Below are 57671 nucleotides of genomic sequence, written 5' to 3' on the forward strand. Positions count from 1 at the left end.
ATCGCACAACATCAATAATGCAAACAAAGCCAAAGTGCGACGGCATCTCGTACAATATACCGTGCGTTCCACCCATTCGCACTTTGCCTCACATGAGCTTGAAAGCGCGCAACAAAAAACCGGCCACAAGGGCCGGTTTTTCAAAGTGCGATATTTTGCTTTTAGCTATCCAGGAACGAACGCAGCTTGCGCGAACGGCTTGGGTGCTTCAGCTTGCGAAGCGCCTTGGCTTCAATCTGACGAATACGTTCGCGTGTCACCGAGAACTGCTGACCAACCTCTTCCAGGGTGTGGTCGGTGTTCATGCCGATGCCAAAACGCATACGCAGAACGCGCTCTTCACGGGGTGTCAGGGACGCCAGAACGCGCGTGGTTGTTTCACGCAGGTTGGCCTGAATGGCAGCATCGATAGGCAGAAGCGCGTTCTTGTCTTCGATGAAGTCACCCAGATGCGAATCTTCTTCGTCACCCACTGGCGTTTCGAGCGAAATCGGCTCCTTGGCGATCTTCAGAACCTTGCGCACCTTTTCAAGCGGCATGGCCAGCTTTTCAGCCAGTTCTTCCGGTGTCGGCTCGCGACCAATTTCATGCAGCATCTGGCGCGATGTACGAACGATCTTGTTGATCGTTTCGATCATATGCACCGGAATACGGATGGTACGTGCCTGGTCCGCAATCGAGCGGGTGATAGCCTGGCGAATCCACCATGTCGCATAGGTCGAGAACTTGTAACCACGACGATATTCGAACTTGTCCACCGCCTTCATCAAGCCGATGTTGCCTTCCTGAATAAGGTCGAGGAACTGCAGACCACGGTTTGTGTACTTCTTGGCGATGGAAATAACGAGACGCAGGTTGGCCTCAACCATTTCCTTCTTGGCGATACGCGCTTCGCGTTCACCCTTCTGCACCATCGACACAATGCGGCGGAACTCGGCAATGGAAATGCCGGTTTCGGTGGCCAGATTCTGGATTTCGAGACGGATATCGCGGATTGTCTGGTTCTCTTCGCGTGCGAAGTCCTTCCAGCCCTTGGCAACAAGGTTGGCAATCGACTTCATCCAGTTCGGATCAAGTTCGGCACCGTGATACTGCTCAAGGAAGCTGTCACGCTTCACGCCGTAGGATTCAGCCAGACGCAGCAGACGGCCTTCGTTCTGCATCAGACGCTTGGAAATGTCGTAAAGCTGCTCAACGAGGCTGTCGACGCGGTTCTGGTTCAGCGACAGCGACTTAACGGCCGTGATCAACTGATCCTTAAGTTCCTTGTACCGACGCTCCTGCCCGCTGGACAGGGTGCCTGTACAGGCCAGGCGTGCCTCAACCTGCTGGTCCTGAAGCTTGCGCAGCTTCTTGTAGGTGTCAGCAATCGTATCGAGCGTTTCCATGACCTGCGGACGCAGTTCAGCTTCCATCGCAGCAAGAGAAAGGTTCGATTCGTCATCGTCCTCTTCTTCTTCCTCGAGTGGCAGGCCTTCACCGCCGACATTGGTCACATCGTCATCGCTGACGCGTGCACGGCGTGTCTTTTCTTTTTCTTCGGCAGCCTTGCGATCAGCCTCGATCTTTTCAGGGCTCTGGAACTGCGGGGCAGCCTTCGCCTCAGGACCGGAATAGGTCGTTTCGAGGTCGATGATTTCGCGCAGCAGTGTAGTGCCTTCGTTGAGTTCATCGCGCCAGATAATCAGCGCCTGGAACGTCAACGGGCTCTCACAGAGACCGGAGATCATTGTTTCGCGGCCAGCTTCGATGCGCTTGGCAATGGCAATTTCGCCTTCGCGAGACAGAAGCTCTACCGAACCCATTTCGCGCAGATACATGCGCACCGGATCGTCTGTACGATCGGTCGGTTCTTTCTTCTTCGCCGTCGCCAGTGCCGTGCCGCTGGACGTGCTCAGCTCACCGCCTTCGGATTCCTCCGCTTCGGTATCGCCGTCCTCGTCATTATTGCTGGCTTCTTCGGCTTCTTCATCCTCGACAACATTGATGCCCATATCGGACAACATTGCCATCGTGTCTTCGATCTGCTCCGACGTCACCTCTTCGGAAGGCAGAACAGAGTTCAGCTCATCCATCGTGACATAGCCGCGCTTCTTTGCGGCCTTGATCATTTTTTTGACCGCGTCATCGGAAAGATCGAGAAGCGGACCGTCCGTCGCACCGTCGCGTTCGTTTTCTGCTTCTTCGTTTTCTTTGACTTTGGTTGCCATCTATCTCGTCGCTTTCCCTGACGCTAACATGCCGTTCGCTCCAAACCTGTTGCCTTGGTAGGCATCAGGTGTGAAGCGAATCACTGTCACACACCTAACGGAATGATATTTAATTGCCGATTAACCACGACGGCCGTCAGCGTCAAACAATGCGTTCGCATGCAGAAGTGCTCGCTAATGCCGTTCTGATCCACCAAGGGCCATTCCACCTTATTTACCTGAATTGGTGATTCCCGCTATTTCTCATCCAGTCAAGCCTTTCCGGCACAACAGACCACGAAAAGTCAAAAAAGCCGATAATAACAAGGCATTTTACGGGCAGTCACCGACTTATCCACTATTTAGGAAACAGAAGGGTTAAAACAAGCCCCAGAGAAGAACTCAAGGCCTATCTCTTATCAACTGCGTCCAAATGCCGGTCCCTTCACCCGTCCGGACATCACACCGAAACCATCAATAATCGCTTCCTGGTTCTCCATTCGGGTGATTTCGAGCTGAACCTCGTTAAGCGCCCGCATCAATTGAACAACGCGATCACCATCGCCCGCTTCGGTTGCTTCGGCAATCTCACGCTGTTGTTCCATTTTCTGCCAACGCAGCACTTTGGTGCGTTTATGCAAGGCCAGCGCCTGATTATAGCCTTCGCGCGCATCTTCCGGCGCAGCATCGACGGTCGCCGTCCAAAGACGCGCGTTGCGAACCTGCTGCTCCATCGCCTTCAGCAACACACCGAAGCCTTGGCCCTCCAGCCGCTCCATCATGCCTTCGCGTGACAGGCGCTCGGCACTTTCAGCCGCGTAGGTCAAAACCTGCGACCAAAGCCGCTGCAAATCACGGTTTTCATAATCAATGGCGGCAATCTCGTCATATTCCTCCAGCAGCAGCACTGGATGATTGACAATGGTAATGGCCAGCACGCTTTCGCGCAGCGCAGGCGTTGCCTGATATCCCTTGACCAGGCCTGACTGCACAAGGCGGTCGGAGAAGCTGGAAGACGCCGCACCGCCACGTCCTGCACCACCAGCCCCAGCAGCACGCCCGCCAGCACCTGCACGTGGCTGTGCGCCATTACGGCGCATCTGCCCACCCTGCGATGGGCCACGCTGGAACTGCGGCTGGAAAAAGCCGTTCAACCGGTCGCGCATGTCCTGCTGGTAGTGACGACGCACGCTTTCATCGGCAATGACAGTCACGATCTGTTTCAGGCGATTTTCAAGTTCGGCCCGCTTTTCCGGCGTATCGAAGCTCATGGCTGCCGTCTCACGGCTCCAGATCATCGCCGCCAGCGGCTTGGCTTCAGCCATGACGCGGTCGAAAGGTGCCCGCCCCTCATGACGCACCAGATCATCCGGGTCCTTGCCATCGGGCAACAGTGCGAAACTGACCGAACGTCCCGGCTTGATATGCGGCAACGCCAAATCTGCAGCGCGGTTGGCCGCGCGAATACCGGCGCCATCACCATCGAAGCACAACACCGGCTGCGGTGACATTTTCCAGAGAAGTTCAAGCTGATTTTCAGTCAACGCAGTGCCAAGCGGTGCAACGGCATTTTCAATACCGGCCTGATGCAACGCGATAACGTCCATATACCCTTCAACGGCAATGACCGTTCCACCGGACTGTTGTCCCGGTGTCTGGCTGGCGCGTCTGGCTCTGGCGAAATTGTAAAGCACATTGCCCTTGTGAAAGAGCTCGGTCTCATTGGAGTTCAGGTATTTGGCCAAGGCATCCTGCGACATGGCACGACCACCAAAGGCAATCACCTTCTCGCGTGATGACAGGATCGGGAACATGATGCGATCGCGAAACCGGTCATAGGACACCGGCACGTTTTCATGCACCACCAGGCCGCAGGCCTCCATCTGATCCTTGCCGACACCTTTGCCAGCCAGATATTCCTTCAATGTATTGCGCCCTTCCGGGGCAAAACCCAATCGAAAGGTCTCAATGGTGCGACCTGTCAGTCCGCGGTCGCGCAGATAGGCTCTCGCCTTGGCGCCTGCTGCGGTCTGCAACTGGTCCTGAAAGAATACGGTCGCCATTTCCATGACGTCCTGCAGTGAGGCTCGCTCACGCTCGCGCCGCTCAGCCTGCACATCCGGCTGCGGCATGGCAACACCTGCCATATCGGCAATCTGTTGCACGGCCTCTGGGAAATTGAGACCATCCAGATCGGTCAGAAAACGGAAATGGTCACCGGACACGCCACAACCAAAGCAGTGGTAGCGGCCCTTGCGGTCCTCGCAGTGGAAGCTTGGGCTTTTTTCACCATGGAACGGGCAGCAGGCCCAGAAGTCACCGCGCGACGGATTGCTCTTCTTCCTGTCCCACGTCACGCGCCGCCCGATAACATCAGAGATGTTAACGCGGTCGCGTATTTCATCGAGAAAGGAATTCGAAAAGCGCATCTGAAACCTCGGCAAGCCTTCCATATAAGCGCGTTAAGGAAATTATACCAACAATGGCGAAAGGTAATGCCCACTATTCACAGGGGGATACATTTCCTTCGGACCAAGGGAAATAACGGTGCAGATTTCCTTGGGTAGAGACGCTGCTGGAAGGAAATAAAAAAGGCAGGGCACATACCCTGCCTTTCACAATAACATTTTTGGCTGAAATTACTTCAGCAAATCCTTGACCATGCCGGATGCCTTGGCAAAATCGATCTGGCCCGGATATTTTTCCTTCAGAACGTTCATGCACTTGCCCATGTCACGCAGACCGGCTGCACCGGTTTCGCTGATCACAGACTGGCAAAGCTCACGCACTTTTTCTTCCGGAATCTGTTCCGGCATGAAACCGCGAATGACCTCGATTTCCTCACGCTCCTGCGTAGCAAGCTCGGGACGGTTGGCGCCATCATAAATGGTGGCAGACTCGTCACGCTGCTTGATCATCTTGGTGAGGATCTGCATGATTTCGTCATCCGAGACCGGGTCTTTGCCAACACCGCGGTTGGCGATATCACGGTCCTTGATCGCCGTCTGGATAAGCCGGATGGTGCCAGTGCGGCGCGCATCTCTTGCCTTCAGCGATTCTTTCAGCTCATTTGCGAAAATATCGCGCATCATGGTCTCAATTCTCCTTCGAAAAGCGTTGTTTTGCCTGTCTCGTCAGGCCGCTTTTCCGTGTCATTTTTGGCGTTCTCTTAGACGAGCGAACAACACCCCGCAAATCAATTACACAACCCGTTGAATTTCATGGGCTTTAATTCCACGTAATCCACAAGGCTATGGTTGACCGCCAGCGTCGCTTTGTCTATTTTCCGGCACCTGCACGAGATTTTAATCAAGGGTACTGTCGCGAGGATTTCGCGCGCCCTTGCCTGCGACCAGAGATGGCCCTTGATCCGTCACCTTTCAAGAGGTGAGCGGTTGCGCGAGGGCGGAAACGGAACGGATATGACCGCAACAACTCCATGGACCACCCGCAAACCAACTGCCATGCTCGTTCTTGCCGACGGCACAGTCATTGAAGGCTTCGGCATCGGCGCAACTGGCAAGGTTCAGGCCGAAGTCTGCTTCAACACGGCACTGACCGGTTACGAGGAAATCCTCACCGATCCGTCCTACCTTGGCCAGATCGTTACGTTCACCTTCCCGCATATCGGCAACGTTGGTACCAATGATGAAGACATCGAAGACCTGACACCGGCGGCACGTCGCGGCGCGGTTGGCGTTATCTTCAAGGCCGACATCACCGACCCCTCCAACTACCGCGCCGCCAAGCATCTCGATGCGTGGCTGAAGGCCCGTGGCATCATCGGCCTGTGCGGCATCGACACACGCGCACTGACTGCATGGATCCGTGAAAACGGTGCACCAAACGCCGTCATCGCCCACGACCCGAACGGCGTTTTCGATATCGACGCGCTGAAGACCGAAGCCAAGGCATGGAGCGGTCTGGTCGGTCTCGACCTCGCCATTGAAGCCACATCCGGTCAGTCTTCCGTCTGGACCGAGACACCTTGGGTATGGAACGAAGGTTACGGCACGCTCGGCGAAGCTGATGCCAAGTACCACGTCGTCTGCGTTGACTTCGGCGTAAAGCGTAACATCCTGCGCCTGTTTGCCGGCCTTGACTGCAAGGTCACTGTCGTTCCTGCCAAGACCTCTGCCGAAGACATTCTGGCTCTGAAGCCCGACGGTGTGTTCCTGTCCAACGGTCCTGGCGACCCGGCTGCGACCGGAGAATATGCCGTTCCTGTCATTCAGGATTTGATCAAGTCCGAGCTGCCGCTGTTCGGCATCTGCCTCGGTCACCAGATGCTTGGTCTGGCGCTTGGTGCAAAGACTGAAAAGATGCATCAGGGCCACCACGGCGCCAACCACCCGGTCAAGGACTTCACCACCGGCAAGGTGGAAATCGTGTCCATGAACCACGGCTTTGCAGTCGACACGAAGTCGCTGCCGGAAGGCGTTGAAGAGACTCATATTTCGCTGTTCGACGGCACGAACTGCGGCCTGCGCGTTGTCGGCAAGCCGGTGTTCTCGGTACAGCACCACCCGGAAGCCTCCCCTGGCCCGCAGGATAGCCACTACCTGTTCCGCCGCTTCGTCAATCTCGTTCGCGAGAAAAAGGGTGAAGCCGCTCTGGCAGAGCGTTGATACGACTCTCTAAAAATCAACAGATATAAAAAAGGCCCGCATCACGCGGGCCTTTCTTTTTGTTGCATTTCAAAAATGTCTCAGATGGCAATGGCCTGTTTCTGCCGCTGTACCAGCGCGATGAAACGCCATGACAGGGTAATGGAAGCAACGGTAAGGCCAACCAGAATGCCGTACCAAACGCCCTCGCCGCCAAGACCCAGCGGGAAACCGAGAACCCAGGCCAGCAGGAAGCCGACCGGCCAATAGGAAATCAGCGCCATGATCATCGGCACGCGTGCATCTTTCAGGCCGCGCAGAAGGCCGCTGGCAATTGCCTGCAACCCATCCATCAGCTGGAAAATACCGGCAATGATCACCAGCTTCGCTGCATAGTCGAGAACCGCAGGCACATTCGGCAGGTGTTCATTGAGGAACCAGCGGCTGAGATATTGCGGTGCTGCGGCAAACAGCACGCCGCCAGCAATGGCAATGATGCATGCCAGTGCGCTGACCATGATCGCGGCCCGAACCAGATTGGGATAATCTCCCTGCCCGTAAGCAATACCGACCCGCACCGTTGCTGCCTGTGACAGACCAAGCGGGATCATGAAGGCAATCGAGGCCAATTGCAGCGCGATACCGTGGGCAGCAAGCTCTGTTGTTCCGATCTGCCCCATCAAAATGGACGCGGCACTGAACAGCGACACCTCGGCCAGAATGGTAACGCTGATTGGCAAACCAAGACGCAGCACTTCAAGCAGCGCCTGCCAGTCCGGTCTCCAGAAACGAACAAAGACCTCGTATTGACGCATTTCCTCGCGGCTTTGCACAAAGGCAGCCAAGCAGACGAAGCTGAGGGTCTGCACGATGACCGCGACAATAGCGGCACCGTTCATGCCAAGCGCAGGAAAGCCGAAATGCCCGAGCACCAGACCGTAAGCGAGGATACCATTCACCACGAGCGTCAGGATGGTGATGTAAAGAACGACGCTGGCCTTGCCGACGGCGCTGACCAGACCGCGCATCACGTAAAATAAAAGACCCGGCAGAAGGCCGTACTTGGTGATGCCGAGATAATCCCCCGCCAGCCTTGCCACTTCGGCATTCTGACCGAAACCAAGCAGGATACGCTCTGCATTCATGAAGAATGGCAGCACCAAAAGCCAGTAGACGATGGCAACCCACATGCCCATGCGCAGCGAGCGGCGCGTCGAGCGTACGTCACCGCGACCGAAAGCCTGCGCAATCATTGGCACAACGGCAATCGAGAAACCGGAACCGAAGATAAACAGCACAAAGAAGAACTGTCCGGCCAGCACCATGGCCGCCAGCTTTTCCGCTCCAAGCTGACCGACAATCACCATATCCGTCGTGTGAATGCCCAACTGCGCGAGCTGCGCGCCAATCAATGGGATACCCAGCGCAAGCGTGGCTCTCAGATGGGATGACCAGGATTGCGCGCCGGTTTGAACACTGCCTGAAACAACGGACGAGGACATGCGGCACCTTCTCAAAACAAAAGCCGCTTCCACGGAAACGGGAAACGGCGTTGGCCTAATCCATAAAATATTCGGCGTACCGATGCAACCAAGCAATGCAAATGCACAAAAAACTGGCAAAAATCAAAACGACAAGCAGTCTTGAGTGTTCGCAAATAATTTCACGCTACAGTCAAACTACATTTACAGTTTTGAAATAACGCAAAAGCTAAAACAGCCACATATAACTGGCCCGCATGATGCGTGTATACAACGCCGTTACACGGCATGATTGTCCCCCCCCCTCCGAATTCGGTCCGTTCATCCGGCCAAAAGTCGCGAATACCTATAAGGGAAGCTGCGCTTGTCTATTAAATCTAGCCTTATGACGCGCATTATTATCGCTGCGTCGCTCGTTGTTGTGACGGCTTTTGCCGGTTTTTCCATCTACATCGACGCACTGCAACGGGAAGCCACGACGACTTCCGTTGCCCGTAACATTGACGCCGCCGGCAAACAGGCGGCGCAAAGCATCGCCAACTGGCTGAACGGCCGCGTGATGTTGACCGATGTCGTCACCAAGGCCATGGCCAAAGCACCGGACGAAGACGCCAAGCTGAACGTGCTGCAAAATGATGTCCTGACCGGTCAGTTCATGTCGACCTATTTTGGCGACAGCGCGACCGGCGTGTTCACCACATGGCCGAGATTGCCTTTGCCAGAAGGATATGATCCACGGACCCGCCCATGGTACCAGGATGCCGTGAAAGCGCAGAAGACCGTGCTGACGGAGCCATATTCCGACGCCTCTACAGGCGGCCTGATCATCACCGCTGCCTCGCCTGTCATGATTAACGGCCAATTGGCTGGCGTAACCGGCAGCGACTTCTCGCTCAATTCGCTGGTGACGATGATCAAGTCGGTTGAAGTTGGCACCGAAGGTTACGCCTTCCTGGTCAGCAAGGATGGCAAGATCCTCATTCACCCGGATGCAAATTTCGTCAACAAGACGCTGACCGACCTGTTCCCGACAGCAACGCCAAGCATTGCCTCTGCTATCACCGAAACGGCAATCGATGGCAAAGCCAAGCTCACCAGCTTCATTCCAGTCACCGGCCTGCCATCTGTTGAATGGTATGTCGGCTTTGTTGTGGATAGCGGCGTTGCTTACGCCTCGATTTCGCAGTTCCGTGTCGCCGCCATCATTGCAACCACGCTTGCAGTTATCGGCATGATCGGTTTCCTCGCCTTCCTGCTTAGCCGACTGGTGATCACGCCGGTGACACAGATGACCGCTGCCATGCAGAACCTGGCCTCCGGCCACCTTTCCATCACCATTCCCGGTCAGGACCGCACCGACCAGATCGGTTCGATGGCCGCAGCCGTTGCCGTGTTCCGGACCAACGCACTGGAAAGACAGCGCTTGGAAACCGAAGCCTCTGAATCCCGTTCACTGTCCGAACAGGAACGCGACCTGCGCGAAAGAACTGCAGCCAAGGACAGTGCCGACATTCAGTTTGCCGTTGATGCACTGGCAAAGGGCCTTGAACATCTCTCCAATGGCGATCTGCAATACCGCATTTCGACACCATTCGTTGCGCGTGTTGACCGTCTGCGTGAAGACTTCAACAACTCCATCACCAAGCTCAACGATGCTCTGACCAATGTTGGCCAGAATGCCCGCGCCATCGATGCCGGCGCAACGGAAATCCGCCACTCGGCCGATGACCTTGCCCGCCGCACCGAACAGCAGGCAGCGTCTGTTGAACAAACCGCAGCCGCCCTTGAGGAAATTACAACCACCGTCAAGGATGCTGCCCAGCGCGCCGAAGAAGTTGGAAAACTGGTTGACCGCACTCGCAACAATGCTGAACAGTCCGGCCACGTCGTTAATGACGCCGTGCGCGCCATGGAAGGCATCGAACATTCGTCGACCGAGATTTCCAAGATCATCGGCGTCATCGACGAGATTGCCTTCCAGACAAACCTGCTGGCGCTGAATGCCGGCGTGGAAGCAGCCCGTGCCGGTGAAGCCGGTAAGGGTTTTGCCGTCGTTGCGCAGGAAGTGCGTGAACTGGCGCAGCGTTCCGCAACAGCCGCGAAGGAAATCAAGGCGCTGATCAGCACCTCCACCGCTCAGGTACAGGAAGGTGTGACGCTGGTTGATAATGCCGGCAAGGCGCTGGAAGCCATCGTTACGCAGGTGCAGGAAATCAACCGCCATATCAATGCGATTGTTATCGCCACCCGCGAACAGTCGACCGGCCTGTCCGAAATCAACACCGCCATCAACACCATCGACCAGGGCACGCAGCAGAATGCCGCCATGGTCGAAGAACAGACCGCCGCCAGCCACGGCCTTGCCTCGGAAGCGGCATCGCTCAACGAGCTGCTGGCGCAGTTCAGACTGGGCATGCAGCAGACACAACACAAGTCTTACAGCCGCGCAGCCTGATCAGACAAAACGTGGCCGCCCAAGGCGGCCACGCCCTTTTTTTATGCGCTCTCCTACCCTCGTCTCAAAGATCATGACCGGGAGCTGCAAAGCCTCCAAACTGCACTTGCCGAACCCTAAAAAAGCCGACACCTTGCCAGACGACATAGAGAGTCGGGAGAGCGGAATGTCGGACATTATTTGGCGCGGCGTGGTCATGGGCATAGGCGGAACCATCCTCATGGATATCTGGGCCTATATTCTCCATTTCGTCTTCAAGCAGCCCGCTCCGAATTGGGGACCTCCCGGTCGCTGGTTCTGGCACCTGCCCAAGGGCAAGGTTTTTCACGACAGCATCGCCAATGCGACACCTTACAAAAACGAAGTGGCACTTGGCTGGTTTATGCATTACGCCATTGGCGTTCTCTATGGCATCCTTCTGGCGCTGGTCGTGACACCACTATGGTTTGCTGAGCCACACTTCATCCAGCCGTGGATCGTCGGCATCGTGACCGTTGGTGCTGGCTGGTTTCTGCTTCAACCGGGCCTCGGCCTCGGATGGGCCGCCTCCAAAACTCCAAACCCGACCAAAGTGCGCGTGTTGAATCTCGTCGCCCATACTATTTTTGCGCTCGGCATGTTTTTGTCAGCCCTGCTGCTTGCCGCGTAATCACACCTCAGGCCCGTCAAACTGAACCGGATATTCCGGTTCGGTTGTTTTTACGTGGTCATCCCGTCGAGACATGACCCTAAAGTGCAACTCAGGTGACACCTCACGAGTTTGCAGCAAAATGCGTGTCTTTACGGGAGGATAAAATGGAACTGACATTCACGGTGTCCGCCAGAATATCAAAACCGCTTCATGAGGTTTTCGAGGCAGTTGCCGATCAAGGAAATTGTCCGGTTATTTCACAACGGGTAGCGCCAAGGGCAGGCCTGAAACCGGTACCACCGTCAGCTGGGATTTCCACGATTTTCCCGGCGCATTTCCCGTTGAGGTCATCAAAGCCGAGCAGGACAGGCAAATCATCCTGCAATGGCAGGCCAATGAAGAGGGCACCGACGAGGCAGGCAGTTACAAAACCACGGTGACAATCAGCTTTGAACCGAACGGTGATGACAGGACGCTTATCAGCATTACAGAAAACGGCTGGCGCGAAACGCCAGCCGGGCTGAAAGCATCCTATGGCAATTGTCAGGGCTGGTCACAAATGCTGTGCGCCCTGAAAGCCTATCTGGAATACGGCATCAATCTGCGCGAAGGCATGTGTAAATGACCGTCAGATATTGGTGTTGAACGTATCACAGTCAGCAACGCGACCAGTGTCGTAACCACGCTTGAACCATGTCATGCGCTGTTGCGACGTGCCGTGGTTGAAACTGTCAGGCACAACATAACCTTGCGACTGCTTTTGCAGCGTATCGTCACCGATCTGATGGGCAGCATTGAGCGCTTCTTCGAGGTCTCCGGTATCGAGAATACCTTCCTGCTCGGTGAATTTTGCCCAGATACCGGCGTAGCAATCGGCCTGCAACTCAACCCGCACCGACATGCGATTGGCGTCCACCTGGCTCATCGACTGGCGACGACGGTTGAACTCCGGCAACACACCGGTAAGGTTCTGCACGTGATGGCCGACCTCATGTGCAATCACATAGGCCTGCGCAAAGTCGCCGGCAGCGCCAAAACGCTGGTCCAGTTCACGGAAGAACGTGGTGTCGAGATAAACCTTGCGATCCCCCGGGCAATAGAACGGGCCAGTTGCCGCAGACGCATATCCGCAAGCCGAAGACACCTGACCGGAAAACAGCACCAGTGTCGGTTCCTGATAGGTCTGACCCGCAGATTTGAAAATGCCGCTCCAGGTATTTTCGGTTTCAGCCAGCACCACGCGTACAAAAGCCGTTGTGTCGTCGGTGGAATTGCCCTGCGGACGGGTGCCGGTCTGCTGCGATGAGCTATCCCCCATCATGCCCTCACCGCCAGACAGCAGGGTAAGCGGGTTGATGCCGAGAAACCAGCTGACGAGAAGGATGACCAGAAGGCCGCCTATACCGATTCCACCACCAGTGCGCCTGCCGCCCGAAGGAATTCGAAACCCGGTGCGGCTGAAAGGATCATTGCCCAAACCGCCCCGACCTGCTGACATATCACGTTTGTCTTCGACGTTGTCAGACTGACGGCGCCCTTTCCATTCCATGGTCGTTTATCTCCCGACAGAAAATAACGCTAATATATGTCTTGTGTTGTATCAGCGAATTGAGATCATGGAAATGAAGTTGCTCCATGAAATGCATGTCAGATATGCGAATGCATATTTCCTGTCGATTTTTAAACTTTCGGGGTTCCGTTCGTTAAAACATTTGCCTATAAGCCGCTTCTAGCCTGAAAATATTTGAAATTGCGCGCCCCGGCCGGTGAACCTTCACCATGGCCGTTTTTTGCGCAACACGAGAAGCGGAACGAGAGCCATGCCGAAGCGCCAAGATATCAAGTCCATCCTAATTATCGGCGCGGGACCGATTGTTATCGGTCAGGCTTGCGAATTTGACTATTCCGGCACGCAAGCGTGTAAGGCTCTGAAAGAGGAAGGCTACCGCGTCATCCTCGTCAACTCCAACCCGGCCACGATCATGACGGATCCGGGTCTTGCAGACGCCACTTACGTTGAGCCAATCACTCCCGAAGTCGTGGCCAAGATCATCGCCAAGGAGCGCCCAGACGCGCTTCTGCCGACCATGGGTGGTCAAACGGCTCTCAACACCGCGCTCTCTCTCAAGCGCATGGGTGTTCTGGACCGCTACAATGTCGAAATGATCGGCGCAAAGCCTGAGGCAATCGACAAGGCTGAAGACCGCGCCCTGTTCCGCGAAGCCATGGCAAAGATCGGCCTTGAAACACCGCGCTCGATGCTGGCCAATGCCACCGAGATCAAGGACGCCGACCGCAAGAAACACGAAGCTGCCCGTGCAGAACTGAAGGCCAAGCTTTCCGGTTCTGATCTGGACAAGGCACTCGACGAACTGGAAAACCAGTGGAACCTGGGAGAAACAGATCGCAAGCAGCGCTACATCAGCCACGCAATGGCCATTGCCGCACAGGCAATTGATGTTGTTGGCCTGCCCGCCATCATTCGCCCATCCTTCACCATGGGTGGCACCGGCGGCGGTATTGCTTACAACCGCTCGGAATTCTTTGAAATCATCGGCGGCGGTCTCGATGCATCGCCAACCACCGAAGTGCTGATCGAAGAATCCGTACTTGGTTGGAAAGAATATGAAATGGAAGTGGTCCGCGACAAGGCGGACAACTGCATCATCATCTGCTCGATTGAAAACATCGACCCGATGGGCGTTCACACCGGCGATAGCATCACCGTGGCTCCGGCCCTGACGCTGACGGACAAGGAATACCAGATGATGCGCAATGCATCGATCGCGGTATTGCGCGAAATCGGTGTGGAAACAGGCGGCTCGAACGTTCAGTTCGCGGTTAACCCGAAGGACGGCCGCCTGGTCGTCATCGAAATGAACCCACGCGTGTCGCGTTCGTCTGCGCTGGCCTCCAAGGCCACCGGCTTCCCGATCGCCAAGGTCGCTGCAAAGCTCGCCATCGGTTACACGCTGGACGAACTGGACAACGACATCACCGGTGGTGCAACCCCGGCCTCGTTCGAACCATCGATCGACTACGTCGTCACCAAGATCCCGCGATTTGCCTTTGAAAAGTTTCCAGGCGCGTCGCCAATCCTCACCACGGCCATGAAGTCGGTTGGTGAAGTCATGGCGATTGGCCGTACATTTGCAGAATCGCTGCAGAAGGCGCTGCGCGGCATGGAAACCGGCCTGACGGGTCTCGATGAAATCGAAATCCCGGGCTACGAAGAAGGCGAAGGCTCCAAGAACGCCATTCGCGCCGCTATCGGCACACCGACACCGGATCGTCTGCGCATGGTTGCCCAGGCTCTGCGTATGGGCATGTCCGAAGAGGAAGTGCACGAAAACAGCAAGATCGACCCATGGTTCATCGCGCAGTTCAAGGCGATCGTCGACACCGAGGCCCGCATCCGCGAACATGGTCTGCCGACCGACGCTGAAAACCTGCGCGCGGTGAAAGCCATGGGCTTCTCCGACGCCCGTCTTGCCAGCCTGACCAGCAAGCGTCCAAAGGAAGTTGCCGAGCTTCGCAACAGCCTCAACGTACGCCCGGTCTTCAAGCGCATCGACACCTGCGCTGCTGAATTCGCTTCGCCAACCGCATACATGTATTCGACCTACGAAGCACCATTCGTTGGTGCACTGCGCTCGGAAGCAGAAGTGTCCGACCGCAAGAAGGTCGTCATCCTCGGTGGCGGTCCTAACCGTATCGGCCAGGGCATTGAATTCGACTATTGCTGCTGCCATGCCGCCTTCGCACTGAAGGATGCAGGCTTTGAAGCCATCATGATCAACTGCAACCCGGAAACCGTGTCGACCGACTATGACACCTCCGACCGCCTGTATTTCGAGCCGCTGACTGCGGAAGACGTGATCGAAATCATGCGCGCCGAGCAGGAAAAGGGTGAGTTGGTTGGCGTTATAGTGCAGTTCGGCGGCCAGACGCCGCTGAAGCTGGCTGAAGCGCTTGAAAAGAATGGTATCCCGATCCTCGGCACAGCGCCTGACATGATCGACCTTGCAGAAGACCGTGACCGCTTCCAGAAGCTATTGATGAAGCTGGACCTCGCCCAGCCAAACAACGGTATCGCCTACTCGGTTGAGCAGGCGCGTCTGGTTGCCTCTGAAATCGGCTTCCCCCTGGTTGTTCGTCCATCCTACGTTCTGGGTGGCCGCGCAATGCAGATCATTCATTCGGAAAGCCAGTTGCAGGCTTACCTGCTCGACACGGTTCCAGGCCTCGTACCTGAAGACATCAAGCAGCGTTACCCGAACGACAAGACCGGCCAGATCAACACGCTGCTCGGCAAGAACCCGCTATTGTTCGATAGCTACCTGACCAACGCGGTTGAAGTGGACGTTGATGCATTGTGCGATGGCGAAAACGTCTTCGTATCGGGCATCATGGAGCATATCGAAGAAGCCGGCATCCACTCCGGTGACTCCGCCTGCTCGCTGCCAGTTCGTTCGCTGTCGAACGAAATCGTTGACGAGCTGGAACGTCAGACCACGGCTCTTGCCAAGGCACTGAATGTTGGCGGCTTGATGAACGTGCAATATGCCATCAAGGACGGCACGATCTACGTTCTTGAAGTCAATCCGCGTGCATCGCGTACCGTGCCATTCGTTGCCAAGACCATCGGCGCACCGATTGCCAAGATCGCGGCCCGTGTCATGACCGGCGAAAAGCTTGATGCAGCGATTGCGGCTTACGGCGAAAAACCAGATCCACGCAACCTGAAGCACATTGCCGTCAAGGAAGCCGTCTTCCCGTTTGCTCGTTTCCCTGGCGTCGACATTCTGCTCGGACCGGAAATGCGCTCGACCGGTGAAGTCATCGGCCTCGACACCGACTTCGCACTGGCCTTTGCCAAGGCGCAGCTTGGTGCTGGTGTGGATCTGCCTCGCTCAGGCGCCGTGTTCGTATCGGTTCGTGACGAAGACAAGGAACGTGTTCTGCCAGCCATCCGCATTCTCGTGGAAATTGGCTTCAAGGTTCTCGCAACCGGCGGCACCCAGCGCTTCCTCGCAGAACAGGGTATTGAAGCCGAAAAGATCAACAAGGTTCAGGAAGGTCGTCCGCACATCGAAGACGCCATCCGTAACCGTCAGGTCCAGCTGGTCATCAACACCACCGACAGCAACAAGGCGATCTCCGACTCGAAGTCGCTGCGTCGCGCAACGCTGATGCAGAAGGTGCCTTACTACACCACTATGGCTGGTGCAGAGGCCGCAGCCCTCGCCATCAAGGCGCTGAAGGCCGGCAACCTCGAAGTCAGACCGCTGCAAAGCTACTTTTGATCCTTTGTAATACCCATCAACCGGCCAACAGCAATGTCGGCCGGTTTTCTTTTGCCCGCAATTTGAAAACCGATGAGTGCGAGGATCGACATGACCAACAAGATGGAAGTTCTGAACGAACGCCTGTTCAGCGTGGATCGCGACACCCTGTTTCGCGCCTTCGCAGACACCGAGTTGTTGTCGCTTTGGTGGGGACCAGATGGTTTTACCAACCGCATCGGCAAATTCGATTTCAGACCCGGTGGCACATGGCAGATTACCATGACGGCCTCCAACGGTACCGACTTCCACAATATATCGACGTTCCGGGAAATCACGGTGCCCGAGCGTATTGTCTTTGAACATCACGAACCGATCCACGTCTACACCATGGAAATAGACTTCACAGAGCAGGTTGGCGGCACCCAGCTCAACTGGCGTATGTTGTTCGATGCGACAGAAGAAAACCTCGAGCTGAAGAAGTTCATTGCCGCTGCCAATGAACAGAATTTCGACCGGCTGGAAAATCTTTTGCTGCAGATTTCGCAAGATCAATAATCTCCATGATATCGTCACAGCCTTGCAGCAGGACTGAACGGGCAAAGGTCTAGCCCGAGTTTGATACTTGCCAATTTTGCAATTTCAGGAAAATCTCTCGCCAATGCGGGAGGAACGACATGACGGACACACCATCAGTGCAGGATCACGCCAGCAAGCGTGAATGGATCGGCCTCTGTGTCCTATCGATTGCCTGCCTGATCTATTCCATGGATCTGTCGGTGCTGTTTCTGGCAATGCCGGCAATCGTCGCAGACCTTGATCCGAATGCCACTGAGCTGCTGTGGATCAACGATATCTATGGCTTCATGGTCGCTGGTTTTCTGGTGACCATGGGCACATTGGGCGACCGGATCGGTCGTCGCAAACTGCTGCTGATCGGCGCATTTGCATTTGGTGTGGCCTCAGCGCTGGCCGCCTTTTCCGACACAGCCCAACAGTTGATCATATCGCGGGCGCTGCAGGGCATTGCCGGTGCCACCGTTGCGCCATCCACCCTGTCGCTCATCGTCAATATCTTCAAGAACGAGGCCGAGCGAAACCGCGCCATCAGCATCTGGGGATCTGCATTTGCACTTGGCGGCCTGATAGGCCCGCTAATCGGCGGTTTGTTGTTGGAGTATTTTCATTGGGGATCAGTATTTCTGATCAACATCCCGGTGATGTTGTTTCTACTGATCATCGCACCGTTCATTTTACCGGAATACAAGAACGATGAGGCGGAAGGCATTGATCTTCCTAGCGTTCTTTTATCACTCGCAACCGTGCTGCCTATCATCTACGGTTTCAAACACATGGCGGCAGATGGTTTTGCACTCATCCAGTTGTTGCCCGTCGCAATTGGCCTGTTGGTTGGTGTGTTTTTTATCCGCCGTCAACAACGCCTTAGCCACCCGCTGATTGATCTCAAACTGTTCCGCATTCCGGCGTTTACAGCATCGTTAATGGTCAATCTGGCCGGCGTATTCTTTGTATTCGGCACTTTCCTCTATCAGAATCTGTTCCTGCAGCTGGTGATCGGCCTCACGCCGTTGCAGGCCGCGCTGTGGTCTATTCCTTCGGCATCAGTTTTCACCATCATGTCGTTTCAGGCGTATCGCTTCACCAACCATTTCGGCCCGGTCAAAACCGTGTTGATGGGTCTAATGGTCAATGTTGTCGGCACCACAGTCATGGCTATTGCCGCCTATTATGAAAGTCTGCTCGGCATCCTGTTTGCCAGCATGTTGATCGGCCTCGGTTTCGTGCCTGTCATTCTCACCACCACCGGGTTGATCGTTGGCACAGCGCCGCCGGAGCGTGCCGGGTCAGCATCGGCCATTTCCGAAACCAGCTCTGAATTTGGTGGTGCTTTAGGCGTTGCATTGCTTGGCAGTCTCGGCACCGTGTTTTACCGCATGACAATGTCAGACGTTGATCTGACCGGACTTGACCAAACACAGGCGACAGCCGTGTCGGCAACACTGGCAGGAGCCGTGGAAACGGCAAAGGCTCTCGGCGGCACAGCCGATCCGTCTTGGCTCGAACCCGCCAAGCAGGGTTTCTCAACCGGCTTTGCCGCATGCTGTCTTCTCGCGTCCGTAATCCTGCTCCTGCTAGCCGTCATTGCGCGCAAGGTCTACGCCAAGGCCCATATCGATGAAAGTGCTGTCGGTTCGCATTAAGCAACCTCAGGTCACGCACATTTCCTCAGCCATTTTCCTGACCGTCGCCATATCTTCACGAAACAGGCGCATTTCCTCGGCCTTTTTACCTTCATCGGGAATACGCAGCAAATAGGATGGATGCACCGTGACGAATAACAGCCTGTCGCCCTGCATCGGCATAGGTTTGCCGCGTACCTCAGACAATTTACCTTTGATACCTGTCAGCGCAAAAACCGCTGTCGCCCCCATGGCAACGATCAGTTTCGGCTGAACCAGATCGATCTCGCGGGTCAGCCACCATCGGCAATGTTCAATCTCCATAACATCTGGCCGTTTATGAATACGGAGCTTGCCACGCGGTTCATATTTGAAATGTTTGACAGCGTTGGTGACGTAAAATTTAGAGCGATCCATTCCGGTCTGCGACACGACCTCATTAAACACCTTGCCAGCCGGACCGACAAACGGCCGACCAGCTAGATCTTCATGATCACCCGGCTGTTCACCAACGATCATCACATCCGCACGGGATGGCCCCTCACCGAACACCGTCTGCGTGGCAGTGCAGTGCAACGGACAGAGCATGCAACTGCGCGCTTCATGTTTCAAACCCTCGAGCGTATCGGCATCAGGCAAAGCAGGTGCCGGTCGGTTTTCCGCCATGGCCTGAATGCGATGATGAAACAGCTGCGGTTCGGTTGCGGCCTTTGCCGCCATTTCCAGTACACGCGCCTCTGCACCCAAAATAAGCTCCGGAATAAGGTCGGCTTCCGGCAGGTTCTTCCAGTATTTTTTCGGCATTTCCGCCGTCATCGCCTTTATCTTCAACCGTGCCGGATTGAAAATATTGGCATAATAGGTTCGCCAAAGCTCATCGGTTTCGTCGGTTAGGTCCGGCTTTTCCGCTGCAATTCGCGACGTCTCGAGCGTCTCTCCATCCCAACGCGCAGAACCTTTCGGTGTAGCAATCACCCAATCCATATCTGTAAATCGCCGCTGAAAAAAATCCGCCTTGCGCTCGACAATGAAATGATCTGGCTCGAACCAGGCAATAAACCGCCGCCGTCCCGCAATGCCCTCCGGCAAAGGTACTTCCTTGAACCGAACAAAGGCCGTCATCTTGTGGCTGTCGCGGCGCACCGATTTTTCCATGTTGCGGGCGCGGGTCACATCCGGGTCGGCCTTGAGTTGCAACAATGTTCGGTCATCGGACAGCCGCCACAACAGCCGATAAAGCAACGCAAAACGAGACGGGTCACTGTGACAGATTATCGCTTGCGCCAATGGCATGAAGGCTGCGGGAACACTGACAGGGGCATCACCTTTTGCTGCTGGCAGTGCAGAGTCGTCCTCAAAACCAAACAGGCCAGCGCTCTCGTCGCGTAAGCGCCAGTCTATGTCATGCGGAGGAATTTTTGCCGCAAGGCAGGCCCGTGCCGCATCTCGCCACTCGCCAAAATCTCCCCGGCCCTCCAGCGAAATCCGGTACATTACAGCAACGTCAGCTGTTCTGGCTGCGGTGCAAACATGGCGCGTAAATCCGGCCGTTCCGTCAATTTGCCCGGCGTCCAACCCTCGGTCACTACAAAGGCTTTGACCTTTTTAATCGACACACCAAACCGGGCAAGATCCTCCAGACGCAGCCGCCGGAATCGGCGCGATGACAGCACGGAATTGACCGTCTTGGTCCCAAAGCCCGGAACACGCAGCAGCATTTCCCTGTCTGCAGTATTCACATTGACAGGAAAGCTCTGCCGGTTGGCCAATGCCCAGGCGAGCTTCGGATCGATATCGAGATCCAGCATGCCGTCCTTTTGTGTGGAGGTTATCTCGCCGATATCAAAACCATAAAAGCGATAAAGCCAGTCAGCCTGATAAAGCCGATGCTCCCGCATCAACGGCGGTTTGATCAACGGCAGATTTTTTGACGAATCCGGTATCGGACTGAAGGCGGAATAATAGACACGCCTCAAACCGTAGCTGCCGTAGAGCCGTGCGCTGGTGGACAGGATCGTGCTGTCATTTGCGCCGTCTGCACCGACTATCATCTGCGTGCTTTGACCGGCGGGCGCGAATTTTTTCACGCGCTTTGTCTTCAAGGTCGGCTCGCCCGCTTCCTCGATTTTCAGGCGGATATCGGCCATCGACTTCCTGATATTGCCCGGCTGTTTTTCTGGCGCAAATCGGCCGATACCGCTGTCGGTTGGCAATTCGATATTGATCGATAGGCGATCGGCATAAAGCCCTGCCTCCTCCACCAAATGGGCGGACGCTTCAGGAATGGATTTGAGATGAATGTAACCGCGAAAGCCGTGCGTTACGCGCAGTTCCCTCGCCACCCGAACCAGTTCCTCCATCGTGTGATCGGAAGACCGGATAATGCCAGAGGATAGAAAAAGACCTTCAATGTAATTGCGCCGGTAAAATTCCAGCGTCAACCATACCACTTCTTCCACAGTAAAGCGGGCGCGCTCGACATTGCTCGAGGAGCGGTTGATGCAATAGGCGCAGTCATAGATGCAGAAATTGGTCAGCAGGATTTTCAACAGCGAGATGCAGCGACCGTCCGGCGCATAGGCATGACAAATGCCAGATCCTTCAGTCGAACCCAGCCCGCCACTCGCTGCCGAGTTTCGTTTTGTGGTTCCGCTGGAAGCACACGACGCGTCATATTTCGCAGCATCAGAGAGAACTGCGAGTCGCTCTTTAATTGACTTTCCCATACGGTGTTCACTATATGTTCTTTTTGGATTTGTCAATTTCCACATCGGAAACTGCTCGAAATCCTCACAAAATATGTAAGCGTCAAATCTTCTGGCAATTTGAGGTGGTCTTCTGATATAGTGGTCGGAATTGTTGTTTTTGGGCATGGTTCCGAAGTTTTACTTCGGAACCTGTTTCTTTTTGTGTCTGCGTGAAGCAGATGGAATGCGAAGGAATAAGAAATGGTAGAGAAAGTACCGATGACTCAAGGCGGTTACACCAAGTTGCAGGAGGAGCTGCGCTGGCGTCAACAGGAAGAACGCCCACGCATCATCGAGGCTATCTCGGAAGCACGTGCCCATGGCGATTTGTCCGAAAACGCCGAGTACCACGCTGCCAAGGAAGCACAGAGCCACAATGAAGGTCGCATTTCCGAACTGGAAGACCTGACAGCCCGTGCTGAGATCATCGATCTGTCCAAAATGTCAGGTTCCAAGATCAAGTTTGGCGCCACCGTCAAGCTGATTGACGAGGACACCGACGAAGAAAGAACATACCAGATCGTTGGCGACCAGGAAGCGGACGTCAAGGCCGGCCGTATCTCAATCTCCTCCCCGATTGCGCGCGCGCTGATCGGCAAGGAAGTTGGCGACAGCATCGAAGTCAACGCACCCGGCGGCGCCAAGGGTTATGAAATCCTCTCCGTAAACTGGATGTAATAACTACATTCATTTTTTTCGGAGCAAGACGTGACACAAGTCGAATTAAAGGACATTCGGGTCATTGCCCCGAATTTCAAAAAACGTTTATCCGGCGTCACGTCGACGATCATTCAACTGGTACCGGTTCAAAACAGGCTGGGGCAAAAGGTGGCAACCTTAGGCCCCGGCCTGCCAGAAAACCTGCCACATATCCGGTTTCGGGAGTTGTGGCGCCTGTGGCAACAGGCTCCCGGTGGTGGCCCGCGCGTCTGGCATGCGCGGCGCAATCTGGAAATGCTGCCAGGCATTTTCATGCGTGATGTCCTGCGTATGAAGGTGAAACTGGTTTTCACCTCTGCTGCACAACGCAAGCATTCAGCCTATACTCGCAAGCTCATTGCCCAGATGGATGAGGTTGTTGCAACGAGCGCCAAGTCCGGCTCGTTCCTTGAAGTGCCGCATACTGTCATCATGCATGGCGTGGATACCGAACTTTTCCATCCGCCGAAAAGCAACGACGACACGATAGAAGCAACCGGCCTGCCTGGAAAATATCTCGTGGGCTGTTTTGGCCGCGTACGTCATCAAAAAGGCACCGATCTTTTCGTGCAGGCGATGATTGCGCTGCTTCCGTCCTATCCAGATTGGACTGCGGTCATTAGCGGCCGTGTCACCCCGGAACACAAATCCTTTGCCGACAAGCTGAAAGCAGATATCGATGCTGCCGGACTTTCAAAACGCATCGTCTTTCTCGGTGAGGTCGATGACATCAAGCCGTGGTACCGTCGGTTGACACTGTATGTCGCCCCTTCCCGCAATGAAGGTTTTGGCCTGACGCCACTTGAAGCGATGTCATCGCAAACAGCAGTGGTCACCAGCGATGCCGGTGCCTATGCTGAAATGGTGCTGGCGGGTGAAACAGGCACTGTTGTTGCCGCCGGTGATGGCGATGCCCTTCGCAACGCTATAAAAAATCGTCTTGAGAACCCTACCGAAACCCTGGAATGGGGAGAGACAGGACGTAGCCACATGCTTAACACTTTCGAACTTCAGGATGAGGCACGTGCGCTGCAAAAGATTTACGAGCGCGTAGCCCAACAAGGCGGACATCCCAATGACAGACGTTGAGTTCATATATTCTCAGCGAAACAATTACGAGCCCCTCAAGGCCGTCCTCGACTCGGGCATGGACTGCGCCCCATTCAAACTGACAGACGGTTTGAAGGAGTTTATCCGCAGCCATGGCGTTGGTGAACTGGGCCGCCTGTTCAGCGACAAGGGATGTTCGATCGATATCCGCCCCAGCATCGAGCATAATCTGTTACGACGCCAGATTCGGCTGCCCTTGCTGTATTCAAACCCGCTGTCCGTTGCCTTTTACCGGGCAACCACTGCCATCAGATCACGCCTGTCGGCCATTTTGATTGAAGACCGGCTGAACGCTTACCCCGACGCAAGTGCTCTGATTTTCAACGGTTTCATGATGCCGGCGTCCCTATTGATGGAAGCAGCCATCCAGCGCTCACGTCCGATGGTGATGATGGAAAACGGCTTTTTCCCCGATACCATCCAGTGCGACACCAAAGGTATCAATTTCGGCAGCACATTGCCAAGAGATCCTGCCTTTTATTACTGGGCTGCAAGCCATATCACCGGGGATTTGCCGCAGACGCTGGTGAAACGCAGCAGCAAACAAAAGGGTGAAGAACTGACCAACCTGCCGGCTGATTATATATTCGTGCCCTTCCAAGTCCCAAGCGACATGCAGATCCTGGCTTATTCGCCGTGGATAAGGGACATGAAGCACTTCTATGAGGTGCTGTATCAACTGGCGGAAAGAATGCCCGACAGACATTTCGTCATCAAGGAACACCCAAGCTTCCCGCTTTCCATCCAGAAGCACATCGAGCAGCATCCGCGTATTATTTTTGCCAACCACAACGAAACCCGCAAGTTGATTGAGGGTTCATCAGCCGTCATCACCATCAATTCGACCGTCGGGCTTGAAGGTCTGGCTATCGGCAAAAAGGTCATCGTGCTGGGTGACGCGCCCTATGAGATGGCGGAACTGGTCATCTCGGCGCGTTCGCTTGAACGTTTGCAGCAGGCTATAACGGCGCTCAATGAATGGCAGCCCAATGAGACGCTCAGACAATTGTTCCTGCGTTATGTCTATAATGTTTTCCTGCTGCCTGGCAGCTTCAAGGCTGTCGACGCTGATCTGATCGAGAGAATCAGAAAACGGGGCCGTGGCGAAGATACACATTCGCGTCTGCTGGCCGAATATAACGGCCTGCAACAATCCAGCCTTAGCACGCTCTGAAAAAACATCTCCCGACAACGACAACCGCTATCGGGAGAGTTTAACCTGTCTTAGACTTCGACCAGACCGATACGCTTGACCTGACGAATGGTCAGCATGGTTCTGACCGTGTCGACATTTTCGTCAGCCGTCAGCACTTCGATTACGAAGTCTTGAAACTGTGTCAGGTTCTCCGCCACACAGTGTAGCAAAAAATCACTTTCGCCAGAGACCATCCAGGCCTGACGTACAAGCTGCCAGCGATCTGTCGCCGCAGCAAACGCCTTGAGGTTGGCTTCCGACTGGCGCTTCAGGCCAACCATGCAGAAAGCAACAAGATCAAAGCCAAGCTTGGGGGCATTGAGCATGGCGTGATACCCTTCGATCACGCCGCCCTCCTCCAGCTTTCTGACGCGACGCAGGCATGGCGGCGCGGAGATCCCGACCTTCTCGGCCAGATCGACATTGGTCATACGACCGTCTCGCTGCAACTCTCGCAGAATTTTAAGATCGATGGCATCGAGTTCTACGCGAGTCACCGGCTATCTCCCGTGGTAATGGTTTTCATTCCTTCTACTCCTGACGCCAAGATTCGCAAGAATGTGAGGCAAACAAGTCATAAAATTACATAACTGCATAACTGCCCTGTTGGTAAAGCACGGCTGCCCTTGAATATCGGTACTGTACGCCCTTAAATACGGGGCAAAACAGGCGGCGGCGTTTTAGCATTTGCGTCCATTGCACCTGCTTCATCCCGAACCGCATCGAAAGGAAGTCAAATAATGTCCGCGCGCCACAGCAAAGTTCTTATCATCGGTTCCGGCCCAGCAGGTTACACAGCTGCCATTTATGCAGCGCGTGCCATGCTCGAGCCTGTCCTTATTGCCGGTATGGAACAGGGTGGCCAGCTGATGATCACCACCGATGTGGAAAACTATCCTGGTTACGCCGATCCGATCCAGGGTCCATGGCTGATGGACCAGATGCTGAAGCAGGCAACCCATGTCGGCGCAGAAATCGTCAACGATCTGGTGACTGAAGTAGAAACCACCACCCGCCCATTTGTCGTGAAGACAGATTCCGGCACCGTGTGGACCGCTGACACGCTGATCATTGCCACCGGCGCCAAGGCAAAATGGCTTGGTTTGGAAAGCGAACAGCACTTCCAGGGCTTCGGCGTTTCCGCATGCGCCACCTGCGACGGTTTCTTCTACCGCAACAAGGACGTGATCGTGGTCGGCGGCGGCAACTCTGCCGTTGAAGAAGCGCTTTATCTGTCCAACATTGCCAAGACCGTCACGGTCGTTCATCGCCGCGATTCCTTCCGGTCTGAAAAGATTCTGCAGGAACGCTTGTTTGCCAAGGAAAACGTCAAGGTTCTCTGGAACACTGCCGTTGAGGAAATCGTTGGCACACCAGCAAAGCCGCCAATGCCACCATCTGTGACAGGCGCAAAGCTCAAGGACACACGCACCGGCGCGATCACCGAAGTCGAAACGCATGGCGTCTTCGTGGCGATTGGCCATGCGCCAGCGGTTGAACTGTTCAAGGACAAGCTGCGTCTCAAGCCAAATGGCTACATGTGGACTGCACCGGATTCCACAGCGACCAATGTTGACGGCATTTTTGCTGCAGGCGACGTCACCGACGATACCTACAGACAGGCAATCACCGCAGCTGGCATGGGATGCATGGCAGCACTGGAGGCCGAACGTTTCCTGGCAGGACACCAACCCGCAGCAATAGCGGCCGAATAAGATAACAACGATAAGGGAACAGCATGGGCATGCCATTAGACTGGGATAAACTGCGCATTTTCCATGCGGCAGCGGAAGCTGGCTCGTTCACACACGCGGCCGATAAACTTCACCTGTCCCAGTCGGCCATTAGCCGGCAAGTCAGCGCGCTGGAGCAGGATGTCGGCGTCAAGCTGTTCCACCGCCATGCGCGCGGTCTCATCCTGACAGAGCAAGGCGAATTGCTCTACCGCACCGCCCATGATGTTCTGCTGAAGCTTGAAACCGTCAAGATGCAGCTGACGGAGACAACCGAGAAGCCAAGCGGTAAACTGCGTGTCACAACGACAGTGGGCCTTGGCCAGGGTTGGTTGACCGACAAAATTCAGGAATTTCTGCAACTTTACCCTGAAATGTCCATCCAGCTTATCCTCGACAATGAGGAGCTGGACGTGAACATGCGCCATGCCGACTGCGCAATTCGTCTTCGCCAGCCTCAGCAGTCGGACCTCATCCAACGCAAGCTGTTCACCGTGCATATGCATGTCTACGCAGCACCGTCCTATATCAACCGCTATGGCGAGCCACAGTCGATTGAGGATCTGGACAACCACCACATCATTTCGTTCGGTGAACCGGCACCAAACTACCTGCTGGACGTCAACTGGCTGGAATATGCCGGACGCTCGTCTGACAATGCCCGCACACCGCATCTGCAGATCAACAGCCAGACGTCGATCAAACGTGCATGCCTACTCGGCATCGGCATTGCGTGCTTGCCCGACTACATTGTTGGCCGTGACCCCGGTCTGATCCAGCTACCGATCAGCGCAGACATTCCATCTTTCGATACCTACTTTTGCTATCCGGACGAAATGAAGAATGCCGCAAAGCTTAAGGCTTTCCGTGATTTCATTGTCGCCAAGGCGCGCAACTGGAATTTCTGATTCTGCCCAAAATCCGCACCGCCTGCCTAAACTCAACAAAAACAACTAGTTATATCGCAAATCAAGAGAATCGCCTGTCGTTTGACAGGCGAGATTTGCACAGAAATAAGACAAAGTTCTTAAGCGATGCGCTAGACGCATGCCTGACCTGCACAAAAAAGAGTTGCTGTATGCACAAAAAAGCACCATATCGCTCACAGCTAGTGCACACGGTGGCTTTCCTCCCAGTTCCACCGCATTAGCTGTTCCCCTCTGGAGGTTTTTTAACCTTCACACTTATAAGGGCCCTGGAGCAATCCGGCGGCCCTCTTTTTTTACCCATTTTCGAAAAAATCGCGTTTTATTAGAAAATCATCCCTTGTGATTGAGCAACACAACTCCCATATGTGGACTAGCTGATGCGCTGATGAATTTTCCAGTGCACTAGCTGTTCCCCTCTGGAGGTTTTTAACCTTCAAACTTACGGCCGCGGAGAAATCTGGCGGCCTATTTTTTTGCGCGTTTTTCCGCGTGAATTTTTTTACGGCGTCGATCTTGAATATCGATAAACGTCGATACACATATCGATCAACGCAAATATGAGGATAGACCCATGAATCATGAGGATGTGCTGAAAGCTCTATCGCATCCTGTGCGGTTGAAGTTTCTGATCTGGCTTAAAGACCCGGAAAACCATTTTTGTGGCCAGGAGCATCCGTTTAGCATGGGCGTTTGCGCCAGACAGTTCGAAGTCAGCGGCCTGTCGCAATCAACTGTATCAACCCACCTTGCCACCCTGCAGGCGGCAGAACTCATCAAATCCCGCAAGGTTGGGCAGTGGATTTTTTACGAGCGCAATGAAGAGACCATTGCGGCATTTCAACAATATCTGAATGAAAATTTGTAGAAAGTTGAGCAACATGAGCAATCTGTTTGATCCAGCACAGGCCGGAGATATTACCCTCGCAAACCGTGTCGTGATGGCACCACTGACACGCAACCGTTCGCCGGGTGAATTCCCGAATGATCTCAATGTCACCTATTATCGCCAGCGCGCGACAGCCGGCCTGATTGTCAGCGAAGGTACCGCAATTACCCAGCAGGGTCAGGGTTATGCCCACGTTCCAGGCCTCTACAAGCCGGAAGCCTTGGCAGGCTGGAAAAAGGTAACGGATGCCGTGCATGAAGAAGGCGGCAAGATTGTTGCCCAGATCTGGCATGTCGGCCGCATCTCGCACACCTCGCTGCAGCCGCAGGAAGGCCAGCCGGTCGCCCCTTCCGCCATTATCGCCAAGTCCAAAACTTACATCATCAATGAAGATGGCACCGGCGCCTTTGCCGAGACGTCCGCCCCCCGGGAGTTGGACAAATCCGACATAACAGCCATCCTCGAGGATTACCGCAAGGCTGCCCGCTTTGCTATTGACGCAGGTTTTGACGGCGTCGAAATCCATGCAGCCAATGGCTACCTCATCGAACAGTTCCTGAAATCCAGTACCAATCAGCGCACCGACGAGTACGGCGGCTCGATTGAGAACCGCAGCCGCTTCCTCCTCGAGGTAGTTGACACGGTTGCCAAGGAAATCGGTGCTGGACGCACTGGCATTCGCCTGTCACCAGTCACCCCGGCAAACGACATCGCCGAACCTGCCCCACAACCGCTCTATGAATATGTCGTAAAGCAGCTTGGCGGCCGCGGCCTGTCCTTTATTCACGTCGTGGAAGGCGCTACAGGCGGTCCACGCGATCTGTCCGATAGCGGCAACCCATTTGACTATGACGCGCTGAGAGCCGCCTACGTCAACGCTGGTGGCAAGGGTCTTTGGATAGCCAACAACGGTTACACCCGCGAAACCGCAATTGACGCGGTTGCCAACGGCAAGGCAGATGCCATCGCCTTTGGCCGTCCGTTCATCGCCAACCCGGACCTGGTGCGTCGCCTCAAGGAGAATGCTGAGCTCAACGCCTTGCAGCCAGAAAAACTTTACGGCGGTGGCGCTGAAGGTTACACCGACTACCCTGCCCTCGCCTGAGCGGTACATAAATCCCACTGCGCAATCAACCGATTGCGCAGTGTCTTTGAATCAATCTCCGAATTACGCCGTCCCAGCCAAAGCACCAGTGATCACAATTCCGTTTCGAAACTGGAATGATTGTAGAAATCCAGCTATACGAAATTGACTAATTTCCTTGCATCTCCATACGGATTTTTATGAACAGCATCGAGCCAAGTTGGGATTTTTACCGCACATTCCTGAGTGTCTTGCGTGACGGTTCTTTGTCCGCTGCCGCCCGTGAACTGGGCATCACCCAACCAACCGCCGGTCGCCATATTGGCGCGCTCGAAGAAACGCTCGGCTACCAGCTTTTTATCCGCTCTCCCCACGGCCTGATGCCGACGGAAGCAGCGCTGGCCCTTCGACCTTACGCCGAAAACCTTGCGGCGACCGCATCGGCACTGTTGCGCGCAGCATCAGGTGAGGTCGGCAAGGTTGAGGGTTCAGTCCGTATCAGCGCCGCCGATATTATCGGCGTTGAAATTTTGCCCGATATCATCGCGGGCCTTCAGGAAAAATATCCGAAGCTGGAAATCGAACTATCGCTTTCCGACACAATAGAAGACCTGCTGCGTCGCGAGGCGGATATTGCCGTTCGCATGACTGAACCGCTGCAGGAAGCACTTGTCATCCGTTATGTCGGCAATATGCGGCTGGGTTTTCACGCCCACAAATCCTATCTTGCCAAGGCGGGTACACCGCAAGAAAAACAGGATCTCAACAGTCATCATCTGATTGGTTTTGACCGGAAAACGCCTTTCATCCGCGGCTTGCTGCAAAAGATGCGCAAGGACAATCCCAGTATTCCCGATGCGGAGGCAATCGGCTTTTCAATAAGGGCGGACAGCAATCTGGCGCAGCTGTCGATGATCCGTGCAGGTGCAGGCATTGGCGTCTGTCAGATCGGCATTGCCAACAGGGAGGACAATCTGGTGCGCATTTTGCCTGCCATCGAAATTCCGCTGTACACCTGGGTTGCCATGCACGAGAACCTGAGGACATCACCCAAGTGTCGCGCGGTTTTCAGCGCGCTTGTCGACGGCTTGAAGGGCCATCTCAAACAAATGGACCCAGAGGCACTAACACATAAGCCCTGAACAACACGGCAGACTGACGCCACCCTGCTATCACAAGGCAGGCAATATCAAGAATTGGGCATACTGGGTACGGTTTCGTCCACAATGACAGCCTCTGGCCGGTCGCCGCCATTGCTGTATTCCTCATGCCAGCGTCCGCGCTCATCCTGGTAGCTGATTTCTTCATCTTCGCCCCCAACCTGCTGCTCCTGCACCACAATGTTGACGGCAGCCAACGCATCGGCATGGCTTGGAAAGGCTTCAGACCAGGCACCATTCATCCTGTAAGCCCAACCGCCATCATGCGGCACAATCTCGTACACCACTTTTGTCATGCGCATTTCCTCCTGTTTTTTGAAGGACATGTCGCTGGCCGCGAGGATGATACAAAGGACATGGCGTCGCGGCATGGCGGCATGTGTCCTTGGGACGGTACTATCCTATTAAAAAGCAAAAAGTGCAAACATCGCTTGATGTACATCACATCACAAACGAAAAAGCCCGGCACGAAGGCCGGGCTTTTCCTTGGTATCAGACAGAATTACTTGCAGGCTGCGCAGAAACGCTGAATGCGCTTGCACGCCTCTTCAAGAAGAGCTTCCGACGTCGCGTAGGAAATGCGGAAGTTCGGGCCAAGACCAAAGGCCGAACCGTGAACCACGGCAACGCCTTCCGTTTCCAGAAGTTCGGACACGAAATCCTCATCGGTCTCAAGAACCTTGCCCGACGGTGCAGTCTTGCCAATCAGGCCAGCGCAGGATGGGTAAACGTAGAACGCACCTTCCGGCGACGGGCAATTGATACCCTTGGCCTGGTTGAGCATCGAAACCACGAGATCACGACGGCCTTCGAAAATCTTCTTGTTGGCCGGAATGAAATCCTGCGTACCGTTCAGCGCCTCAACAGCCGCCCACTGTGCGATCGATGTTGCACCGGAGGTCTGCTGGCCCTGGATCATGTCCATGGCCTTGATCAGCTGCAGTGGACCTGCAGCGTAACCAATGCGCCAGCCGGTCATGGCATAGGCCTTGGAAACGCCGTTCATGGTCAGGGTGCGGTCGTAGAGCGAAGGCTCAACTTCAACCGGTGTGACGAACTTGAAGTCACCATAGGTCAAGTGCTCATACATGTCGTCGGTCAGAACCCAGACATGCGGATGCTTGACCAGAACGTCGGTCAGAGCCTTCAACTCAGCCTGGCTGTAAGCAGCGCCCGATGGGTTGGACGGCGAGTTGAAGATGAACCACTTGGTCTTTGGCGTGATTGCCTTTTCCAGTGCTTCAGGCTTCAGCTTGAAATTGTCTTCCAGCGTGGTGCTGACGAAAACCGGTGTGCCGCCGCAAATGGAAACCATTTCCGGGTAGCTGACCCAGTAAGGTGCAGGGATAACAACTTCATCACCAGCGTTAAGCGTCGCCATGAATGCGTTGAAAAGAATCTGCTTTCCACCGGTACCAACGATTGTCTGCTCTGGCTTGTAGTCAAGACCGTTTTCGCGCTTGAACTTTTCGGCAATTGCCTTGCGCAGTTCAGGAATACCCGAAACTGGCGTGTATTTGGTTTCGCCGCGTTTAATCGCGTCGATGGCAGCTTCCTTGATATTGTCGGGCGTATCGAAATCCGGCTCGCCTGCGCCAAGACCAATAACGTCGCGACCCTGAGCTTTAAGCTCACGAGCTTTCTGAGAAACTGCGATGGTTGCGGATGGCTTTACACGGGAGAGAATGTCGGCAAGGAAGGCCATTTTTATCGGTCCTATTGAAGTTGACATCGGCAGAGGCTCTTCAAGTCACCGTCTGCGGCATGTTCTATGTCGAAAGACTGCCCTGCTTTCAAGCGCAAAAGCACCGCAATATGACAGGTTGACGTCATTTTTCGGTCCCTTGGCCCATAATGGCATCGCTGTTTTTTGGATGCTTAACGGCAAGGTAACGCTTTAGCGATATCGTATATACGATCCAGCGCGGAAGCGAATATTAACTGATATTGTAGCGGCCGATGACCCCAAAGAGCATTTTCTCGAATCTTGCCAAAGAACCGGATGGCACCTGGACAACAGTCTACGGTCCCTTCGTGCTGAAATCCGCGCTCCAGCCAATATTCCGGCGGTTGGGGAACGGGCGATTGAACATCGATTCCTTTGAGGGTCTTGTGCGTCCCTACAAGGCTGACGAAGCGGTATCGCCTGCCGAGTTTTTCCCCTCGGTGAACCCGGTTGATATTGAAGCGATCGACAGTCTGCTGCGGACCCTGCACATCCTCAACACAGGATATCTTGATCGCAGCAAGGCGCGTATCTTCGTCAACTTTCATCCCGGCCTTTTCCGCACACCGGGAAAGATGCGTCAGGAAGTAGAACGCATGCGCCTTGCCGCACATGAGGCTGGCATGACGCCTGATCGCATCGTGTGCGAGTTCTCCGACAAGAAGGCTGAGGACACCCAGCTGATCGCCGATTTCGCCAGTCATATGCATGCTATTGGTTTTCGCGTTGCCATTGATGATTATGGCGCTGGCGATTCCGATATTGAGCGCGTGAAACTGGTCAAGCCGGACTATGTGAAGTTTGAAGCCAGTTGGGTGCGCGACTTCATGAGCAACTCGGCGGGTGCCGCACTGCTGCGGGTCATCGTCAGACAGTTCATGGACGACGGCATAGAGCCGGTTTTCGAAGCATTGGAAGAAAACTGGCAAGTCGAACTCTGTGGTGATCTCGGCGTAAACTTAATGCAGGGATATGCACTGGCCCGCCCCGAACTCGCACCAACCACCTTTGACGAGCGTTTCCCCGAACTCGATGAACACGGCCGGATCATCTACTCCGGTGTCGACCAGGTTCAGCAGCACCTCTACCGAGACGTTACACCTGTGGAAAGTCGCATTCTGCGACCTACCAGGGCCTTTGGAAAACGCAAGAATTGACCGCATTTTGCGGGCAAAATCCGCTTGCCACAATATGACCATGATAATTGCGGGTTAAAGTCCAAATTCGGTCGCCAAGCAGTCCACATCACAGCCTTTATTCCCTTCATAAGACAGAGGGAATCGAAACATGTTCATTGAAGATCAACAGACAGCACAGCGCGTAAGAACACGCAGAACATTGTTTTCGTTGTGGATGGCAATTGCAGCCCTGACGGTTATCGTCACCATGGCAGCTGGCCTTGCCACCTCTGCCCACGCCTCCGAAATATCGATGGTCATGCAGTCCGTTCCATCAAGCGCAGTGGCGCTGTCTGAGGGCCTCAATGACCGTGTTGTGCTGATGGCATGTCTTGTTGCTTCTTTCCTGCTGATGATGAGCGGAACGGCAGCCTTGGCACGCAGAAGCCTGAAGGACGTTGCCAAAGACCATGTCAATGGCCGCACCTGATCTAAAAACTCTGTCGATCAGCAAGTCGTGAACACCAAAAGGTTGAAACCTTTTACCAGCAATGCACATTTAGCCCGGCACCACACCACAGGGCGCAATTCGAATTATCGAACGAAAGACCGGCGCTCCAGATTTTACTTTGATGCATAATCTTGGCCGGTCCTTATATGCCTGCCACGGGTTACGCTCTGAACGGAGATAATCCATGACGGAAAGCCGCCATCGCCCCTCCGCGATACTGGGTAAATTCACAGCGCACCACCTCCCTCTGGCTGCTCTGATTGCGAGCGCCTCCCAGCTGCTGCCCATCTTTTCTTATGCGGCTGACGATGTAAGACAGGAAAAAACCGAAAAAGCCGACATTGCGGTACAGATTGTGGCATCCGGTCTGGAAAATCCCTGGTCGGTCGAAGTGTTGCCGGATGGCTCTTATATCGTCACTGAACGTGCCGGTCGCATGAGGATCATCCAGGACGGCAAACCGTCTGCACCACTTGCTGGCCTGCCGGCGATATCGGCTGGCGGCCAAGGTGGATTGCTCGACATCGCGCTTGATCCGAAATTTGCTGAAAACAGAACGCTTTATTTCACAGCCTCCATCAATGGTGATGGCGGACGCGGCACGGCTGTGTTTCGTGCAAAACTGGCGCCAGACAATTCACGCCTTGAGGGCGCTGAACGTCTATTTGCAATGAACCGCTTTACCGGCACCGGCCAGCATTTTGGTTCACGGATCGCAATCTCCAGCGATGGCAAATTGTTCTTCGGCATTGGCGACCGGGGTGATGGTGATCGGGCTCAGGATCCCAAGGACCATGCTGGCAAGATCTTGCGTATCGAGACAGATGGTAAGATCCCCGCAGACAACCCTTACGCTGTAAATGGTAAAGGTGCGCCAGAAGTCTGGTCCATTGGCCATCGTAACCCGCAAGGATTGGCTTTCGACACCAAAGACGGCACCCTGTTCACGGTAGAACATGGTGCCCGCGGCGGCGATGAAATCAACATCCCGCAACCCGGTGGCAATTTCGGTTGGCCTGTCATTTCCTATGGCAAACATTATTCCGGTCAGGACTTCCCTGGGGGGACCTCACAGGAAGGTATGATACAGCCTGACTATTATTGGGATCCCTCGATCGCACCCGGCGCCATTGCCGTTTATCACGGCGCCATGTTCCCGGAATGGGATGGCAGCCTGTTTGTCACCGCATTGAAATATCAGTTGCTTGTGCGGCTGGAGCGAGATGAAAGCGGCAAGATAGCCTCGGAAGAACGTATGCTGAAAGGCGATTACGGCCGTATGCGTGACGTTGTCGTTGCCCCCGATGGCGCGCTTCTCATCTTAACCGATGACAGCAACGGTTCTCTTTTAAGAGTATCACGCGCCAACGCCTCCTGAGCTTTGAGACAATCAGCACGTTGCGTGTCACAATTAAACGCAACGTGTTGAAAGCCCCCACATCAAAGCGATCAGGGCAGCTTGCCGGACGTTCTGTGACCTGATAGAGCCAAGCCATCACAATCACAGATCTGCAATATATATGTGCTGAATACCGTTATCAGGTTCCCCGCACTTATGGATCGTTTGGGCAATCATGACGCGCGTTCAGGCCAATCTTATTCTGCTTCTTGCGGCTGCCATTTGGGGTGGCGGTTTTGTTGCACAATCAACTGCCATGCAGAATATCGGACCTTTCTGGTTCGTCGGCCTGCGGTTTGGCATTGCGGCGCTGGCTGTGCTGCCGTTTGCGTTGATGGAAGCTCGCAAGATGAAAAGCCTGCCAACCGGCAAGGAGCTTTCCGGCTTCGGCCTAGTCGGTCTCGCATTGCTCGGTGGCGCCATTACACAGCAGATTGGCCTTGTGACAACAACGGTTACCAATAGTGGCTTTCTGACCGGCCTTTACGTGATCTTCGTTCCGGTGATCGCTGTTGTTGTCTATCGCCGTTTTCCGCACTGGATTGTCTGGCCCGGCGCGCTGATGATGTTGGGCGGGATTTTCCTGTTATCCGGCGGCACCTTCAGCAAGTTGAATGGCGGCGATATCTTCTCGATTATCTGCGCCTTCTTCTGGGCAATCCAGATCACGCTGGCAGGACGGTTCGTCACTACGAGCAATCGACCGCTTGCCCTCTCCTGCGTCCAGTTTGCCGTGTGCTCCATATTATGCTGCTTGATGGCAACCGTTATGGAGCCCTTCTCGCTCAACGCCATTTCCAACGCATGGCGTGAAATCCTCTATGTCGGCCTGGTATCGTCAGGCCTTGCCTTTGTGCTGCAGGTTATCGGACAGCGTTATACGACGGCTCCGCAGGCCGCGATCTTCCTGTCATCAGAGGCACTGTTTGCCGCCATGTTTGCAGCAGCGTTTTTGGGTGAAACCTTGAGCGGCATTGGTTACATTGGATGCGCGCTGATCTTCGTAACCATACTGCTTGTGGAGCTTGTACCGGAGTTCACCCGACAAAGGTCGGCGGTATACACGCAATAAAAGTGTATTTTTAATTTTTTTCGATTTTTCGCCAAGAACTACGCTTTTTGCGCGTAAAATAATAAAAAATCCCGAATGGCGCGATGCTTTTTCCGATGTTAGCGTAAACATAGAAAAAAAGCCTCACACGGTGATTCATAGCCATAAGATGACAGCTATCCGAATAAACAACGGATAAAAACTTTTGCTTGCCAATTTTCTATAAACACAGCACTCTGTTGCGGTTCGGGCAATTTGCGAGCATGGGAAGACCTAAATAATATGCGAACCGGAGGCGCCAAAACTCCGGACGGGGAATAATTAAAGGACGAAAACCTTCAAATATATTTCTCGTGAGTAAGGAGGTCCCTTTTCTCACCATTCAAGAACTGCCTGCCGTACGCCCTTTGGGCAAAACTGAAATGCTGCCTGACGCTGAACACAGGCAGAGCGAAAAGGACCTGATGCATGGCCGAGACTGGCACCGTAAAATTCTTCAACACAGACAAAGGCTTCGGCTTCATCAAGCCAGACAATGGTGGCGCTGATATCTTTGTACACATCTCTGCTGTACAGGCTTCCGGCCTGTCCGGTCTTTCAGAAAACCAGAAAGTGAGCTTCGACACGGAACCTGATCGTCGCGGCAAAGGCCCAAAAGCAGTCAATCTTCAGATTGCTGGCTGAGCCAAAGGACGACTTTCCCGTCCAGTTGAAGCCCGGCAGGAATGCCGGGTTTTTTTATGTCGGCATTTGGCTGGCAAAAGACCTGCGATTTAACATCTCCGCAGACATCAGTTCCCTATAACGCCCCTGTTCAGCAGCCGCTTTCCGAAAACCGCAACCGGTTTTCGGAAAGCGTGATGGGGTGTTTCAAAGACCGCGCAGGTAAGGGTTTGTACGGCGCTCTTCCCCGATACGGCCACCTGGTCCGTGGCCACAGATAAAGCCGACCTCATCGCCCAGCGGAAACAGCTTGTCACGAATGGATGCCATCAACTGATCATGGTTGCCACCGGGCAAATCGGTGCGTCCGACAGAACCGGCAAACAGCACATCACCCACATGGGCAAAGCCCTGCGCACGGTTGTAATAAATCACATGCCCCGGCGCGTGGCCCGGCGTGTGGTAGACCTCAAATACATGCTCGCCGAACGAAACAGTCTGCCCCTCTTCCAGCCAGCGATCAGGGATGACATTCTGCAGGCCTTCAATGCCGTATGTCTCGGTCTGCGTTTCAATGCGCTCGAGCAGCGGAAGATCGTCCTTGTGGGGACCGACAATATCGAGCGACAGTTTTTCTTTCAGCTCCTTGGCACCACCAGCATGATCGAGATGACCATGTGTCAGCCAGATTTCCTTGAGCTTGATGCCGTTTTCTTCGATGGTCTGAACAATAACGTCAACATCACCACCCGGATCGACAATCACGCCCTCTTTGGTGTCCGCATCAAACAGAATGGTGCAGTTTTGCTGAAACGGCGTCACCGGAATAATCCCGGCCTGAAGTTTTCCCATGATCATCTCCAAAGGTTCTGGGTCAGGTGGTGCCTTTGTATACGGAGGGTCGCTCCAGCACACAATCCAGTAGCTGCAACAACCACCATCAAGCTCTTTTGAGTAGACAAAAAGAATGCCGCTAAAACAGAAACTTACTGAAAAAATGCGCGAGTTTCAGGAACAGGCCCAGCGGAAAGGCGTTCTATTCCCAGTCATAAACGGAGTGATAATGATGACGCATAAGCTCAAACTACTCATCGCCGGCAGCTTTTTGGCGCTGATGGCAGGTGGAGCCAGTGCCGCAATGGTTGCCACCACCGCCGATGATATTTCGGTGCGTTCCGGCCCCGGCGAAGAATATGAAGAAGTTGGCCTTGCCACCCGTGGCAGCAGCGGCGTTCTCGACGGATGCCTCGAAGGCAGTAGCTGGTGCCGCATGGACATTAACGGCATGCGCGGCTGGGTATACGCTGAACAGCTCAACGTAATGTACGAAGGTTCACCAGTCGTTCTGGAGCAGCATATGTCCGAACTGGATGTTCCAGTTGTCGCTTTTGAGAAAACTGGCAGCATTAACGTCCCACAGCCAGGTCCAGGTGACGAGAAGCTGGGTCGCGTCGAGGATATCGATGCGATAACACCACCAGAAAACATCATCACCTACATCGACCAGAACCCTGCGCAGGAAGTTGAGGTCCAAGGTGACGTTGTCATCGGCAGCGCGGTTCCGGCCGAAGCACCGCTGATCGCCATCCCGGATTACCAGTACCGTTATGTGCGCGTAAACAATGTACCCGTACTGGTAGAGCCTGAAAGCCGCCGCATCGTTTATATTTATCAATAAACGCCACGGCATTTCTGGCTGGAAATGGAGCGCGAGAGATCGCGCTCTTTTTTCATTTAACCATAGGACCTAGAAGGCTGGCATCTCACAGAAACCGTCACTGAAAGTTGTCTTTACAGATTGATGTGGTTGCTACCGCATATTATGCACGGCAACACAAAATGATTGATTGCATCCTCCCGCAAACATCGAATTTCAGTTAGTATCTGCCGGGATTCGAAAGACCGGACATGTAAGGAAATACGGTGCCACCGCAGTCGCTGAAAAAAGCCGCCAAGGAACTTCATAAACTTCCAAGTGTGGATGAAGGCAAAATCGATTTTGAAACAATCGAGGCTTTGTTTTTTGCCTACAGGGACTTCGTGTCTGACCCTGACGCTATTCTGGAAAAGCTGGATTACGGACGCGCCCATCACCGTGTCGTATATTTCGTCAGCCGCCATCCGGGAATGACCGTGGCAGACCTTCTCGACACCTTGCAAATCACCAAACAGAGCCTGGCGCGTGTTCTCAAGCAATTGATCGACGATGGTTATATTCGTCAGATGACGGGTCCGGAAGACCGTCGCCAGCGCAGGCTTTATCCGACACTGACCGGGCGTGAACTTGCCCTGGCACTCAGCGAGCCACAATCCCGTCGCATTGACCATGCGCTTGATGGTATGAAACCGGAAGCACGCACCTTCATACGTGAGTTTCTGAAACGCATGCGGACACCAGCGCCGACAGCAGCGGAGGAATGACATGCCGAAGGCTGAGCAGAAGCAGCAACCAGCAGCCGACGATGCAGCACATTTGCTGATTGTCGATGATGACGCCCGCATTCGTGAACTGCTCCAGCGTTTCCTTGGCGAAAAGGGATACCGCGTCACCGTTGCGGCGGATGCGGCCGAAGCCCGTCGCAAGATGGAAGGCATTCGTTTCGACCTGTTGATCCTCGACGTGATGATGCCGGGTGAAAACGGCCTGTCCCTCACCCGCTCGCTCAACGAAAACAAATCCGTGCCGGTAATCCTTCTTACCGCACGGTCTGAGGCGGACGCTCGTATTGCCGGACTTGAGGCCGGCGCGGACGATTACCTTGCAAAGCCATTTGACCCGCGCGAACTGGTGCTGCGTATCAACAACATCCTGCGCCGCAATGCATCGCCAGACACACCCAAAATCGAACAGGTGATGTTTGGTCCTTACAGCTTCTCCATTCCGCGAAAGGAACTGCGCAAGGGACCTGAGACGATAAGGCTTACCGATCGTGAGCAGGACATCATGCTGCTGTTTGCCCTGCGGTCTGGAGAAACCATTCCACGCCACGAGTTGGTAGACACCGATGCCGATGTTGGGGAACGCACGATCGACGTGCAGATCAACCGTCTGCGCCGCAAGATCGAGGATGACCCGGCAAATCCTGTCTATTTGCAGACGGTACGCGGCATTGGTTACCGTTTGAGCATCGATTGATATAACCAGCCAGCCCACAACGCAGGCACTATCTGAACGCCGGAAAGGTTATGACGACCATGGCGAGCCTTGATTTCATGAACAAGATTCAGAACAGCAACATCTGGTCGTGGTGGCGTTTCGCAGCCCGCTGGCTGCGGCACTGGCTACCCACAGGGCTTTACACCCGTTCTCTGCTGATCATCATCTTGCCGATGATATTGCTGCAGGCTGTTGTCGTCACCCTTGTGATGGAACGTCACTGGCAAATGGTAACCGAGCGCCTGTCTGCCGGGGTCACGCGCGATATCGCCGCCATTATCGAAATTCTGGAGACGGAAGAAGACGAGGCCGATGAGGCACGCATTGTGCGGATTGCCCGTGAGAAGCTGGATCTCAGCATCTACATCGAACCGAAACAGGAACTGCCCGCCCCGCTTCCCCGGCAATACTTCTCCATTCTCGACAATATTCTGGAAGACCAGATCACATTGCAGATCGGCAAGCCGTTCTGGATCGACACCTATGGCAACGGATCACTGGTCGAAATCCGTATCCAGCTTGAAGACCACACCTTGCGTGTCTTCACCCGCCGCAACCAGGCCTACGCCTCCAACACGCATATCTTCATTGTCTGGATGGTTGGCGCCTCGCTGGTTCTGGTCGGCATTTCCGTCCTGTTCCTGCGTGGTCAAATTCGGCCGATCCTGTCGCTGGCGCAGGCTGCAGAAAGCTTCGGCAAGGGTCAGAAGATCATGCAGTACACACCACGCGGTGCCGATGAGGTACGCCGCGCCGGTCTGGCCTTCATTCTGATGCGGGAACGTATTGAAAGACAGCTTGAGCAACGAACGGCGATGCTGAATGGCGTCAGTCATGACCTTCGCACCATTCTGACGCGCTTTAAGCTGCAGTTGGCGCTGGCAGGCGAAAGTGCGGGGCTCGAAGAACTGGACCGTGATGTCGATGACATGCAGTCGATGCTGGAAGCCTACCTCACCTTCGCCCGGGATGGCGCAGAAGAAGATATAGGCAAACTCGAGATCTCACAGGTTCTGGAAAAACTGCGTATTGATTTCGATTTGCACGACAAGGTCATGACCTACAATATCTACGGAAGTGATGTGATCGCAGCCCGGCCCAACGCCTTTGCAAGGCTTATCGGCAACATTGCCGGCAATGCCCAGCGTTATGCCAATACGCTACATGTCGATGTGCGCCACGCACCCAAATCCGTTATTCTGACATTTGATGATGATGGTCCCGGTATTCCGGAAGAACTGCGCGAAGACGTGTTCAAGCCCTTCTTCCGGCTGGATGAGGCCCGCAACCTCAATTCATCAGGAACCGGCCTTGGTCTGTCAATCGTCAAGGATATTGCCATCAGCCATGGTGGTGAGGTGACGCTGGATAACAGCCCGCTCGGCGGACTTCGTGTTGTCGTCAGAATCCCAGCTTAACACACACAGCAGTATGCGATCTTGGGCACGGGACGGATAAGAGCTTTGTCAGGTCAGACGTGCGTCTCAGCACATCTTCTGGCCATTCGGCACAGGCTGCTCAACCGCCGCCAGAACGATGTCCCCATTGGCATCGGCAAAGCCGAGCGTCAGAACTTCGGAACGCACAGGACCGATCTGACGCGGTGGGAAATTCACAACCGCCAACACCTGTCGGCCGACAAGGTTCTCAAGAGTATAATGCACGGTGATCTGTGCCGATGATTTCTTGACGCCGATCTCGGCACCAAAATCTATCTTGAGTTTGAAAGCTGGTTTGCGTGCTTCAGGGAAAGGCTCTGCCTCAATGATCGTTCCAACGCGGATATCGACCTTTTCAAAGTCAGCGTAGTTTATCTCTTGAGACATGAAATCCTACCCACAATTCTGCGCAGTGAAATGAAGCAACCCCAACCCGAAAATGACAGGGCAAGGGCCCCGCTTCAGTTGGCCAGTTCTTCTGCCCGTTTACGGGCCGCAGCGATAGCTTCGTCAAAAAGCGGCTGCATGCCCTCCGGCGCCATCAGCACCGACAAGGCGGCGGCGGTCGTACCGCCGGGCGATGTCACATTCTGTCTTAGGCGAGACGCGTCTTCGGGGGACTGATGAAGCAGTTCACCAGCCCCCGCGACAGTCTCTCGCGCAAGTCGCATAGCGAGGTCCGCAGGCAGGCCAAGTTTTCGACCAGCCTCCGCCATGCATTCCACGAGATAAAAGACATAGGCCGGACCACTGCCGGAGACGGCGGTGACGGCATCGATATCGCCCTCGCCAGCAACCCATTCAACAGGGCCACTGACTTTGAGAAGATTGTGAACCTGAGTGCGCTGCTCTTCGCTGACGGCGGCGTTGGCATAAGCGCCTGTGACGCCGCGACCAACCATGGCTGGTGTATTGGGCATGGCACGCACCATGGCGGCGGCACCCAGTTGCGTCTCAAGATAGCTCAGAGTTTTACCGGCCGCGATCGACACGATAACCGTGTCGCTGCCAACCAGCTTCTTGATCGATGGCAGAACCGTATCCATCAGCTGCGGCTTGACAGCAAGAAACACGATACCAGCCGTCATGCCATCCGGTGGGGTAACCGAGTGGGTCGCACCCGCCTCGGCAATCATCCGTTTCATGGCATCGGATGGGTTGGGATCGAGAACAACGACGGACGCACCGGCAACACCCTTCTTGAGCCAGCCGGACAGCATGGCGCCACCCATATTGCCAGCTCCAACAAGAACGAGAGGCCTGCCTGCCGTCGTGACCATATCAGGCTTCTCCAACCGTCTCGAACAGGGCCACATCCATGGCCTGTTTTGCGTCCATGCCGGACCACACAACAAACTGGAAGGCCTGGAAGTAGGCTTCGCAAGCGTCGAGTGCGCTGGAAAGCAGCACTTCAACCTGCTGGTTGGTTGGCTCTGCACCGCCGGCAAGCAACAGTGACTGACGGAAGATCACGACATCTTCCTGACGCCACAGATCAAAGTGCCCCATCAACGTTTGTCCGTTGACGAGCGACAGCAACCGAATGACTTCGTTGATCCGTCTCTCTGGGACCTTGATGTCGAAAGCGCAGGCAAGATGCAGCGCTTCAAACTGTTCCATCCACGAGAACGAGACGTGATAATCAGTCCAGCGTCCTTCCACCGTCATGGCAATCTCGTCTTCACCGGATCGCTCGAACGACCAGTCGTTCAAGGAGGCGACGAACTCGATCATATCAACCGGGTTCGTCTGACGTTCAGCTTCAATTTCCACTAGGCTCATACGGCACCTTCTCAACCGGAATGGATTGCGCAGTTTCGTACACAAGGAACAAAACTCACACATACACCCGACACAACATTTGGGACGATTGCCCGAGCCGCCAGAATAACGCAGTCACCCTGTCTGGAGCTTACCAGGTTCGTTTCGAATCATCATTTAAAATCAGTGTATAACGACCGAGTCCGGCTGCCACCCCCTCCTTTGCTAATTTGCGGAATAGGCAGTGGATAGAAGTTGTGACGCGATATCAGTTCAGAGTCATAACCGACTCTGGCGATTGAACTTTTCGCCAATGTCCACAGACCGGAAAATTTTCAGATTTTTTTATCTATTGACGCCAAATAACAGATTCGAATGCCCAAACCGGCCTGTGGACATCTCCGCACGAGGCCCAGGAATCAAAAATGCCGGACCAAACCGGCCCGGCATTCAACAGAATCAACGGGTAATGACCCGACAGGATTATTTGGACAGCTCTGCGATTTTCGCCTCAAGCGCCTCGATGCGCGCCTGCAAAGCGTCATTTTCGTCGCGCGCCTTGATCGCCATCTCGCGCACGACCTCAAACTCTTCGCGCTTGACCAGATCAAGACCACTCAACCAGCGGTCTGCCTGTGCGTGAAACGCGGTCTCGACTTCCTTGCGCACGCTCTGTGCGGCACCTGCCGCATCCGTCACCAGCTTAGCGAATTCATCCACAATACGATTCGGTCCTGTACTCATGACGAAACATCCTTCCTTCCGGGCCGTAACGGCCAGCAAAAACCATGAATTTCAGGTAGGCACTCCCATGCCTCTATGCAAGTAAAATCGAAAGCAGCGGCACGGTTGCATATCAGGGAAAAATTGTGCCCAAAAATCGCCTTGACCCGTTCCTATTCAATCGCCATCTTCCGGCTCCCGGCGGATAAATGCACTTCTATGCAGGAAATCTGCCGCACAATAACAAATTGATGGGACATGAGTTTGTATCCAGCCGCGACATCACTTTCGATCATGCCTTTTCCGCAAATCGATCCGATTGCCATCTCCCTCGGGCCTTTGGCCATTCATTGGTATGGACTGGCTTATGTCGTCGGCATCATGCTTGGCTGGCTTTATGCGCGTCACCTCACCCGGAAAAACACCTTGTGGCCCGGCGACACCTCGCCCATCACCGTCGCCCACCTTGATGACTTCATCGTCTGGGCAACGGCGGGCATCGTGCTTGGCGGACGCCTCGGATACATATTGGTCTATGATTTTCCGTCAGTTGCAGCCAATCCCTTACGCGCTTTCGAGATATGGAATGGCGGCATGTCCTTCCATGGCGGCCTGACCGGCACAACCATTGCCATGTTCCTGTTTGCACGGCGCAACAAAATCCCGGTCTGGAGCATGTTTGACATTATTGCAGCTGCGGCACCGATCGGACTGTTCTTCGGACGCATCGCTAACTTTATCAATGGCGAATTGTGGGGCCGGTTGAGCGACGCTCCCTGGGCCGTCGTTTTTCCAACCGGCGGCCCCTTTGCACGCCATCCAAGCCAGCTTTATGAAGCGGCCCTGGAGGGTCTGGTGTTGTTTATCGTGCTGCTGGTTGCCATCCACGTATTCAAAGCCCTTAAACGACCTGGCATTGTCACAGGCATCTTTGTCACCGGTTACGGCCTGTCGCGTATCCTCGTGGAGTTCTTCCGCGAGCCAGATGCACAACTCGGTTATCTCGCAGGGAACTGGTTGACCATGGGCATGGTTCTTTCCACACCCATGGTGGCACTCGGCATCTGGGCCATCTTGCGCGCACGTCTGGCTCCGGCCAACGTGTGAAGCGGAAAGGCATAACTGATGACGCAACTCGCAGAGCGCCTGAAGTCCATGATCCGCATAAGCGGCCCGTTGAGTGTAACGGATTATTTTTCGCTGTGCCTGGCCGACCCGCAGTACGGCTATTACAAGACCCGTGAGCCGTTTGGTCCGACCGGCGACTTCGTCACCGCCCCGGAGATCAGCCAGCTTTTTGGAGAAATGCTCGGTGTCTTTATGGTGCATGCCTGGCAGCGGCATGGAACACCTGCCAATACGCGGCTGATTGAAATCGGTCCCGGACGCGGCACCATGATGGCAGATATTTTGCGCGTGATCTCCCGCATCGCCCCGCCGCTTTACGAAACCTGCACCGTGCACCTGGTGGAAACCAGCCCAAGGCTGACCGAAATCCAGCAACAGACGTTGCAGGCCCATGGTGGCAAGGTCAGCTGGCACAGCAGTTTTGATGAAGTACCGGCGGGCTTCACGTTGATTGCAGCTAATGAATTGTTCGACGCCATTCCGATCCGACAGTTCATTAAGACAGGCCACGGCTTCCGCGAAAGACTTGTCGGGCTGGATGCTGACGACAATCTGGCATTCACCACAGGTGCAGCTGGCATTGATCCGGACCTGCTACCGCCTGCACCGGAGAAAGAGCCTGTCGGCACTATTTTCGAATATTCGCCTGCGCGCGAAAGCGTGATGATTACCATCTGCGAGCGGTTAAAAAGCGAAAACGGTACGGCACTGATCATCGACTACGGCCACCTTGTGACCGGTTTCGGCGACACATTGCAGGCGCTGCGCATGCATGAGTTCGATCCGCCGCTTGATCACCCTGGCGAAGCCGACCTGACAAGCCATGTCGATTTCCAGCATCTTGCACAAACGGCGCGCGATCTCGGCGTACATATCAATGGCTGCCTGCACCAGGGTGACTTTCTGTACGGGCTTGGATTGGCGGAACGCGCCTCGGCCCTCGCCCGCAATGCAACACCCGAACAGGCCAAGGCAATCACGGAATCCGTATCGCGTCTGGCCGGTGAAGGTGCAGGACGAATGGGGGAACTGTTCAAGGTGCTTGCCATTTCAAGTCCGAACCTTCATCTGCTTCCATTCCGCGCGGTGGATTGACAGGGAACGCTCACGCTGTTCAACATCGTCAAAACGAAGCAGTAAAACTGCACGGGCACCCGCCAGGGTGAATTCAGGGAGTTTTGTCATCACCGGGTCATCCCGTCCCGTTTCAATCGCATTCAATCAAGGAAACCCGATATCATGCAGGATGAGCACATGCCTCTGCCGATAGAAAGCCCCCTGCTCTCATCAGGTTCAAATGGCGCCATACGCCATGGTTTTTTCACCCGGCAAGGCGGGGTTTCCCACGGTATCTATCGCGGACTGAATGTCGGACTCGGCTCGCAGGACGATCAGGAAGCCGTGATTGAAAACCGTACTCGTGTCGCAAACTGGTTTGGCCTGCCACTGGAACGGCTTGCAACCGTCCATCAGGTTCACTCCCCAGATGTGACAACCGTCGACAGCCATTTCGATGGCGAACGTCCGCAATGCGACGCGCTGGTAACCAGAACACCTGGTATCGTGCTTGGTGTATTGAGCGCCGATTGTGGCCCTATCCTGTTTTCCGATCCCGAAGCTGGCGTTATCGGCGCGGCTCACGCTGGCTGGAAAGGTGCACTTGGCGGCGTGCTGGAAAACACCATCGAAGCCATGGTCGACCTTGGTGCACGGCGTGAACACATCATCGCCTGCCTTGGCCCGTCGATCAGCCAGAAAAACTATGAGGTCGGGCCAGAATTCATTGATCGTTTCCTGAGCTACGATCCCGCCTACCAGACCTATTTCAACGCCTCCGACAAACCCGGCCACGCGATGTTCGACCTGCAACGACTGACGGTAGACCGGTTGTTGAACGCTGGCGTAAAGGCGCACTCCCTCGGCATCTGCACCTACCCCGATACGGAGCTGTTCTTCTCCTATCGCCGCACAACACATGCCGCCGAGCCGGATTACGGTCGGCAGATTTCCGCAATTGCAATCACGGAGAGCTAATCATGGCACTGCACTTCACGACAGGAGAATTCGAAAGCCGCCGCACCCGCCTGATCGAGCGGATGAAGGCGGAAAATCTCGATGCGCTTTTGTTGTTTGCGCAGGAAAGCATGTATTGGCTGACCGGCTATGACACATTCGGCTACTGCTTTTTTCAGACACTGATTGTGAAGTCCGATGGAACCATGACGCTGTTGACGCGCTCTGCAGATCTCCGGCAGGCCCGTCAAACCTCCAATATTGAGAACATTACCATATGGGTGGACAGGCTGAATGCCGATCCGACGCTGGACCTGAAAAACCTGTTGAGCGAAATGGATCTGCTCGGCGCCAAGGTTGGCATTGAATATGACACTCATGGCATGACCGGCCGCGTCGCAAAGCTGCTCGATAACCAGTTGGCCACCTTCTGCCAGATCAGTGACGCGTCCTATCTGGTCAGCGGACTGCGTCTTGTCAAAAGCGCCGAGGAAATTGTGTACGCCAAACGCGCAGGCGAACTGGCGGATGATGCGCTGGATGCTGCACTTCCGCTGATCCGCGCCGGTGGTAGCGAGGCCGATATTCTGGCTGCCATGCAGGGTGCCGTCTTTGCCGGGGGCGGCGATTACCCCGCCAACGAGTTCATTATCGGGTCCGGACAGGACGCCCTTCTTTGCCGTTATAAGGCCGGCCGCCGTACTCTGGAGGAAAAAGACCAGCTGACACTGGAATGGGCCGGAGTAAGCGCACATTACCACGCTGCGATGATGCGCACCGTCGTCATCGGCACGCCAGACTTCCGTCAGAAGGAGCTCTACAACGCCTCCCACGAGAATATCATTGCCATCGAAGAGGTCCTAAGGCCGGGCAAGACATTTGGCGATGTGTTCGATACTCATGCCCGGATCATGGATGAGCGTGGACTGACACGGCACCGCCTCAACGCTTGCGGTTATTCGCTCGGCGCACGTTTTTCGCCCTCGTGGATGGAACACCAGATGTTCCATGCCGGCAACACCCAGGAAATCCTGCCTGACATGACCCTGTTCGTGCATATGATCATCATGGATTCCGATAGCGGCATCGCCATGACCCTCGGCCAGACCTATCTGACGACAACGGATGCCCCCGTCTCGCTGTCGCGCCATACGCTGGATTTGATTGCAGTCTGAGAGAACCGTTGATTTGACATAACCGGCTTGACGCCCATACATTGCCGCCGGGCAGATGTGCTTCGTTGCGATATCCTCACCGATATCCGGCAAGGCAAAGATGACGGAGACTGACGATGAGGAAAAACCGCGTATGAGGCGGCTGACGACCATGTTGGCCATTCCCGGCCTTACATTCGCTCTTGCAGCCTGCAACACGTCCGATGCACTCACGCCACAAGTTGGTATTGGCGAAGGCCTGCAGCCATCGTCCACTCCCTTGACGCAAAACGATCTTGATCGCGCCTCTGCTGCCGCAGACACCCAGACGGCTTACCAGCCGCCGCAACGGCAGACCTACCGTCCACAAAACACGCTGGATGCGCAGGCGCAAGCCCTGTCTAACGGTGCCGGGCAATATCAGGACTATCAGCAGCCGGTAGCGTCAGAACCGCCTGCTCAACAACAACAGCAGTTGCAACCACCACCACAACAGCAGCAGAGCGCTTCGCTGGCACCCGCGTCATCGTCCGGCAGCATTCGTTTTTTGCCCATCATCGGCGCGCCGGTTCAGGCCGTCACACCGTTGTCACGGCAACTCGGTGCAGAAGCCCGCGCCAAAGGCTTGACGATCCGCAGTTCCAACGACACGGCAAGCGACCATATTCTCAAAGGTTACTTCTCCGCCTTCCCGGATGGCGGCAAAGTGACGATCGTCTTTGTGTGGGATGTGCTGGATAACAATGGCGCCCGTCTGCACCGTCTGCAGGGACAGGAAAGTGTGTCGGGCAAAGGCAGTGATCCTTGGGCGGCGGTAACACCAGCCGCGATGGAATCCATCGCCAATAGAACGCTTAACGAGTACATGGCATGGCGCAATGCGAACGCGGGGTGAGTTTTGTCAAAAAGAATTCATGAAAAACGTGAGCAAATCCGCTTCACCCCTTGCATTCACGACCAACGGCGCTATTAAGGCGCGCATGGCAATAAGGCATGTCCGGCGGCGTTTTAGAGCCGGGTGTCCCTTCCCTTGAATAACGCACCGGTCACGAGGTATATCCTTATGATCTCTCACGCGATGGCATGGTAACAGGCGGGCCGCAATGAAGGTTTTCGCAGGCAATTCGAACCGGCATCTCGCCGAAGCGATCTGCAAGTATCTTAATGTTCCTCTCGGAAATGCCACTGTAAGGCGGTTTGCTGACCAGGAAATTTTCGTCGAAATCAGCGAGAATGTTCGCGGTGAAGACGTGTTCATCGTTCAGTCGACATCGTTCCCAGCGAACGATCACCTGATGGAACTGCTGATCATGATCGACGCGATGCGCCGGTCCTCCGCAAAGCGCATCACTGCCGTTCTCCCCTACTTCGGCTATGCGCGTCAGGATCGTAAAGCGGGGCCCCGCACACCGATCTCGGCAAAGCTGGTGGCAAACCTCATCACCGAGGCTGGCGCCGACCGCGTTTTGACGCTGGACCTGCACGCTGGTCAGATTCAGGGCTTCTTCGATATACCGACGGACAATCTTTTTGCTGTTCCAATCCTCGCTCGCGATGTGAAAGAACACTATGACCTGAAAAACGTCATGGTCGTATCTCCAGACGTTGGCGGCGTTGTTCGTGCCCGCTCTCTGGCCAAACGTCTCGACTGTCTGCTGGCAATCGTTGACAAGCGCCGTGACCGTCCAGGTGAATCCGAAGTCATGAACGTTATTGGTGACGTCAATGGCAAGGATTGCATCCTCATCGACGACATCGTTGATTCCGGCGGCACGCTGTGCAACGCCGCTGAAGCTCTGCTCAAGAACGGTGCAACAAGCGTTACAGCTTACATCACGCACGGCGTTCTATCAGGCGGCGCAGTGGCGCGTATCGCATCTTCCAAACTGCGTGAGCTCGTCATAACTGATAGCATTCAGCCAACCACGTCCGTGCAGTCCGCTCACAACATTCGTGTTGTGTCGACGGCCAACCTGTTGGGTGAAGCTATCAACAGAACCGCACAGGAACAGTCCGTATCCGGTCTGTTTGACTGATATTCGCAAAAGCGGTTGGTCTATCCGACCTCAGGAAGGTGCGCGTAATACGCGCACCTTCCCGTAAAAAGCGAATAATTATCATACAATATAGCGATATTTAACGCCCTCGAAAGCAATTGCTGCGAAGACTTTCCCCAATCGTGTTCTCACTGGAGGGGGTAAGTTCATGCCTGTTGGCACATCGCGGGAGGTTGCCAAGCGCAGTTCCTTGTCTATCAAGACAAAATTTGCGGCTTTGGTAACGGGAGCAACGCTGGTTTCATGCCTTTCTGTCGGCCTGTTGTCCTATCAAACAGGCAAGGCAGGTCTGATTGACGCAAGCAAATTGCGCCTTGAAACCGTTGAGCAAAATCAGGCAAAGCAGCTGTCAGCCTACACAGACCGCGTGGAGCAGACCCTGGCTGAGATTGCACAGAACAGTGCCCTTGCCCAGGCAACAGAAACAATGACCAACATCATCGCAACCGAGCGTGATGAAGTCATCAAATCCTTCCGCCGCACCGATATTCCTGTTGAACAGCGCGTCGCATTCGATGGTGAAAAGCTGAAGCTGCTCTACGGCATTCAGCACGCCACCATCAACGGAACAATTGCCAGCAACTGGCGCAATGCCCGTGTCAGCGACATCTACGTCGTCGACAAGAATGGCCTCATCATCTACTCCGTCGCCAAGGAAAGCAACTTCCTGACCAATATTTCCGAACCAGGGAATGAAGCGATTAAGGAATTGCATGACCGTATCGCTGCCGGACAGGACGGTGTTGTCCACAGAGGCACATTTAACGGCACAGGTGCAGACGCCTCCACCTATATCGGCATGCCACTTGCCATTTCGTCCTGGGGCCAGGTGCTGCGCAAAGGTGTTGTCATCATCCGCGTCTCTGCCGATCGCGTCGCATCTGTCGTCACGCCAGAGGGCATCGGCACATCGATTGACGATGCATTCCTGCTGAATGAAAAGGGCGCCTTCCGCTCCGGCGTTGTCTCCGGTGGTACAAACGCGCCGGTTCCACAGGAACTGATCGCCGCCGCCGCAAGTGGCGAAACCGGCTCGGTTTTTGCCAGCAACGGCAGCAACCGCACCTTCTTTGCATACGCTCCGGTTACGATTTTTGGTGAGAAGCATCTGCTTGCCACCGGCCAGGCTGAAAGCAAGGTACTGGCATCTGCCAACAACCTCGCCTTCTCAGCGTTCATTGCCACGCTTGCCGTGCTCGGCATCATGACCCTGATCGGCATTCTAGTTTCCTCGGGCCTGACCAAGCCGCTCACCGAACTGGCAAAGCTGATGAACCGCCTGAACGAAGGCGACAAGTCCATTGACATCAAAGCGGTTTCCCGTGGCGATGAAATCGGCGTCATGGCCAAAGCACTGGAATCTTTCCGCCAGGGCCTGATCGAAAAAGAACGCATGGAAGAAGATTCCGCCCGCAAGAGCGAAGAGCTGGATGAAGAGCGCCAGCAGCGCGAAACGGAAAAGGCACGCAGCGCCAAGGAATTGGAAGACGCGGTGTCGGCTCTGGCCACCGGTCTTGCAAACCTCTCCAACGGCAAACTCGATCTGCGTATCGACCGCCCGTTCGTTCCGTCTCTCGACCACCTGCGCGTTGACTTCAACAACTCGGTTGCAGGGCTTGAAGCCACCATTGCCAATATCGGCAGCAGTGCAAACACCATCCATGCCGGTTCCGGTGAGTTGAAAAGCGCTTCACAGGACTTGTCGCACAGAACAGAACGTCAGGCAGCAGCCCTGGAAGAAGCCGCCGCTGCACTGGGTGATATGACCCAGACCGTCAATGACGCGCTGAGCCGTTGCAACATTGCCGTTCAGGCAACCGCAGAAACGATGGATGGCGCGCAGAAGTCGACCGAGGTGGTCCGTGAAGCAATTGTTGCCATGGAACGCATCGAATCCTCGTCGTCCAAAATTCGTCAGATCATTGATGTGATCGACCAGATCGCTTTCCAGACCAACCTTCTGGCCCTCAATGCAGGTGTAGAGGCCGCGCGTGCTGGCGAAGCCGGCAAGGGCTTTGCAGTTGTTGCCCAGGAAGTACGTGAACTGGCGCAGAAATCGGCAGCCGCAGCACGCGATATCTCGCAACTCATTGCAGCCTCCGCGCAGGACGTTGAAGGCGGTGTAGCGCTGGTTCTGAAGACCGGTGAAAGCCTCGAGCACATTCAGGGCCGCATTCGCTCCGTCAACGATCATATTGGCGCGATCGCCACCGCATCACGTGACCAGTCGCTGCGTCTTGGTGAGATCAATGCATCGGTCAACTCGCTGGACCAGGTCACCCAGCAGAACGCGGCAATGGTCGAGGAAACCACTGCCTCCGCCTTTGCTCTGGCCAGTGAGGCAGACAGCCTCAACGCCCAGATCAGCCAGTTCTCGGTGCGTCGCCAGATACAGGCGGAAAACCGCTACGCTGCGTAAGCAATAACAAAGATCAAGAATGAGAAAGGCCGGAGCTTCCACTCCGGCCTTTTTGTTTCAGACGTCATTTTTGCCCTCATTCCAAATCGCGCCTTGCAAAGGGCGAAACGTCTTCTGGACCGGGCTGCCGGAGACCGCAATCTCCGGCAGCACGCCGGCAGGGACACCACCGGCTTCCGGGGAGGATATTCTGCAGGTTGCGGAACCTTAAGGCGACGCAACGTGCTTCTGGTCTTCGGGTCTTAGAAGAACCCAAGCTTGTTCGGGCTGTAGGAGACCAGAAGGTTCTTGGTCTGCTGATAGTGGTCGAGCATCATCTTGTGGGTTTCACGACCGATACCGGATTGCTTGTAGCCACCAAATGCCGCGCCTGCCGGATAGGCATGGTAGCAATTGGTCCAGACGCGGCCAGCCTCGATGCCACGGCCAGCGCGGTATGCGAGATTGGTATCACGGCTCCACACACCGGCACCCAGACCATAGACTGTGTCATTGGCAATCTCGATTGCCTCTTCCACAGTCTTGAAGGTGGTCACCGATACGACCGGTCCGAAGATTTCTTCCTGGAACACCCGCATCTTGTTGTTGCCTTCAAAGATCGTTGGCTGAATGTAATAGCCATCCTTGAGGTTGCCAGGCAGAGACTTCTTGTCACCACCGGTCAGCACCTTGGCGCCTTCCTTACGGCCGATCTCGAGATAACTCATGATCTTATCGAACTGCTCCTGAGACGCCTGCGCACCGATCATGGTCGATGGGTCAAGCGGGTCGTTCTGGCTGATGGCCTCAACACGTTTGACGGCTTTTTCCATGAAGCGGTCATAGATCGATTCGTGCACCAGAGCGCGGGATGGGCAAGTGCAGACTTCGCCCTGATTAAGCGCAAAGAATGCAAACCCTTCCAGCGCCTTGTCGAGGAACGCATCGTCTTCATTCATCACATCGGCGAAGAAGATATTTGGTGACTTGCCACCCAGTTCGAGTGTGATGTTGGTGACGTTGTCAGCCGCATAACGCATGATTTCCTTGCCCACCGAGGTGGAACCGGTAAATGCGATTTTGGCGATGCGATTGCTTTGGGCCAGCGGCTTGCCAGCTTCCGTACCCAGGCCATTGACGATGTTGATCACACCCGGTGGCAGCAGATCTTCGATCAGTTCCATCACCACCAGAATAGAGGCTGGTGTCTGCTCTGCTGGCTTGAGCACCACGCAGTTACCTGCGGCCAATGCCGGAGCAAGTTTCCATGCCGCCATCAGGATAGGGAAGTTCCATGGAATGATCTGGCCAACCACGCCAAGTGGCTCATGGAAATGATAGGCAACCGTGTCATTGTCGATCTGGCCGATTGAGCCTTCCTGCGCCCGAATGCAGCCCGCAAAATAGCGGAAATGGTCGATGGTCAGTGGAATATCGGCATTCATCGTTTCACGAAGCGGCTTGCCGTTGTCCCAAGTTTCAGCGCGAGCAATCTTGTCGAGATTGTCTTCAATGCGCTGTGCAATTTTCAGCAGAATGTTGGAACGCTCGGCAACACTTGTCCGGCCCCAGGCGGCACGGGCCTTATGGGCCGCATCAAGTGCCACTTCAATATCCGCAGCATTCGAGCGGGCAACCTCGCAAATCTTCTGCCCTGTGACGGGCGAGAGATTGTCCATGTATTTTCCGGATTGGGGTTCAACCCATTTTCCACCGACGTAGTTGCCGTATTTTGCTTTAAACGGGCTGTCGGCGATCTTTTGAATCTGAATATTCATTGAGTTCATCCTCCCTGATGAAAGCGGTTCTCACAAACCGATGTGGAGAGAATGGGCCTGAAAATCATAGCACGATAGGGTGCAGGCGGCGTATGGCACCGCACACTGTTTCATATCTGCTACAATAGCAGATGCTGGATTGTACCAAATGTGTTCGGAAATCGAATGGTTGGCAGCGACGGCATTCATGCCATTCAAACCGGTTTGAACCCGGCAAACAAAGCCGGTGCTGGCCAAAGTTATTCAAAGGCTCACAAACACAGGAGCCTTAGAAAGATACAAACAGCGACCTCCCGCCCAACACCAGACAACCAAAAACTAGCGCCTGTGCAAGACGAATGCCTCAGTGAATTTCAAGCTTCTTCAGCTTGCGATGCAAGGTGGCGCGGCTGATACCAAGCAGATTGGCTGCATGAGACACATTACCATTGGCGCGCGACAGAACACGGCGCACAGCCGCCCTCTCCGCCTCCAGCAAATCTGACCGCATATCGCCCCGTTGCTCCTGCAAAGCATCAACAGCTGGAACACCCTGCGCAATCAGCGCATCATCAAGCCGCAAGATTTGCCGTGCAGCACGAGTGGCACCGAGAATGATGTCGTCATGATCGACGGCAATCAGTGAAAGCGCCGCCGAACCGGCATTTGGCACCATGATGATTCTCGCTTCCGGGAATGCACGGCGAAAAAGATTACCCTCGATACGCTGCGCGGCGTCGCGAACGGTCTGCGTCAGAATGGACACCGTCAGTTCATTGACGTCATCCCGGCAGGTCGAGATATCAAGGGCACCGGCAATATGCCCCATATGGTCGCGAATGGGCGCCGTTGTGCAGGAAAGGCCGATATTTGACGTGAAGAAATGCTGGTCGCGGTAAACGACAACCGCACGCTCATCGGCCAGCGCAGTACCAATACCGTTGGTGCCAACACTGGCTTCGCTCCAGATCGCACCGGACCACAGGCCCAGTTCACGAAACTCCTTGTCGTCACCGGCTGCACCGCGCCGCTCTAGGGCAACGCCCTTAGCATCTGTCAACATCAGGCAGCAGCCCGCCTTGCCGACCGCCTGAAATATCCGATCGAGCTCGTCAGCGCTTTCCACCAACAGGTCGGCAGAGGTCAGACGCGCTTGCTGAAATTCCGAATCCATAAGGAACAGTGGTTTATGGGCTTCTTCCGGCGCTAACCGGTGCATGGTCATGCACCGGCGCCAGGAGGCGACGATGGGTGAACTTGCCGCCGCAGAACGCTGGCGCGCACTTTCATAAACCCTGTCTGCGTGAGCTGTGGCATTTTGCATTGTCCGCTCCTCCCAAAGCTTTTTTGAATGGTGCATGCAGGGAAACTATGTTTCAACGCTAAAATACATCTTATAACACAAACGTCATCTGTACTGTGCGAACATATGTGGCAATCCGCAATAAACCCGCACTTCGCTTGCGTTTCCCCATGCTTTGTACTATAGGCGCGCTGTCCGTGTAGACACCCTTGGAGGCAACGCGGATGAAACATTTATTATGTTTCCAGTTTCAGACTGCAATGGTGGACTGAAACTCTCCATACAACCTCGAAAGGAATAGCCATGAGCAAGGAAACTTACGAGCTCAAGGCCGAGGCGCGCGAACGGGTCGGTAAGGGGTCCTCCCGTGAACTTCGCCGCAACGGTTTGATCCCAGCTGTCATCTATGGTGACAAGCAGGCCCCAATTTCTATCGCGCTCTCGACCAACGAAGTAACCAAGCGTATTCACGCTGGCGGCTTCATGACGACGATTGCAACCATCGACGTCGATGGCAAGAAGATCAAGGTTCTCCCTAAGGTTTACCAGCTTGATCCGGTCCGCGACTTCACCATGCATGTCGACTTCCTGCGCGTTTCTGGCAACACTGCCGTCAACGTTCAGGTTCCGGTTCACTTCATCAACGAAGACAAGTCCGCGATCAAGACCGGCGCTGTTCTCAACATCGTTCGTCACGAAGTTGAACTGCACGTTCCAGCCAACGACATTCCGGAATTCCTCACGGTTGACCTCGCTGGCGCCAAGGTTGGCGACAGCCTGCACATCTCTGCTGTGAAGCTTCCAAAGGGCGCAACTACGGTTATTGCTGATCGTGACTTCACGATTGCAACGATCGTTGCTCCTGCTGCTGGCATTGCTGAAGAAGAAGCTGCATCCGAAGAATAATCGGCCGCATCTGTTTCTGACAGATTGAACACCCTGCTTTCAATCGAAGGCAGGGTGTTTTCGTATGCGCCCAATACTAATACACGCCAATATTGCTCATAAAAAAACAAACAATCAGAGCGCGTTCAATCAACCTTTAATATAGTTATTTCAGCATCATTTAATGATTATGTGGAATTATGATTGAATATTTGGAGATACTAATTGACCACCATAGCGATTGCTTGAGGATGGAAAGACTTTTTTAAGCATATGCTTGGTGACTATTTATATCTTACGAACGATCGGCGTGGGGGACGCTGGTTTTACAAGGGGTTGCGGGGGCTGGATATATTGACATGACCCATTCGGTAGAAAGTCGTTTTATCGCGATTGTATCGGGAGCGTTGCTCGCTGTCGTCGCGCCGCTTTTTACTTTACTGCTCGCCCTTTCCTATCAGGAAGCGATAAAAAACCAGCGTGATCATATTGAAATCCTGCTGGCCGCCAATTCCCAGGCGCTCAGCCGTCCATTATGGGACATGGATGACGACACCATCAACCAGATCACCGGGACACTGGTCTCCGATCCTGTTATCCGCATGGTACGCGTCAAGGACACGTCGGGACAACTTGATCTGGTGCAGACAGCAGGCACCGGGGTTCCCGAAGAGCCACAGACCGTTACCCGCACCATCAGCTATAAAACGCTGAACGGCATGGAGACTGTTGGCAGTGTCACGATCTATTACGCGTCGATCAACATCTTCTCGTCGCTCAGCCGCATCGAAGTCGCCTTCATCTCAATCTTCATTCTTGCCATCCTGACGGTCTTTGTCACGGCAGTCGTTGGCAACCGTTTGATGATCATAAAACCGTTGTTGCGACTGACAGCGGCCATTGAGGCAACACGCCAGCTTGGCTCCCGTCACCACGTCGACTGGCGGTCCAGCGATGAAATGGGCCGGCTTGCAAAAAGCTTCAACGAAATGCAGATCCAGCTTGAGCGGGAAGAGCGCGAGATCAAGAAGGCGCA

General features: G+C 54.7%; 51 protein-coding genes (2 of these 51 running past the window's edge). 33 read left to right on the forward strand and 18 right to left on the reverse strand.

Going from position 1 to position 57671, the window contains the following annotated elements; translation table 11 throughout:
* From ACZ5FM_RS10835 to ACZ5FM_RS10850, 4 genes are all read right to left on the reverse strand, one after another.
* On the reverse strand, positions 1-2 hold a 2-nt sliver of the coding sequence (locus ACZ5FM_RS10835; protein ID WP_464038665.1) for a DUF930 domain-containing protein. 1030 nt of this gene lie to the left of the window's left edge; a 2-nt sliver of its 1032-nt coding sequence is all that appears in the window; its start codon straddles the left edge of the window (only 2 of its three bases are visible, at positions 1-2); its stop codon lies beyond the left edge, outside the window.
* A 159-nt stretch (positions 3-161) separates the two neighbouring features.
* Positions 162-2210, reverse strand: a complete 2049-nt coding sequence (gene rpoD, locus ACZ5FM_RS10840; protein WP_192488459.1) for an RNA polymerase sigma factor RpoD — start codon at positions 2208-2210, stop codon at positions 162-164.
* 398 nt (positions 2211-2608) lie between these two features.
* Positions 2609-4618: a DNA primase gene (dnaG, locus tag ACZ5FM_RS10845; protein ID WP_464038666.1), complete on the reverse strand. Its 2010-nt coding sequence runs from the start codon at positions 4616-4618 to the stop codon at positions 2609-2611.
* Positions 4619-4828: 210 nt separating this feature from the next.
* Positions 4829-5278: a GatB/YqeY domain-containing protein gene (locus ACZ5FM_RS10850; protein WP_192488864.1), complete on the reverse strand. Its 450-nt coding sequence runs from the start codon at positions 5276-5278 to the stop codon at positions 4829-4831.
* A gap of 333 nt (positions 5279-5611) precedes the next feature.
* Between ACZ5FM_RS10850 and carA the strand changes: the two genes are divergently transcribed.
* Entirely contained in the window at positions 5612-6817 is a 1206-nt protein-coding gene (gene carA / locus ACZ5FM_RS10855) for a glutamine-hydrolyzing carbamoyl-phosphate synthase small subunit (protein ID WP_250981924.1), read from the forward strand.
* Between the two features lie 80 nt (positions 6818-6897).
* On the opposite strand, the gene ACZ5FM_RS10860 is transcribed toward carA, so the two are convergent.
* Positions 6898-8298 carry an MATE family efflux transporter gene (locus tag ACZ5FM_RS10860; protein ID WP_259144016.1) on the reverse strand — a complete coding sequence of 467 codons (1401 nt, stop codon included), beginning with the start codon at positions 8296-8298 and terminating at the stop codon, positions 6898-6900.
* 343 nt (positions 8299-8641) lie between these two features.
* Here ACZ5FM_RS10860 and mcpU point away from each other — a divergent pair, with 343 nt between their 5' ends.
* The 3 genes from mcpU (at position 8642) to ACZ5FM_RS10875 (ending at position 11988) form a co-directional block, all read left to right on the forward strand.
* A complete protein-coding gene (gene mcpU, locus ACZ5FM_RS10865) occupies positions 8642-10732 on the forward strand; it encodes a methyl-accepting chemotaxis protein McpU (RefSeq protein WP_464038667.1) in 2091 nt (696 codons plus the stop codon).
* Between the two features lie 166 nt (positions 10733-10898).
* Positions 10899-11381: a DUF2938 domain-containing protein gene (locus ACZ5FM_RS10870; protein ID WP_464038668.1), complete on the forward strand. Its 483-nt coding sequence runs from the start codon at positions 10899-10901 to the stop codon at positions 11379-11381.
* A gap of 226 nt (positions 11382-11607) precedes the next feature.
* Positions 11608-11988 (forward strand): SRPBCC domain-containing protein, encoded by a 381-nt coding sequence (locus tag ACZ5FM_RS10875; protein WP_464038669.1) that lies wholly within the window; start codon positions 11608-11610, stop codon positions 11986-11988.
* Positions 11989-11991: 3 nt separating this feature from the next.
* On the opposite strand, the gene ypfJ is transcribed toward ACZ5FM_RS10875, so the two are convergent.
* Positions 11992-12912 (reverse strand): KPN_02809 family neutral zinc metallopeptidase, encoded by a 921-nt coding sequence (gene ypfJ / locus ACZ5FM_RS10880; protein ID WP_312945421.1) that lies wholly within the window; start codon positions 12910-12912, stop codon positions 11992-11994.
* 271 nt (positions 12913-13183) lie between these two features.
* Between ypfJ and carB the strand changes: the two genes are divergently transcribed.
* The 3 genes from carB (at position 13184) to ACZ5FM_RS10895 (ending at position 18870) form a co-directional block, all read left to right on the forward strand.
* The gene (gene carB / locus ACZ5FM_RS10885) at positions 13184-16669 is read left to right on the forward strand and encodes a carbamoyl-phosphate synthase large subunit (RefSeq protein ID WP_312945423.1); all 3486 of its coding nucleotides are present in this window, start codon (positions 13184-13186) and stop codon (positions 16667-16669) included.
* A 90-nt stretch (positions 16670-16759) separates the two neighbouring features.
* Positions 16760-17206 (forward strand): SRPBCC domain-containing protein, encoded by a 447-nt coding sequence (locus ACZ5FM_RS10890; RefSeq protein WP_464038670.1) that lies wholly within the window; start codon positions 16760-16762, stop codon positions 17204-17206.
* Between the two features lie 119 nt (positions 17207-17325).
* Complete coding sequence (locus tag ACZ5FM_RS10895; protein ID WP_464038671.1) at positions 17326-18870, forward strand: MFS transporter; 1545 nt, start codon at positions 17326-17328, stop codon at positions 18868-18870.
* A gap of 6 nt (positions 18871-18876) precedes the next feature.
* On the opposite strand, the gene ACZ5FM_RS10900 is transcribed toward ACZ5FM_RS10895, so the two are convergent.
* Together ACZ5FM_RS10900 and ACZ5FM_RS10905 are read right to left on the reverse strand one after the other, a co-directional pair.
* Complete coding sequence (locus ACZ5FM_RS10900) at positions 18877-20343, reverse strand: UdgX family uracil-DNA binding protein (RefSeq protein ID WP_464038672.1); 1467 nt, start codon at positions 20341-20343, stop codon at positions 18877-18879.
* The gene (locus ACZ5FM_RS10905; RefSeq protein ID WP_464038673.1) at positions 20343-21575 is read right to left on the reverse strand and encodes a putative DNA modification/repair radical SAM protein; all 1233 of its coding nucleotides are present in this window, start codon (positions 21573-21575) and stop codon (positions 20343-20345) included. Before ACZ5FM_RS10905 ends, ACZ5FM_RS10900 begins: the two co-directional genes overlap by 1 nt.
* A gap of 222 nt (positions 21576-21797) precedes the next feature.
* Here ACZ5FM_RS10905 and greA point away from each other — a divergent pair, with 222 nt between their 5' ends.
* The 3 genes from greA to ACZ5FM_RS10920 are packed head-to-tail and all read left to right on the forward strand — an operon-like array spanning position 21798 to position 24579.
* Entirely contained in the window at positions 21798-22274 is a 477-nt protein-coding gene (greA, locus tag ACZ5FM_RS10910) for a transcription elongation factor GreA (protein ID WP_192488446.1), read from the forward strand.
* A 30-nt stretch (positions 22275-22304) separates the two neighbouring features.
* Positions 22305-23384, forward strand: coding sequence for a glycosyltransferase family 4 protein (locus tag ACZ5FM_RS10915; RefSeq protein WP_464038674.1), 1080 nt, complete (start codon positions 22305-22307; stop codon positions 23382-23384).
* Positions 23371-24579 (forward strand): capsular polysaccharide export protein, LipB/KpsS family, encoded by a 1209-nt coding sequence (locus tag ACZ5FM_RS10920; protein ID WP_464038675.1) that lies wholly within the window; start codon positions 23371-23373, stop codon positions 24577-24579. The genes ACZ5FM_RS10915 and ACZ5FM_RS10920 overlap by 14 nt, the downstream gene beginning before the upstream one ends.
* 50 nt (positions 24580-24629) lie before the next feature.
* On the opposite strand, the gene ACZ5FM_RS10925 is transcribed toward ACZ5FM_RS10920, so the two are convergent.
* On the reverse strand, positions 24630-25097 hold the full coding sequence (locus tag ACZ5FM_RS10925; RefSeq protein WP_192488443.1) for an Lrp/AsnC family transcriptional regulator: 468 nt from the start codon (positions 25095-25097) through the stop codon (positions 24630-24632).
* Positions 25098-25340: 243 nt separating this feature from the next.
* Between ACZ5FM_RS10925 and trxB the strand changes: the two genes are divergently transcribed.
* The 5 genes from trxB to ACZ5FM_RS10950 all read left to right on the forward strand — a co-directional run bounded on the left by trxB (position 25341) and on the right by ACZ5FM_RS10950 (position 30374).
* On the forward strand, positions 25341-26315 hold the full coding sequence (trxB, locus tag ACZ5FM_RS10930) for a thioredoxin-disulfide reductase (RefSeq protein ID WP_192488442.1): 975 nt from the start codon (positions 25341-25343) through the stop codon (positions 26313-26315).
* Between the two features lie 29 nt (positions 26316-26344).
* Complete coding sequence (locus ACZ5FM_RS10935) at positions 26345-27241, forward strand: LysR family transcriptional regulator VtlR (protein ID WP_352230544.1); 897 nt, start codon at positions 26345-26347, stop codon at positions 27239-27241.
* A gap of 592 nt (positions 27242-27833) precedes the next feature.
* Positions 27834-28127, forward strand: coding sequence for an ArsR/SmtB family transcription factor (locus ACZ5FM_RS10940; RefSeq protein WP_192488440.1), 294 nt, complete (start codon positions 27834-27836; stop codon positions 28125-28127).
* 13 nt (positions 28128-28140) lie between these two features.
* Positions 28141-29253 (forward strand): alkene reductase, encoded by a 1113-nt coding sequence (locus ACZ5FM_RS10945; protein ID WP_250981935.1) that lies wholly within the window; start codon positions 28141-28143, stop codon positions 29251-29253.
* A gap of 179 nt (positions 29254-29432) precedes the next feature.
* Positions 29433-30374, forward strand: a complete 942-nt coding sequence (locus ACZ5FM_RS10950) for a LysR family transcriptional regulator (RefSeq protein ID WP_250981936.1) — start codon at positions 29433-29435, stop codon at positions 30372-30374.
* 47 nt (positions 30375-30421) lie between these two features.
* On the opposite strand, the gene ACZ5FM_RS10955 is transcribed toward ACZ5FM_RS10950, so the two are convergent.
* Positions 30422-30688 (reverse strand): DUF2188 domain-containing protein, encoded by a 267-nt coding sequence (locus ACZ5FM_RS10955; protein ID WP_464038676.1) that lies wholly within the window; start codon positions 30686-30688, stop codon positions 30422-30424.
* 206 nt (positions 30689-30894) lie between these two features.
* A complete protein-coding gene (locus tag ACZ5FM_RS10960) occupies positions 30895-32097 on the reverse strand; it encodes a pyridoxal phosphate-dependent aminotransferase (RefSeq protein WP_192488863.1) in 1203 nt (400 codons plus the stop codon).
* A gap of 254 nt (positions 32098-32351) precedes the next feature.
* On the opposite strand from ACZ5FM_RS10960, the gene ACZ5FM_RS10965 reads away from it, so the two are divergent.
* From ACZ5FM_RS10965 to ACZ5FM_RS10985, 5 genes are all read left to right on the forward strand, one after another.
* Positions 32352-33275: an EAL domain-containing protein gene (locus tag ACZ5FM_RS10965; RefSeq protein ID WP_275641676.1), complete on the forward strand. Its 924-nt coding sequence runs from the start codon at positions 32352-32354 to the stop codon at positions 33273-33275.
* 130 nt (positions 33276-33405) lie between these two features.
* Positions 33406-33726 carry a hypothetical protein gene (locus tag ACZ5FM_RS10970; RefSeq protein WP_250981939.1) on the forward strand — a complete coding sequence of 107 codons (321 nt, stop codon included), beginning with the start codon at positions 33406-33408 and terminating at the stop codon, positions 33724-33726.
* A 205-nt stretch (positions 33727-33931) separates the two neighbouring features.
* Complete coding sequence (locus tag ACZ5FM_RS10975; RefSeq protein ID WP_464038677.1) at positions 33932-35125, forward strand: PQQ-dependent sugar dehydrogenase; 1194 nt, start codon at positions 33932-33934, stop codon at positions 35123-35125.
* 196 nt (positions 35126-35321) lie between these two features.
* The gene (locus tag ACZ5FM_RS10980) at positions 35322-36218 is read left to right on the forward strand and encodes a DMT family transporter (protein WP_250981941.1); all 897 of its coding nucleotides are present in this window, start codon (positions 35322-35324) and stop codon (positions 36216-36218) included.
* Between the two features lie 447 nt (positions 36219-36665).
* Positions 36666-36881 (forward strand): cold-shock protein, encoded by a 216-nt coding sequence (locus ACZ5FM_RS10985; protein ID WP_003494703.1) that lies wholly within the window; start codon positions 36666-36668, stop codon positions 36879-36881.
* Between the two features lie 186 nt (positions 36882-37067).
* Here the strand turns inward: ACZ5FM_RS10985 and ACZ5FM_RS10990 are convergent, their stop codons facing one another.
* Positions 37068-37712 (reverse strand): MBL fold metallo-hydrolase, encoded by a 645-nt coding sequence (locus ACZ5FM_RS10990; protein ID WP_464038678.1) that lies wholly within the window; start codon positions 37710-37712, stop codon positions 37068-37070.
* Between the two features lie 214 nt (positions 37713-37926).
* Here ACZ5FM_RS10990 and ACZ5FM_RS10995 point away from each other — a divergent pair, with 214 nt between their 5' ends.
* From ACZ5FM_RS10995 to ACZ5FM_RS11010, 4 genes are all read left to right on the forward strand, one after another.
* On the forward strand, positions 37927-38538 hold the full coding sequence (locus ACZ5FM_RS10995) for a DUF1236 domain-containing protein (protein WP_192488862.1): 612 nt from the start codon (positions 37927-37929) through the stop codon (positions 38536-38538).
* Positions 38539-38783: 245 nt separating this feature from the next.
* Positions 38784-39281: a MarR family winged helix-turn-helix transcriptional regulator gene (locus ACZ5FM_RS11000; RefSeq protein ID WP_192488431.1), complete on the forward strand. Its 498-nt coding sequence runs from the start codon at positions 38784-38786 to the stop codon at positions 39279-39281.
* A gap of 1 nt (position 39282) precedes the next feature.
* Positions 39283-39996, forward strand: coding sequence for a response regulator (locus ACZ5FM_RS11005; RefSeq protein WP_192488430.1), 714 nt, complete (start codon positions 39283-39285; stop codon positions 39994-39996).
* A gap of 59 nt (positions 39997-40055) precedes the next feature.
* A complete protein-coding gene (locus ACZ5FM_RS11010; RefSeq protein ID WP_464040453.1) occupies positions 40056-41435 on the forward strand; it encodes an ATP-binding protein in 1380 nt (459 codons plus the stop codon).
* Positions 41436-41501: 66 nt separating this feature from the next.
* Here ACZ5FM_RS11010 and ACZ5FM_RS11015 read toward each other — a convergent pair whose 3' ends face one another.
* The 4 genes from ACZ5FM_RS11015 to ACZ5FM_RS11030 form a co-directional block, all read right to left on the reverse strand.
* A complete protein-coding gene (locus tag ACZ5FM_RS11015; RefSeq protein WP_312945450.1) occupies positions 41502-41843 on the reverse strand; it encodes a tRNA-binding protein in 342 nt (113 codons plus the stop codon).
* 74 nt (positions 41844-41917) lie between these two features.
* Positions 41918-42736, reverse strand: coding sequence for a pyrroline-5-carboxylate reductase (gene proC, locus ACZ5FM_RS11020; protein ID WP_250981944.1), 819 nt, complete (start codon positions 42734-42736; stop codon positions 41918-41920).
* 1 nt (position 42737) lies between these two features.
* Entirely contained in the window at positions 42738-43238 is a 501-nt protein-coding gene (locus tag ACZ5FM_RS11025) for a type III secretion system chaperone family protein (RefSeq protein ID WP_192488427.1), read from the reverse strand.
* Positions 43239-43700: 462 nt separating this feature from the next.
* Complete coding sequence (locus ACZ5FM_RS11030; protein ID WP_192488426.1) at positions 43701-43961, reverse strand: accessory factor UbiK family protein; 261 nt, start codon at positions 43959-43961, stop codon at positions 43701-43703.
* A gap of 237 nt (positions 43962-44198) precedes the next feature.
* On the opposite strand from ACZ5FM_RS11030, the gene lgt reads away from it, so the two are divergent.
* The 7 genes from lgt (at position 44199) to ACZ5FM_RS11065 (ending at position 52711) form a co-directional block, all read left to right on the forward strand.
* Positions 44199-45047 carry a prolipoprotein diacylglyceryl transferase gene (gene lgt / locus ACZ5FM_RS11035; RefSeq protein WP_464038679.1) on the forward strand — a complete coding sequence of 283 codons (849 nt, stop codon included), beginning with the start codon at positions 44199-44201 and terminating at the stop codon, positions 45045-45047.
* A 15-nt stretch (positions 45048-45062) separates the two neighbouring features.
* Positions 45063-46163, forward strand: coding sequence for a class I SAM-dependent methyltransferase (locus ACZ5FM_RS11040; protein WP_464040454.1), 1101 nt, complete (start codon positions 45063-45065; stop codon positions 46161-46163).
* Between the two features lie 144 nt (positions 46164-46307).
* Positions 46308-47102 (forward strand): peptidoglycan editing factor PgeF, encoded by a 795-nt coding sequence (gene pgeF / locus ACZ5FM_RS11045; RefSeq protein ID WP_464038680.1) that lies wholly within the window; start codon positions 46308-46310, stop codon positions 47100-47102.
* Positions 47103-47104: 2 nt separating this feature from the next.
* Entirely contained in the window at positions 47105-48256 is a 1152-nt protein-coding gene (locus ACZ5FM_RS11050) for a M24 family metallopeptidase (protein ID WP_192488424.1), read from the forward strand.
* Between the two features lie 100 nt (positions 48257-48356).
* Entirely contained in the window at positions 48357-49130 is a 774-nt protein-coding gene (locus ACZ5FM_RS11055) for a hypothetical protein (RefSeq protein ID WP_464038681.1), read from the forward strand.
* A gap of 208 nt (positions 49131-49338) precedes the next feature.
* Positions 49339-50271: a ribose-phosphate pyrophosphokinase gene (locus tag ACZ5FM_RS11060; protein ID WP_192488423.1), complete on the forward strand. Its 933-nt coding sequence runs from the start codon at positions 49339-49341 to the stop codon at positions 50269-50271.
* Between the two features lie 169 nt (positions 50272-50440).
* Positions 50441-52711 carry a methyl-accepting chemotaxis protein gene (locus ACZ5FM_RS11065; RefSeq protein WP_464038682.1) on the forward strand — a complete coding sequence of 757 codons (2271 nt, stop codon included), beginning with the start codon at positions 50441-50443 and terminating at the stop codon, positions 52709-52711.
* 242 nt (positions 52712-52953) lie between these two features.
* Here ACZ5FM_RS11065 and adh read toward each other — a convergent pair whose 3' ends face one another.
* Both adh and ACZ5FM_RS11075 read right to left on the reverse strand, forming a co-directional pair.
* A complete protein-coding gene (gene adh / locus ACZ5FM_RS11070) occupies positions 52954-54468 on the reverse strand; it encodes an aldehyde dehydrogenase (protein ID WP_250981949.1) in 1515 nt (504 codons plus the stop codon).
* A gap of 343 nt (positions 54469-54811) precedes the next feature.
* Positions 54812-55771 carry a helix-turn-helix domain-containing protein gene (locus ACZ5FM_RS11075; protein ID WP_192488421.1) on the reverse strand — a complete coding sequence of 320 codons (960 nt, stop codon included), beginning with the start codon at positions 55769-55771 and terminating at the stop codon, positions 54812-54814.
* A 282-nt stretch (positions 55772-56053) separates the two neighbouring features.
* Between ACZ5FM_RS11075 and ACZ5FM_RS11080 the strand changes: the two genes are divergently transcribed.
* Complete coding sequence (locus tag ACZ5FM_RS11080; RefSeq protein WP_192488420.1) at positions 56054-56656, forward strand: 50S ribosomal protein L25/general stress protein Ctc; 603 nt, start codon at positions 56054-56056, stop codon at positions 56654-56656.
* A gap of 338 nt (positions 56657-56994) precedes the next feature.
* On the forward strand, positions 56995-57671 hold the 5' end (the start) of the coding sequence (locus tag ACZ5FM_RS11085) for an EAL domain-containing protein (RefSeq protein WP_464038683.1). Its footprint extends 1711 nt past the window's final position; the window shows 677 of its 2388 coding nt (coding positions 1-677); its start codon is at positions 56995-56997; its stop codon lies beyond the right edge, outside the window.

The sequence above is a fragment of the Agrobacterium sp. 5Ca50 genome (genome assembly GCF_055381905.1).

What these genes read in the sequence shown, in the direction of transcription:
- rpoD (WP_192488459.1), bottom strand. Translation starts at nt 2,210, where the DNA reads ATGGCAACCAAAGTCAAAGAAAACGAAGAAGCAGAAAACGAACGCGAC.
- dnaG (WP_464038666.1), bottom strand. Translation starts at nt 4,618, where the DNA reads ATGCGCTTTTCGAATTCCTTTCTCGATGAAATACGCGACCGCGTTAAC.
- ACZ5FM_RS10850 (WP_192488864.1), bottom strand. Translation starts at nt 5,278, where the DNA reads ATGCGCGATATTTTCGCAAATGAGCTGAAAGAATCGCTGAAGGCAAGA.
- carA (WP_250981924.1), top strand. Translation starts at nt 5,612, where the DNA reads ATGACCGCAACAACTCCATGGACCACCCGCAAACCAACTGCCATGCTC.
- ACZ5FM_RS10860 (WP_259144016.1), bottom strand. Translation starts at nt 8,298, where the DNA reads ATGTCCTCGTCCGTTGTTTCAGGCAGTGTTCAAACCGGCGCGCAATCC.
- ACZ5FM_RS10870 (WP_464038668.1), top strand. Translation starts at nt 10,899, where the DNA reads ATGTCGGACATTATTTGGCGCGGCGTGGTCATGGGCATAGGCGGAACC.
- ypfJ (WP_312945421.1), bottom strand. Translation starts at nt 12,912, where the DNA reads ATGGAATGGAAAGGGCGCCGTCAGTCTGACAACGTCGAAGACAAACGT.
- carB (WP_312945423.1), top strand. Translation starts at nt 13,184, where the DNA reads ATGCCGAAGCGCCAAGATATCAAGTCCATCCTAATTATCGGCGCGGGA.
- ACZ5FM_RS10890 (WP_464038670.1), top strand. Translation starts at nt 16,760, where the DNA reads ATGACCAACAAGATGGAAGTTCTGAACGAACGCCTGTTCAGCGTGGAT.
- ACZ5FM_RS10895 (WP_464038671.1), top strand. Translation starts at nt 17,326, where the DNA reads ATGACGGACACACCATCAGTGCAGGATCACGCCAGCAAGCGTGAATGG.
- ACZ5FM_RS10900 (WP_464038672.1), bottom strand. Translation starts at nt 20,343, where the DNA reads ATGTACCGGATTTCGCTGGAGGGCCGGGGAGATTTTGGCGAGTGGCGA.
- ACZ5FM_RS10905 (WP_464038673.1), bottom strand. Translation starts at nt 21,575, where the DNA reads ATGGGAAAGTCAATTAAAGAGCGACTCGCAGTTCTCTCTGATGCTGCG.
- greA (WP_192488446.1), top strand. Translation starts at nt 21,798, where the DNA reads ATGGTAGAGAAAGTACCGATGACTCAAGGCGGTTACACCAAGTTGCAG.
- ACZ5FM_RS10920 (WP_464038675.1), top strand. Translation starts at nt 23,371, where the DNA reads ATGACAGACGTTGAGTTCATATATTCTCAGCGAAACAATTACGAGCCC.
- trxB (WP_192488442.1), top strand. Translation starts at nt 25,341, where the DNA reads ATGTCCGCGCGCCACAGCAAAGTTCTTATCATCGGTTCCGGCCCAGCA.
- ACZ5FM_RS10935 (WP_352230544.1), top strand. Translation starts at nt 26,345, where the DNA reads ATGCCATTAGACTGGGATAAACTGCGCATTTTCCATGCGGCAGCGGAA.
- ACZ5FM_RS10940 (WP_192488440.1), top strand. Translation starts at nt 27,834, where the DNA reads ATGAATCATGAGGATGTGCTGAAAGCTCTATCGCATCCTGTGCGGTTG.
- ACZ5FM_RS10945 (WP_250981935.1), top strand. Translation starts at nt 28,141, where the DNA reads ATGAGCAATCTGTTTGATCCAGCACAGGCCGGAGATATTACCCTCGCA.
- ACZ5FM_RS10950 (WP_250981936.1), top strand. Translation starts at nt 29,433, where the DNA reads ATGAACAGCATCGAGCCAAGTTGGGATTTTTACCGCACATTCCTGAGT.
- ACZ5FM_RS10955 (WP_464038676.1), bottom strand. Translation starts at nt 30,688, where the DNA reads ATGACAAAAGTGGTGTACGAGATTGTGCCGCATGATGGCGGTTGGGCT.
- ACZ5FM_RS10960 (WP_192488863.1), bottom strand. Translation starts at nt 32,097, where the DNA reads ATGGCCTTCCTTGCCGACATTCTCTCCCGTGTAAAGCCATCCGCAACC.
- ACZ5FM_RS10965 (WP_275641676.1), top strand. Translation starts at nt 32,352, where the DNA reads ATGACCCCAAAGAGCATTTTCTCGAATCTTGCCAAAGAACCGGATGGC.
- ACZ5FM_RS10970 (WP_250981939.1), top strand. Translation starts at nt 33,406, where the DNA reads ATGTTCATTGAAGATCAACAGACAGCACAGCGCGTAAGAACACGCAGA.
- ACZ5FM_RS10975 (WP_464038677.1), top strand. Translation starts at nt 33,932, where the DNA reads ATGACGGAAAGCCGCCATCGCCCCTCCGCGATACTGGGTAAATTCACA.
- ACZ5FM_RS10980 (WP_250981941.1), top strand. Translation starts at nt 35,322, where the DNA reads ATGACGCGCGTTCAGGCCAATCTTATTCTGCTTCTTGCGGCTGCCATT.
- ACZ5FM_RS10985 (WP_003494703.1), top strand. Translation starts at nt 36,666, where the DNA reads ATGGCCGAGACTGGCACCGTAAAATTCTTCAACACAGACAAAGGCTTC.
- ACZ5FM_RS10990 (WP_464038678.1), bottom strand. Translation starts at nt 37,712, where the DNA reads ATGGGAAAACTTCAGGCCGGGATTATTCCGGTGACGCCGTTTCAGCAA.
- ACZ5FM_RS10995 (WP_192488862.1), top strand. Translation starts at nt 37,927, where the DNA reads ATGACGCATAAGCTCAAACTACTCATCGCCGGCAGCTTTTTGGCGCTG.
- ACZ5FM_RS11005 (WP_192488430.1), top strand. Translation starts at nt 39,283, where the DNA reads ATGCCGAAGGCTGAGCAGAAGCAGCAACCAGCAGCCGACGATGCAGCA.
- ACZ5FM_RS11010 (WP_464040453.1), top strand. Translation starts at nt 40,056, where the DNA reads ATGGCGAGCCTTGATTTCATGAACAAGATTCAGAACAGCAACATCTGG.
- ACZ5FM_RS11015 (WP_312945450.1), bottom strand. Translation starts at nt 41,843, where the DNA reads ATGTCTCAAGAGATAAACTACGCTGACTTTGAAAAGGTCGATATCCGC.
- proC (WP_250981944.1), bottom strand. Translation starts at nt 42,736, where the DNA reads ATGGTCACGACGGCAGGCAGGCCTCTCGTTCTTGTTGGAGCTGGCAAT.
- ACZ5FM_RS11025 (WP_192488427.1), bottom strand. Translation starts at nt 43,238, where the DNA reads ATGAGCCTAGTGGAAATTGAAGCTGAACGTCAGACGAACCCGGTTGAT.
- ACZ5FM_RS11030 (WP_192488426.1), bottom strand. Translation starts at nt 43,961, where the DNA reads ATGAGTACAGGACCGAATCGTATTGTGGATGAATTCGCTAAGCTGGTG.
- lgt (WP_464038679.1), top strand. Translation starts at nt 44,199, where the DNA reads ATGAGTTTGTATCCAGCCGCGACATCACTTTCGATCATGCCTTTTCCG.
- pgeF (WP_464038680.1), top strand. Translation starts at nt 46,308, where the DNA reads ATGCAGGATGAGCACATGCCTCTGCCGATAGAAAGCCCCCTGCTCTCA.
- ACZ5FM_RS11050 (WP_192488424.1), top strand. Translation starts at nt 47,105, where the DNA reads ATGGCACTGCACTTCACGACAGGAGAATTCGAAAGCCGCCGCACCCGC.
- ACZ5FM_RS11055 (WP_464038681.1), top strand. Translation starts at nt 48,357, where the DNA reads ATGACGGAGACTGACGATGAGGAAAAACCGCGTATGAGGCGGCTGACG.
- ACZ5FM_RS11060 (WP_192488423.1), top strand. Translation starts at nt 49,339, where the DNA reads ATGAAGGTTTTCGCAGGCAATTCGAACCGGCATCTCGCCGAAGCGATC.
- ACZ5FM_RS11065 (WP_464038682.1), top strand. Translation starts at nt 50,441, where the DNA reads ATGCCTGTTGGCACATCGCGGGAGGTTGCCAAGCGCAGTTCCTTGTCT.
- adh (WP_250981949.1), bottom strand. Translation starts at nt 54,468, where the DNA reads ATGAATATTCAGATTCAAAAGATCGCCGACAGCCCGTTTAAAGCAAAA.
- ACZ5FM_RS11075 (WP_192488421.1), bottom strand. Translation starts at nt 55,771, where the DNA reads ATGCAAAATGCCACAGCTCACGCAGACAGGGTTTATGAAAGTGCGCGC.
- ACZ5FM_RS11080 (WP_192488420.1), top strand. Translation starts at nt 56,054, where the DNA reads ATGAGCAAGGAAACTTACGAGCTCAAGGCCGAGGCGCGCGAACGGGTC.